The sequence below is a fragment of the Alishewanella sp. BS5-314 genome (genome assembly GCF_025377695.1).
Classification (GTDB): Bacteria; Pseudomonadota; Gammaproteobacteria; order Enterobacterales; family Alteromonadaceae; genus Alishewanella; species Alishewanella aestuarii.
The window spans coordinates 172,683-230,211 of the sequence record NZ_JACEHJ010000001.1 but is presented as its reverse complement, the minus strand read 5'-3'; the positions used below and the strand labels follow the sequence as shown (position 1 = coordinate 230,211).

The window sequence follows — 57,529 nt, the reverse complement described above, 5'->3', positions numbered from 1 at the left end:
ATGATGGTTGGGATTGATATCGGCTCACACTCAGTGAAAGCGATACTGCTCAGTCAGCATAGCGGCTATTATAAAGTGGAAGCCTTCGCGGTTGAGCCGATGCAAAAAGGCGCCATGTCAGACCGTGAGGTGCAGGACATTGAAGCTGTAGGCAATGTGCTGGCAAAAATCCGTAAAAAAATTCCCCGCTCGGTGAAATTCGCGGCGACCGCTATTTCTGGCTCTACCGTAATCAGTAAAGTCATTTTTATGGATGTGTCCTTAACCGATGCTGAACTGGAAAGTCAGATAGAAGTTGAGGCTGATACCTTAATTCCTTATCCGTTAAACGAAGTCAGCCTGGACTTTGAAAAACTCGATGTTAATGAGTCTGACCCCTCCAAAGTCAACGTGCTGTTAAGTGCGGCCCGAACCGAAAGCGTTGAAGCCCGGGTTGCTGCGCTGGCAAACGGTGGTTTTACTGCTAAGGTTGTTGACGTTGAAAGCTATGCCCTGAGCCGGGCACATGAGCTTTGCCTGAACCAATTGCCGGCAGACGCCGGTTCTAAGGTGGTGGCGATGGTCGATATCGGTGCCACCATGACCCTTCTAAGTGTAGTGGAAGGCGGTAAAACGCTGTATACCCGGGATCAGGTATTTGGCGGTGAACAGTACACCCGCAGCATTCTGTCTTATTATAACAAGAGCTACGAAGAAGCAGAGTTAGCGAAAGTTACCGGCGATTTGCCTCCCAACTATACCTTTGAGGTGCTGGCACCATTCCAAACGATGCTATTGCAACAAATTCGCCGTGGTATTCAGATGTATCTGACCAGTAGCGGTAAGGACGCGGTGGATTATCTGGTGGTGTCGGGTGGCTCGGCACTGATTGAAGGTATCGACAAATTACTGCTGGACGAGTTGGGTATCCATACCGTTATTGCTAACCCCTTTGCCAGTATGGAAGTGGCGACGGCAGTCGATCGTGACGCGCTCGACAATTGTGCACCGCAGTTGATGGTCGCCAGCGGCCTGGCATTGAGGAGTTTTACACCATGGCATATATAAACCTGCTGCCGTGGCGCGAAGCAGCCAGAAAAGAGCGGCAAAAAAACTATGTGATGCTATTGGCTCTGACAGCGTTAGTAAGCTTTCTGATTTTCTTTCTGATTAATATGATTTACAACGCCAGACTCGAAGGGCAGGCCAAGCGCAATCAATTTCTGGAAAGTGAGATCCGGGTGCTGGATCAACGCATCGCTGAAATTCGTAACCTGAATGAGACCAAACGCAGCCTACAACAGCGGATGACGCTGATTGAACAGTTGCAAAGCAGCCGTAATCTGGGCACTCAGGTGATGCTGGAAATTACCCGTATTGTGCCGGCAGGTGTCTATCTTACCCAACTGGAAAAGAAAGGATCATCACTGTTATTGCTGGGTAAAAGCGAGTCGAATAACCGATTGTCGAATATGTTGCGTGAAGCGGAGCAGTCTGAATTGTTATCCACCCCTTACCTTGAGTTTATTGAGGCCGGTCGTGAACGCTCCTCATTATTGAGTGATTTCCGGATGCACGTAAAAATCGAAGGTTATGATGCGTTGGAACAGCAAGCCCCTGTAGCAACCAGTGGGCAGGGGGGCAGATAATGGCTCTGAATATGAAGTTATCAGAGATTGATATCAATGACCTCGATCTCGAGAATATGGGGTCTTGGCCTTTAGCCGCGAAAGCCATTTTCGCGCTGTTGGTGGCGGCCTTGGTATCAGTGCTCAGTTATTATTTGCTGATTGACAGTAAAATTGATGAGTTAGCGGCAGCGCAGCAAAAAGAGCTGGAGTTGCGTCAGACTTATCAGAGCCGTTACGCGTCCGCGGTAAATCTCGAGGCATACCGTGAACAAATGAAAGAAATGGAAGAAACCTTCGCGGTGTTGCTTAAACAGTTACCCACAACGCATGAAACGCCAGGCTTGTTGGACGATATTACCTACGTTGGTACCACCAGCGGTTTGACGTTCTTACGGATTAACTGGGAACCTGAGGTAGAAAAAGAGTTTTACACGGAATTACCGATCAAGATTGATGTGGTCGGGGATTATCACCAATTCGGTAACTTTGTCAGTGAAGTCGCTAAGCTGCCACGAATCGTCAGTTTACATGACTTTACCATTCAGGCTGATAAAGATAATAAACTCAGATTTAACGTCGTCGCCAAGACCTACCGCTATAAGGAGAGCATTCAATGAGAGCACTCCTGACTGCAGTAACGCTCAGCCTGCTACTGACCGGTTGCTTTGATGATGTCAGTGATATTCAGGCGCATATGGATGCGGTAAAAAATAACGCCCGCCCTCGGGTAGAGCCATTACCACAGGCGAAAGAGTTTACCCATATTCCATATAATGTGGGTAATGTACGTAGCCCCTTCACTGAACCCAGCCCGGAAGCGATACAGGACCGAATTGCTCAACAGCAGGACTGCATCACACCGGATCCGAACCGGCGTAAAGAGCCGCTGGAACGTTTCGCGCTGGATAATCTGCGGATGCGCGGTACCTTGGGTGATGGCGGACAATTATGGGCCTTGATTGAATCAACAGATAAGGCATTACACAGAATAACGCTGAACAATTATATGGGACTGTTTCACGGTAAGGTGATCAGAGTTGAACCCACCCATATGGATTTGTTGGAGCTGATCCCGGATGGTTCTGGTTGCTGGGTAGAACGAACCACCAGAGTTCAGATGTTCGATGCTGCAACAGCAGGTAACTAGGTGTGCGAGTAAATCATGGATAAATTAATTAAAAATAAAGCGGCAGGATTTAAAGGCAGCAGACTTGGTTTGTTAGCGTTGCTTATCAGTGCTTTGCCTGCAACAGCAGCACCTTTACTTTATGAAGTTCGTTACAATCCGTTGTTAAACGGTGAGACGGAAATCGAGTTTGTATTTGATGAGCCATTGGTGCAGGAACCCCGGGTACAGCTATTACAGCAACCAGCCCGCTTAAGTGTGACCTTCCCAACGGCAGAGCTGGAGCAACGTCTTGCTAATGTTGCTGTTGGCCAGGCTGGCGTGTCGGCTGTCCGCTCAGCGCTGAATGACGAGGGCGTTAACTCCGTTATTGCGATGGACACGCTGAAAGTCTATCGCACCCGTCTGAATGATAATGTCTTCTCTGTGCACCTGGCGGATACACCTCAGGTTACCCGGCCAGGAAGCAGTTCAGAGATTAATCCAAGCTTTATCAATCAGCTACAAGCCATTGACTTCCGTCGCGGTGAACGTGGCGAAGGCAGGGTGCTAGTGTTTCTGAAAGAGAATGCTGCTGCTGTCGATGTTCAGGAACGCCTCGGTAAGCTGGAAATTGAATTCCACAATACCTCTATCCCGGATGAATTGTTGTATCAGTTGGATGTGATGGACTTCGCCACTGTCGTCAAAGGCGTGGAGACTTTCCGCGACGGTACCTCAACCAAGCTGGTGATTGATGCTACTGAGCAGTTCACTTTCAATTATCAGCAGATCGACAATATTTTCACGGTCAATCTGGTGCGTGACACGACCAGTCGCAGTATTTTGGGTGGTGGGCGTGAATACAAAGGCCGGCCAATTTCGCTAAACTTCCAGGATATTCCTATCCGTACTGTGTTACAGATTATCGCTGACTATAACGGCTTTAACCTGGTCACCAGTGATACGGTGACCGGCAATATCACCCTACGCCTGGATGGCACACCCTGGGATCAGGCCTTAGATATTGTACTGCGGGTTAAAGGCCTGGATAAGCGGATGGAAGGCAATATCCTGATGGTCGCACCGACCGAAGAGCTGGCAGCCCGCGAAGCGCGTGAACTGGAAGCGCGGCAACAGGTTGAGCAGCTGGAGCCACTGTATTCTGATCTGATCCAGATTAATTACGCTAAGGCCGCCGATTTAGCAGGCTTATTATCGAATCGGGAAGCGACCTTGTTATCAGATCGCGGCAGCGTAGTGGTGGATGAGCGTACCAATACGCTGTTGTTAAAAGACACCGCAAAAAATATTGAAAGTGTGCGCCGCTTACTGGAACGCTTGGATATTCCGGTACGGCAAGTATTGATCGAGTCTCGTATCGTCACCGTGAACGATAATGTGACTGATGAGCTGGGGATCCGCTGGGGCTTTAGTGATCAGCAGAGCACCAGTGGTGGTAACCGCGGCGTCTCGGGCAATGCGCCAGGTGCGAACACTATCTCCAACGGCGGTTTCCCGTCACTGGACGATCGTTGGAACGTCAATCTGCCGGTAGCGAATCCGGCCGGTAGTATCGCTTTCCATGTTGCGCGTTTGGCTGATGGTACCTTATTGGATCTTGAGCTGTCTGCGTTAGAGCAGGAAAACAAAGGTGAAGTGATTGCCAGCCCGCGAATTACTACCTCAAACCAAAAAGAAGCCCGGATTGAGCAAGGTGTCGAAATTCCTTATGTTCAGGCTGCATCTAGTGGCGCAACGACCGTTGAATTTAAGAAAGCTGTATTAAGCTTGACGGTGACGCCGCAGATTACGCCGGACAATAAGATTATTCTGGATTTGGTTATTACCCAAAATACCCGTGGTGAAACGGTACAAACGCCAACAGGCCCGGCAACTGCTATCGATACCCAGCAAATTATGACTCAGGTGTTGGCCGATAATGGCGAAACCATAGTACTGGGTGGGATTTATCAACAGCAAATCGTTTCTACAGTAAGTAAGGTACCGCTGTTGGGCGATATTCCATATATGGGTGTATTATTCCGCAATAAGCGTGAGCTGAACGAAAAGAGTGAGCTGTTAATTTTTGTCACGCCACGGATCCTGACGGAAGGCCAATAACTGAAGAGGCGCGGGTCTGGCCCGCGCCTCTGATATTTAGCTTGCCAATCAAAGGCCATTCCTGACATAATTCAGCGCTTCAATTTTTCGTGGGAGCCTAACGGTCCTTGAATTCAACTTTCCTTTGAAATAGCTGACTTAGCAATACGACATATGGCAGAAAAACGTAATATCTTCCTCGTAGGCCCTATGGGTGCCGGTAAAAGCACTATAGGCCGTCATCTGGCAGAGATGCTTCACCTAGAGTTTTATGATTCCGATCAGGAAATCGAACGCCGTACCGGTGCAGATATTGCCTGGGTATTCGATCTGGAAGGTGAAGAGGGCTTCCGGGTCCGTGAAGAGAATGTCATCCAGGATCTGACTGAGTTGCAAGGGATAGTGCTGGCCACTGGCGGTGGCTCGGTATTAAGCAAGGAAACCCGTAATCGGTTATCGGCACGGGGCATAGTGGTATACCTGGAAACACCAATCGAGAAACAGGTCGCCCGCACTCAGCGTGATAAGAAGCGTCCACTGCTGCAGACCAAAGAAGAGCCAAAAGAAGTGCTTGAGCGTTTAGCCGCTGAACGTAATCCACTCTACAGCGAGATTGCCGATCTGACAGTGCGTACTGATGAACAGAGCGCCCGGGCCGTCGCTAACCAGATTATTGAACAACTAGGTTTCTGATTTCCAGCACAGGGGGCTGCTTATGCAAACCGTTGCCGTACAACTTGGTGAACGCAGCTACCCTATCCAGATTGCCCAGGCCTTTCCTGCCTTACTTCCTGAGATCGCTGCGGCTGAGCAGGTGGTGATAGTGTCTAATCCCACAGTCGCTGAGCGCTATTTATCGCAAGTTGAAGCGTTGTTTCAATATCCTTGCCGGCATTTTCTGGTACCGGATGGTGAGGCCTATAAAACGCTGGCAACCTTCGAAGCGGTTTTATCCTATTTACTGGAGCAAAAGCTGTCACGGCAAGTAGTGCTGGTCGCACTGGGTGGTGGCGTGATTGGCGACCTGACCGGTTTTGTTGCCGCCTGCTATCAGCGCGGTGTGCGTTTTATCCAGATCCCAACCACCTTGCTATCACAGGTTGACTCCTCGGTCGGTGGTAAAACAGCGGTTAATCATCCGCTGGGTAAAAATATGATCGGCGCTTTTAAACAGCCGGAGCAGGTATTAATCAGCACCGCGACGCTGGCTTCTTTGCCGCCGCGCGAGTTTGCCGCCGGTATGGCGGAAGTGATCAAATATGCATTGATTAGTGATTTACCGTTTCTGGACTGGTTAGAACAGCATGCTGATGCCATCTCTGCTCAGCAGCCGGCAACGCTGGCAGAAATGATCCGGCACTGCTGCCAGATGAAAGCCGATATTGTCAGCCGCGATGAAACTGAGCAGGGCGAACGGGCTTTACTTAATCTCGGCCATACCTTTGGCCATGCGATAGAAGCCTTCCTCGGATACGGTGAATGGTTACACGGTGAGGCCGTCGCTGTTGGCATCCTGATGGCGCATCAGCTGGCCCATAGCCGTGGTTATCTGCAGCTGGCCGAGGTAGAACGGGTGCGTAACATCCTGCAACACTTTAAGTTACCGGTGTCTGCACCAGCTTCAATGCATATTACGGATTTCCTGCCCTTTATGAAAACCGACAAAAAGGTGGTTAATGGGCAACTGCGCTTTATTTTGCCGGTCGCACTCGGTCGTAGCCAGATGCTCACTGATATCAGTGAAGCCGAACTGATACAAGTATTCAACTGATGAAAATCAGAAGTCTGCAGCAACAGCTGGATCAAAATAGCTACCTGTTACCATCACAGCGGGACCTACTGTCGCGCCTGCTATTTCAACTGGCTTTTAATGACTTCGATCGGCTGGCTATTGTTGGTGCCGCGGGCAGCGGTAAATCAACCTTAGCACTGGTGTTAGCTGAGTTATTTTCCGAATGTCAGGAAATGTCAGTTAATGTGGCGCTGGTGCAAAGTCCGCTGTCATTACAGCAACTGAGCAAACAACTATCACAGCAGTGGTTTGCTACTGAGCAGCTGGATACTGAGTCATTGTTGGCGCGTTGTCGTACCGATAATACCTCTGAGTATGTATTACTGCTCGATGATGCGGATACGCTGGATTTAAGTTGCTGGGCCTTGCTGGAACAATTACCGGCACGGCTGTTCTGCTTTGTGCCGCAACCCGACCCCAGATTTCAGTTAAATCTGACGATCCCGGCACTCTCCTTAGTGGATAGTCAGCAATTATTGCAAGAGCAGCAGTTAGACCCCTTAGCACTGGCGGAGCGTTTTGCGCTTAGCCAGGGTAATCTGCATCTGTTGTTACAAATGCCGCTGATTGCAACCAAAACAAGTGCAACCAGAACGAAAAAGGTTGCGGCGCAAAGTGGATCCTTCCCCTGGTTGGCTGCCGTCGCCCTGGTAGCGGTCGTGGTGATAGCGGCAGTTAGCTGGTTAGGGCGTACACCTCCAACAACGCTACCGCCGCTACCAACAAGTACTGCGCCTGATGCAGCTATAACAGCAAACACCCCTAAGGCTGAACTGATGCCGGATACGCCGGAGCCGCCACTGCCTGGTGCAGAGATGATTGAGCCGGAAGTGCCTGCTTTAGCATCAGTGACGGCCGCTGAAATAACGGATCCCGGCACCTTATCAATTGAAACTCATAGCGATGCTATACCTGAACAGGTTGCTGAAGAAGTGACAACAGTCGCTGCCGAAACACCCGTTATAGCGCCTGAGCAAGCGCCGTTAGCCACTAAGCCAACAACTATAGTGCAACCGCAACCGGCCAGAGTAACCGCCACAACAACGGCTAAGCCAACTGGCTCAGCAGCATCAGCTTTGGCTGCACTGGCCGCGACTGAGCGACTGGTACAACTGGCAGTATTATCTGATGAGGCAGCGTTAAAGCGCTTTCAGCAGCAATACCCAGGCTTGCAGTATCAGCTGTATCAACGTCAGCAGCAGGGACGGCAGCAGTGGGTGTTAGTCGCCGGCCCGTTCAAAAACAATGCCGCCGCCTCGGCCTATATTGCACAGTTACCGGCAAAGTTGCGTGACGCCGGCCCCTTTATCCGGACTGCGCGTTCGGTGCAGCAGGATCTTGCTGCTGCAACTCAGGATAATCGTTAAGTGCCGCCAAGAGTGCAACCAAAAGAGCCAGTAAAAATGCCGGCCAAAGTGCAGCAGAAAAGTCGGGCATTTTTGAAATGGGCCGGTGGTAAGTTCAACCTGGTCAGTCAGATTGAGCAACAATTACCGGGCGCAGCTTGTCTGGTGGAGCCTTTCGTTGGCGCTGGTTCGGTGTTCTTAAATACCGACTATCCGCGCTACCGGCTAAATGACATTAATGCCGATTTAATTGCGCTCTATAAGACCTTACAGCATGATGCAGAGCGCTATATTGCCGATGCCAGAAGTCTGTTTGTCGCCAGTGCGAATACTAAAGGCAGCTATCTGGCGCTGCGTAAGCAATTTAATGAGCTGCATGATCCTTATCAGCGTGCGCTGTTATTTCTGTACCTGAACCGCCATGGTTACAATGGACTTTGTCGCTATAATCTCAGCGGTAAATTTAACGTGCCCTTTGGCAGTTACAAGAAGCCGTATTTTCCGGAAGCAGAATTGTATTTCTTTGCGGAAAAGGCGCAGCGTGCGGTATTCAGCTGCCTGAGTTATCAACAAGTCTTTACCGATTTGCAAAGCGGCGATGCCGTGTATTGCGATCCGCCTTATGTACCCCTGAGTAAAACAGCCAGCTTTACCAGCTATGCCCGCCAGGGTTTTAGTCTGGATGATCAGGCTCAGCTGGCGATTTTAGCTGAACAAGCCCAGTTACGTGGTTGTAATGTATTGATCAGTAATCATGACACCACCTGGACCCGCAAAATATATCAACAGGCACGGCTAACCAGCATCGCAGTGGGGCGCTCGATCAGCCAAAATGGTCAGGGTCGGGGTAAGGTGCAGGAGTTGTTCGCTTATTATCCGGCGTTAGCGCAGCACCAGAAACACGACTAATAACAGCAGGGCAACGAAACAGAGCGCGGCAAAGATACCGGTCAGGATATAAGGCACAGCGCTTTGGCTTTGAAAGTCTTGCTGACGCTGTTGCTCAGATTGTACCCCGATAAAGGCGCCGAAAACCGCTTTAAGCACCTGCTTGAAGCCGGGTTTCGCCGCAGTCATATCAGCTTTTCGGTGCGCTGGCAGGTAGCAGCCGACTTACCAGTTCCAGAAAATCGACAAAGTGAAATTGTGTCGAACGACTGTTACCAGAAAGCCAATTCAGCCAGTTATGTTGGATATCCTGACAGCTTGCTTGGGTTGAAGGTGTGCAGATCTTTTCGGCGTCCAGCTGCCAAACTACAAAAGCAAGCATCATGCCGCCTGCCAGGAGCAGAGACTTGCTTGTTTTGGTTAGTTTCATGTTAATTCCTGTTAACCTGATGCAGAGCCCCAATGATAGTAGATTCTTTCGCCAGACACAAGCTGATTAATTATTAGACGCTGGTGCTGGCGACAAGTGGCAGGCTTTAGCCGTTAGAATGCTTTTGACACCCCAAAGATCACCCGGCTGTCACACAGCTTACAATCTTTGATATCGGTGTCAACGTAAGCCAGTGATAACCCAAGCCCCAGTACTTCGGTACTCAGAGTTACGCCGTAATCCAGATAGCTGGATGAGCTGTCATCCGAGAATTCATTATGGCCGACGTGGAAATCCACACTCAGGTTGTCTGTCAGCGCTAAACTATAGCCGGCATAGACATAGTAATACTTGCCGCTGTTGCCATAGTAGTCATCGCTATAAGCCAGGCCCAGTGTAAAATCCTGATAGCTGACCGAACCGTAGAGTTCCCAGAAGTTCGACCCCTCGAACTCGGTGTTAGGGTAGCCATAACGCATAATACCGACATCGGCGCTCCATCCCTCGGCGATATCACCGCTCCAGCCCAACAGCACATCCAGCTCCAGTGTGCCCTGACCACCAAAATCGACACTGGAGCCCCAAACCGACAGATACCAGCCACTGTCAACGGCCAGGGTTAAACCACCTTGTAAGGCCGGCGCTTCTTCGGTTTGTGAGATACCACGGAAGGCGTAATCAGAAACAAAGGTCACATCACCACTGACTTCAACCGCTTGTGCCTGCGCACTGGCCAGGCTGGCTGTTAACAATAAGCCGGATAAACCGGCCACAGTGCATTTTTTGATCGATGTCATTGTTATTCCCCTTAGATTGGATTCAGCAAGGGAATTCCAAGATATATGCCAGATTATAAAGTTGATATATAACAGAAGCTTATTTTAATCGCTGACCAATATTGCCATTTAGACTGCTGCTTGCTGGTGCAGTACTGCCTGATTTTTGTGCAATCATCAGCGGCCTTGGCTGCTTTCTGTGCCAGAATTGAGTAAAGTCTGGGTTTTGGATCGGGAAACCTGTGCTATGCAACCTTACTTAATTGCTCCCTCTATACTTTCAGCCGATTTTGCCCGCCTGGGCGAAGATGTGAACAAGGTACTGGCCGCCGGTGCTGACGTGGTGCACTTTGATGTGATGGACAATCATTATGTGCCGAATCTGACAATCGGACCTATGGTGTGTCAGGCGCTGCGTAACTATGGTATTACCGCCCCTATCGATGTGCATCTGATGGTCGAGCCGGTAGATAGCCTGGTGCCGCAATTTGCCAAGGCGGGCGCCAGTATTATTACCTTCCATCCGGAAGCCTCTAAACATATCGACCGTACCCTGCAATTGATCAAAGACCACGGTTGTCAGGCCGGCCTGGTATTTAATCCGGCAACGCCACTGAGTTACCTCGACTATGTGCTGGATAAGGTCGATGTGGTGCTACTGATGTCCGTTAACCCCGGTTTTGGTGGTCAGAAGTTTATTCCGGCAACGCTCGATAAGCTGGCCGCAGTGCGTCAGCTGATTGATCGCAGTGGCTTGCCGATCCGGCTGGAAATTGATGGTGGGGTCACGGTAGCGAATATTGGCGAGATTGCTGCTGCCGGCGCGGATATGTTTGTTGCCGGTTCGGCGATTTTTAACAGCCCGGATTATGCTGCGACTATCGCACAGATGCGGCAGCAACTGGCAGCGGTAGCCGGTTAATGTATAATAGCGCTCTTTTTTTCGAACTTAACACAGGATTATGCACAGCATGAGCAGTAAACCCATAGTACTCAGTGGCGCCCAGCCATCCGGACAACTGACTATCGGTAACTATCTGGGCGCACTGCGGCAGTGGGATCAGATGCAGGATGACTACAACTGTCTGTATTGCATTGTCGATCTGCATGCGATTACTGTGCGGCAGGAGCCGGCAGCACTGCACAGTGCCTCGCTGGACAGTCTGGCGCTGTATCTGGCTTGTGGTATTGATCCAAAGCGCTCAGCTGTTTTTCTGCAATCGCATGTCCCTGAGCATAGCCAGCTGGCCTGGGTGCTGAACTGCTACACCCAGTTTGGTGAGCTGAGCCGGATGACCCAGTTTAAAGATAAGTCAGAGCGGCATAACAATAATGTGAATGCCGGTCTGTTTACCTACCCGGTGCTGATGGCGGCCGATATCCTGCTGTATCAGGCGAATCAGGTCCCTGTAGGTCATGATCAGAAGCAGCATCTGGAATTGGCGCGTGATGTCGCGACGCGGTTCAATGCGTTGCATGGTGACATCTTTACGGTGCCGGAACCCTTTATCCCTCAGGTGGCCGCCCGGGTGATGAGCCTGCAGGAACCGACCAAAAAGATGTCAAAATCGGATGACAACCCGTGGAACTTCGTCGGCTTGCTGGAAGATCCGAAGATGATCAGCAAGAAATTTAAAAAAGCCATCACGGACTCTGAAGATCCGCCACGGGTGTATTTTGACCTGGATAACAAGCCAGGCGTTGCTAACCTGCTGAATATTCTCAGCGGTGTTACCGGTAAAACGGTGGCGGCACTGGAAGCCGAGTATGAAGGCAAGATGTACGGCCATTTAAAAGGTGATGTTGCCGATGCGGTCATCGCTCTGCTTGAGCCGGTACAGCAAAAATTCCGTGACATCCGGGCCGACCAAACGCTAATGCAGCAAGTGATGCGCGAAGGTGCCGCCAAAGCCCGTGAGCATGCCAGCCGCACCCTGGCAGCAGTCAACGCAGCTGTAGGTTTTGTGGCGCCCTAAGCGCTACTGTTGTTGCCGGAGTTCCCCTGATGCAGCAGGTCGCCTTTCTGACCCAACATGGCAAGGTGCCGCTGCTGACCGAAGCCCTGGCGGCGCTGGGTTGGCAGATCCAGACGGTAAGCGGTTTTGATACCGACTTGCTAGGCAGTTTTGCTGGTGAGCGACCGCGTTTTATGACAGCGGCCGAATGCGCATTACGCAAAGCGGCTCTCGCGGCAGAGTTATCCGGTTCGGCGATCGGTATCGGCAGTGAGGGTAGTTTTAATGCCGGCCCCTATGGTTTGGGTACCCTGAATCAGGAGTTGCTCTGCTGTGTCAATATTGACGAGGGCTGGGCAGTGACTGCAGTGGCACAGCAACTTTGTAGTGCCCGTAGCTGGCAGCTTACCGAAGCTGCCATGTTACAGACTATACTGCCCACGATCCCCGACGGACAACTGCTATTGGTAAAGCAGGGCGCTTGCCTGGAAAAGGCATTAACGCCGGCGCAGGCGCTGTTGTGCTGCGAGCAATGGTTAGCCAAGGGCGCGGTAACGCTCGAATATGACTTACGTGCCCACTGCAGTCCGGAGCGACAGCAGGTGATCCGGTTGGCGGCCGACAATTTGCGGCAACGGCTGCAACAACTTTGCCCGCGTTGCCATAAACCGGGGTTTTGGCCTGAGCTGCCGTTAACCGGTTTACCTTGTGCCGACTGTGGTCAGCCAACGTCGCAGCGCCGCGGTCTACGTGCCTGCTGTCGCTACTGCGATTATCAGCAAGACTTTTTGCATAGCAGCGGTTTCGCCGATCCGGCCAACTGCCCGCAATGTAATCCATAACGCTTGAAACCGCCTAAAATAGTACGGGTAACCGATGAAAAGAGTATCTGATGAAAACTGAGCTATTAGCTGCGGATCAGCCAGCAGATGTCAGCCGGGCAGCAGCCCTGCTGCAGCAGGGTGAGTTGGTGGCAGTGCCAACAGAAACTGTGTATGGTTTAGCGGCCAATGCGACAGATGCCGATGCGGTGGCGAAAATTTTTCAGGCCAAAGGCCGGCCGGCGGATCACCCCTTGATAGTCCATATCCCAACACTTGAAATGCTGGAACAGTTTGCGGTAGAGATCCCACAAAGTGCCTATCAGCTGGCCGCTGCCTTTTGGCCCGGCCCCCTGACGCTATTGCTAAAAAAGGCGCCGCAAGTCAGCACTGTGGTGACCGGTGGTCTGGAAACCATCGGGATCCGGATGCCCGCTCATCCGGCACTGCTGTCGTTGTTACAACAAGCCAGACTGGCGGTTGCCGCACCGTCGGCCAATCCCTATAAAAAACTCAGTCCAACCCGTGCCGCTCAGGTGCTGCATGGCATGGCCGGGAAAATTGCCGCCGTGCTGGATGGCGGACCTTGTGAGCATGGTCTGGAGTCGACCATTGTCGATTTAACCACTTCACAGCCGCAGATCCTGCGCAGCGGGCCAATAACGGCCGCGCAGCTGGAACAGGTGCTGGGGTGTACCGTCAGCACGCCGCGCGAGCACCAGGTTAAAGTATCCGGTAATGTCGGTGCCCATTATCAGCCGAATACCCCTGTCTATCTGTTGCCATCTGATGCATTACTGGCGCAGCTTGCCAGCAATACCCTGCCTACCGCGGTATTGCATTTTAGTGTCTTGCCGTTACCTGCGGTTAGCTACCGGCAACAGTTACCCGCCAGTGCGGCAGCTTACGGCCAACAACTTTATCACCAGTTATTTCTGGCTGATCAACAAGGCGTGGCGCAGATCCTGGTCGAGCTGCCCCCGCACGGCCCAGGCTGGGAAGCCGTGCAGGACCGGTTACGCCGTGCTGCCTGTCATGAGTAACAGCGACGGACAGATGTTATGTTGTTAATGATTGATAACTACGATTCCTTTACCTGGAATCTGGTGCAGTATTTTCAGGCACTGGGGCAGCAGGTGTTGGTTAAACGCAATGACGAGCTGTCATTGGCACAAATCCGTAAGCTGGCGCCAGATTACCTGGTGATCTCACCCGGCCCGGGCAACCCGGATCAGGCCGGTATCAGTTTGAAAGCGATAGAGCATTTTGCCGGCAGCTTGCCGATCCTCGGCGTTTGTCTGGGCCATCAGGCGATTGCCCAGGTGTTAGGGGCGAAAGTACTGCGCGCGCGTCAGGTGATGCATGGCAAAAACTCCCTGATTGAACACCAACAGCAATCGCTGTTTGCCGGCCTGCCAAGCCCGCTTAGCGTGACCCGATACCACTCGCTGGTGGTGGCTGCCGAGACCTTACCTGCTGCGGCTGTTCACACCGCCTATACCGCTCCCGAGCCGGATGGCTGGCGGGATCTGATGGGGCTTTGGCTGCCGGAGCTGCAATTACACGGTGTGCAGTTTCATCCGGAAGCCATTTTGACCGAACATGGTCGGACCATGTTGGCGAATTTTTTAGCAGTGACTGCTTAAGCTGTGTCGTCAACCGTAGCCAATTCTGCGCCAGCGCTGATGGCTGCTGCGTTAGACTGACAATCGCAGCCAATACAGTTGCTCACGCCAGCGCTTAGTTATTCAAATCCTATGCAAATCTATCTGCAGGCCTTGTATTTTCTGGCTTGTACGGCTTTTTCCGGGCAAGACAACGCCTTTTAAATCTGTAATAATGCGTTTAAGGCCCTTTTATGGCCCACTTATAAATTTGTACCCGCCCGCATAAGAAGAGGACACGACAAAATGACTGCTGATATTCAGGTAACCAGAGCGCTGTTTGACGAAGTAATGGTGCCCAACTACGCCCCGGCAAAATTGATCCCGGTAAAAGGTCAGGGCGCCCGCGTCTGGGATCAGGAAGGTCGTGAGTATATTGATTTTGCCGGCGGTATTGCAGTAAGCAGCCTCGGCCATTGTCATCCGGCACTGGTTAATGCACTGAAAACCCAGGCCGATAAGTTATGGCATCTGAGCAACGTGCTGACGAACGAACCTGCGCTGCGGTTAGCGAAGAAACTGGTTGAGCAGACCTTTGCCGAAAAAGTCTATTTCTGTAACTCTGGTGCTGAAGCGAACGAAGCGGCCTTTAAACTGGCCCGGCGCTGGGCACTGGATACCCATGGTGAGCATAAGAACGAAATTATCTCTTTCGCTAAGAGCTTCCATGGCCGGACGTTTTTTACCGTAACTGTGGGTGGTCAGGCATCCTACTCCGATGGTTTTGGTCCTAAGCCAGGCGCGGTATTACATGCAGAATTTAATAATCTGGATAGTGTTAAAGCGCTGATTTCCGATAAAACCTGTGCCATCGTGGTGGAACCGATCCAGGGCGAAGGCGGTATTATCCCGGCGACGGCTGAGTTTCTGCAGGGATTACGCCAGCTGTGTGATCAGCATAACGCCCTGTTGGTGATGGACGAAGTACAAACCGGCGTTGGCCGTACCGGTAAGCTATACGCCTATATGAACTATGGTGTAACGCCGGATATCCTGACCAGTGCCAAATCTTTAGGCGGTGGCTTCCCGGTGGGGGCTATGCTAACTACCACTGCTATTGCTGCTCATCTGAAAGTCGGTACCCATGGCAGTACCTATGGTGGTAATCCGCTGGCCTGTGCTGTTGCTGAAGCGGCGATTGATACTATCAACACCGCGGAAGTATTAAGCGGCGTACTGAAGAACGAACAGGTCTTCCGTGAATGTCTGCAAGCCATCAATGAAAAGTACCAGGTGTTTACCGAGGTGCGTGGCAAAGGCATGTTGTTGGGTGCGGTGTTAAATGAAAAGTACAAAGGACGGTCACGTGATTTCTTCCTGGCCGCGGCCGAGCAGGGCTTATTTGCGCTGGTTGCCGGCACCGAGGTGGTGCGTTTTGCGCCATCACTGGTGATCACTGAAGAAGAGATCCGCGAAGGTATGCGCCGCTTTGAAGCCGCGGTGCAGCAAGTTACTGCCGCCTGATCTGACAGGCTCCAAAGGTGACACTAAGAGCACCGGAGCCGGCAACCTCGTTTGCCATAACCATATTACTTTAAAGCAAGCAAAATGACTCATGGTACAACAGCGGCTATCCAGCGGGATGCCGCTCTGACCATGGGATAAAGCAAAAATGGAGTAAGCGACCATGATGTTAATTCGCCCGATCCGAGCGAATGATTACCCGGCGCTGTATCAGATGGCAGTGGAGTCCGGTCACGGCTTTACGTCGCTGCCGGTGAATGAAGAGCTGTTGATGCGCAAAATCAGCCGCTCGGAGGCGTCTTTTGCCAAGACGGTCTCTGCCCCGGGGGATGAAGGCTATCTGTTTGTATTGGAAGACAGTACGACCGGTCAGATCTGTGGTACCAGTGCTCTGGAAGCCGCGGTCGGTCTGGATGACGCCTTCTACCATTATCATTTGGGTAAGGTAGTGCATAGCTCCCGCTCGTTGGGAGTCTACAAAACAGTAGATATTCTGACGTTGTGTAACGATTACACTGGCGTCAGTGAACTCTGCACGCTGTTTCTGCGCACCCCTTTTAGGCAGAAGCATAATGGTCGTTTGTTATCGAAAATGCGTTTTTTGTTCCTGGCCGAGTTTCGGCAGCGCTTTGCAGATAAGGTGATCGCGGAGTTACGCGGTGTGTCCGATCAGCAGGGTAATTCACCGTTCTGGCAATGGTTGCAGGAAAACTTTTTTGCGCTGGACTTCCCAACCGCAGACTATCTGACCGGTATTGGTCAGAAAGAGTTTATTGCCGAGCTGATGCCTAAGTATCCGATCTATGTCAGTTTACTTAGCAAGGCAGCGCAACAGGTGATTGGTAAGGTCCATGAGCAAACCCGGCCGGCGCTGGCGTTACTGGAGTCGGAAGGCTTTGCCTGCCGTGGCTATGTCGATATTTTTGATGCCGGTCCGACGGTAGAAGCCCGGGTAGAGCAGATCCGTACGGTCAGAGACAGTAAACGTTATCTGGTAAAGATTGGCGCTGTGGCCGCCGGCGAACCCTGTTTAATCAGCAACACGTCGTTGAGCGGTTTTCGGGCATCCTGGGCTGAGTTGAATTTAGCGCCGGAGCAGGAACATATCATGATCCCGCCAGCCCTGGCGACAGCACTGAATGTGGCTGCCGGTGACTGGGTGCGGGTGAGCAAAATTTAACACAGGAGTAGCAGATGAACCAGGCAGTGCAGTTTATTAATGGTCAATGGCTGGCCGGTACCGGTAAACCGATGCAATCTATCGATCCGGCTAAGAATCAGCTGATCTGGCAAGGGCAGGCCGCCAGCAGTGAACAGGTGGCAGCCGCGGTCGCCGCTGCGCGTGAAGCCCAATATAGCTGGGCGGATCTGAGTTTCGAACAACGGGTTAGTGTGGTAAAGCGCTTTGCCGAGCTGTTGAATCAACATAAAGAAGCCCTGGCCGCCTGTATCGCTGAAGATACCGGTAAGGCGCTGTGGGAAAGCCGCACTGAAGTGACGGCGATGATCGGTAAAATCGATATTTCGGTACGGGCCTATGAAGAGCGCACCGGCGTAAAAGAAAACCCGATGCCGCAGGGGCGTGCCTTTGTGCGCCATAAGCCGCACGGCGTAGTTGCCGTATTCGGCCCCTATAATTTCCCGGGACACTTACCAAACGGTCATATCGTACCTGCGCTGTTAGCGGGTAATACCGTGGTATTTAAACCCTCTGAGCTGACCCCGAAAGTGGCCGAGCTGACGGTAAAAATTTGGCAGGAAGCCGGTATCCCGGCCGGGGTGATCAACCTGGTGCAAGGTGAAGTGGATACCGGTAAGGCACTGGCCAGTGATGATGGCATCGACGGCCTGTTTTTTACCGGTAGCTCCCGCACCGGTCACTATCTGCACCAGCAGTTTGCCGGCCGGCCGGAGAAAATTCTGGCGCTGGAAATGGGTGGCAATAACCCGCTGTTGGTAAAGGATGTCGCTAATATCGATGCGGCAGTACATGACATTATTCAATCAGCCTTTATTACCTCTGGCCAGCGTTGTACCTGCGCCCGTAAGCTTTATCTGCCGGCAAATGCCGAAGGTGATGCGATTCTGGCGCGGTTACTGGATGTCAGTAGCAAGATCCAGGTTGGTGAGTACGATGCGCAGCCTCAACCCTTTATGGGATCGATGATTTCGGTGGCTGCGGCGCAAAGTATGCTGAAGGCTCAGCAGCAATTAGTCGCCCTAGGCGGTAAGATACTGCTGGAGTTAACACAGCTGGATCCGGCTAAAGCCTTGGTTACACCTGGTATTATCGAATGCTCAGACATCACTGAGTTCCCGGACGAAGAGCACTTTGGCCCGCTGTTAAAAGTATTCCGCTTCACTGACTTTGATCAGGCCATTGCCGCCGCGAATCACACCAGCTTCGGTCTGTCGGCAGGCTTACTCAGCGATAGCTATGAGCTGTATCAACACTTCTACAAGCGGATCCGCGCCGGCATCGTTAACTGGAACCGGCCTATTACCGGTGCCAGCTCGGCGGCGCCCTTTGGCGGTATTGGTAAGAGCGGTAATCACCGTGCCAGTGCTTACTATGCGGCGGATTATTGCGCTTATCCGGTCGCGTCAGTGGAGCTGGAGCAGGTGGTGTTACCTGAACAGTTGTCACCTGGCCTGGTGTTTTAATACAAAATAAATCGGAGCTGCGGCTCCGATTTGTTTTCCGGGCAAATATTTGCTTAAATGATTGAAATCCTTTCGCTGTTCGGGCAAGTTATCCGGCAGTCGCTTCTCAATCAGTGGTGCACAGGTAGGCTATGGTTATTGATAAACCCGGTTATGAACACCTGATCCAGTTCTTAACGGAACATCTGTCGTTGTTTACTGCGACAGGTCCTGCTGCGCCGGCCAATAAAACGATTGGTGTACTACTGGAAGAGAAGATTGCAGAACAAATCATTACCCTCTGTACCCAACACACTGAACTGGAAACCAACCACCGCTCACTGATTATCCGTGAGGTCGATGGCATTATGTATGATTTTCAGGAGATCCTGTCTTCCGTGCTGGATAAGCCGGCCACACAGGACCAGCAAGATCTGATTAACGAAATTGCCTTGCTAATTAAAAATCTGTTTGATAACGCTATTGCCGCCCTGTTTGATTAGGGCGCGTTAAGCGCGGCAACAGCCCCCTGCAAAGCTCAAACTGCTTTAAATCTGACCACGCAGCCTCAGTGCGGCTGATAATTTTACTGGCGACTTAACCGAGTTTTCCGTAGAATACCCAGCCTTATTTTTGAGCTGAGACAGTCTGATGGAAGCAACCGTAAGCTGGGTGAATAATCTGACCTTTCTGGGGCGTTCAGGTAGCGGCCACGCTGTGGTTTTTGATGCCGATCGTGACAGCAATACCGCGCCCACGCCAATGGAAATGCTGCTGATGTCGGCCGGAGCCTGCTCCTCGGTTGATGTGGTGGGTATTTTGCAAAAAGCACGGCAACAGGTCCGGCATTGCGAGGTGCAACTGTCTGCGGAGCGCGCAGAAACCGTGCCTAAGGTGTTCACCACGCTGCATTTGCATTTTGTGGTCACCGGCACCGACTTAAGCGAAAAGCAGGTAGAGCGGGCGGTTAATCTGTCGGCAGAAAAGTACTGCTCAGTTTCGATTATGCTGGCACAGAGTGTCAAGGTAACGCATTCGTTCAGTGTTAAACAGGCTGAATGATTAGGATGACTGTAAGGTCAGGCTGAAAGTTAACTGCGGCGTCTGGTGCGTCGTTAGCGGAGAGCAAAGAAATTGGTTAAGCCTTTTGAAAAACTGAAACTGCATGGTTTTAATAACCTGACCAAAAGTTTAAGTTTTAGTCTGTACGATATCTGTTATGCCAAAACCGAACAGCATCGGCAGGAATATATTGAATATATTGATGAGCAGTATAATGCGGATCGCCTGACAGATATTCTGACTGAAGTGGTCGATATCATCGGCGCCAATATATTGAATATCGCCCGGCAGGACTATGATCCACAAGGTGCCAGCGTGACTATCCTGGTTAGCGAAGAGCCGGTGCTGGTTGACCCTGATAATTCAGAGAACCCGGGGCCACGGCCTGATGCGGTGGTGGCACATCTGGATAAGAGCCATATCTGTGTTCACACCTATCCGGAAGTGCACCCACATGATGGTATCTGTACTTTCCGTGCTGACATTGAGGTGTCAACCTGCGGTATTATTTCGCCGTTAAAAGCGCTGAATTTCCTGATCCATAGTTTTGAGTCCGACGTGGTCACCATTGATTACCGGGTACGGGGTTTTACCCGTGATGTCAGTGGTACTAAACACTATATCGACCACCCGATTACCTCAATCCAGAATTTTATGGATGAGGATACGAAGAAAGCTTTCCAGATGATTGACGTTAACGTTTATCAGGAAAACCTGTTCCATACCAAGATGATGCTAAAAGAAGGTGATTTAAACAATTACCTGTTCGGTATGGGTACCGATTCGATGACGCCGGAAGAGCAGAAACTGATCTCGAAAAAAGTATTCCGCGAAATTAAAGAGATTTTCTACGGCCGTAACCTGCCGGAAATAAAATAAGCGTCACCACGGACAGTCACACAGCCAGCCTTATGCTGGCTGTGTTGTTTTTGCGACCCGAAGGCTCAGATATTAACTTCAGATATTAAATAATGAGGCCTGACCGCGGGCATCCCGTCGTTTTAGCATCAGCGCTTCAATCAGTGGCGTCAGGATCAGCTCCATCGCCAGCCCCATCTTACCACCAGGCACCACCAGCGTATTAACCCGTGACATAAAGGCACCGTCAATCATCTGCAAATAATAGGGAAAGTCGACATGCTTGATACCGCGAAAGCGGATCACCACAAAGCTTTCGTCCAGCGAAGGGATATCTTTAGCACTGAAAGGATTCGAAGTATCGACCGTCGGCACGCGCTGAAAGTTAATATGGGTGCGCGAGAACTGTGGCGTAATATGATTAAAATAGTCTTCCATGCTACGGACTATACTGGCCTGCACCGCCTCGCGGCTATGGCCGCGCTCTGAGGTGTCACGGATAATTTTCTGGATCCACTCCAGATTGACGATAGGCACCATCCCAATCAGCAAATCGACATGCTGGGCGACATTATGTTGTTCCGTCACTGCCGCACCATGCAAGCCTTCGTAAAACAGCAGATCGGTATTTGGCCGCAGGTCCTGCCAGGGCGTAAAGGTACCGGGCAATTGGTTATAGGGCACGGCTTCGTCAAAGGTATGTAAATAATGACGGATCCGGCCGGTGCCATTTTCGGCGTAACTGGCAAAAAAGTTTTCCAGGGCGCCAAAGTCATTGGCTTCCGGACCAAAATAGCTGATATAGCGGCCTTCTTCCTTCGCTTTACGGATCGCGACATCCATTTCCGGCCGGCTGTAACGATGAAAACAATCACCTTCAACAAAGGCGGCATCAATACCCAGAGTGCGGAAAATATGTTTAAAGGCATTGCTGGTGGTGGTGGTGCCAGCGCCAGAGGAGCCGGTCACGGCAATGATAGGATTTTTATGCGACATAACACTTACCAGAAGCTGAATTAAAAGTACCTTAGCGGATCCGCAGGGCTTTACGCAACCCACCTTTTTGTTGATCCGAAATGGCTGGCTTAAGTACAAGCTGGTATTACCCGGAATTTAATAGGAGAACTTCACATGTCTGGCATCTTAATGCCGTTGTTTTTGATTGCCATTTTACCTTATCTGGCCAAACTGCCCCTGGTCTGGGCTATGCATCGCGCCGGTGGCTACGACAATCATTATCCGCGTCAGCAACAAAGCCAACTCAGTGATTTTGGTCAGCGTTGTACTGCGGCGCATTACAATAGCTTTGAGGCGCTGGCGTTCTTTAGTGTGGCCGTGCTGATGGTGCTGGCGGTCGGGCAGGTTACGCCACTGATGCAACTGCTGGCCTGGAGTTTTGTCGGTTGTCGAGTCGGCTATCTGCTTTGTTACTGGCTGAACTGGGCAACATTGCGCAGTCTGATCTGGCTGGCGTCGATGGCCAGTGCCATCAGCTTGATGCTGCTGGCACTGGCAAGGCTTTAAAAGCGAAAGGTCGCTAAAATCGGATCGTGGTCGGATGAACGATATGGGTTTGGCGCAAACAGTTGCTCACGCTGACTGGCGGGTTTAAAACGGGTGCTGTAATCCAGCAGCACAGGCTCATCGGCGTTAATCGGCCAATGTGTAAAGCTAACCATCTTTTCTGCCAGCGCCGGTGTCGTTAACAAGTGGTCCAGTGAGCCGCTCTGTCCTCTGAATACAAAGGAATAGGACGCTGCCTTACCATCATCCAGATATTGCCAGCCTTGTTGTTCAAACCAGCGGATCGGATCTTCCTGCCGGTAGGCATTAAAATCACCCATAATCACCTGATATGCCGTGGTCACCCCGGTTGGGGTAGTCGCTAACCACTGATGTAGCGCCGTTGCTGCCTCAACCCGGGCGGCATTCCAGCAGGCCTGGCCATCGCCCTGATCGCGCTGTGTGGCGTAATCGGCGTTACCTGTTCTCGGACAGCTGCCTTTTGACTTAAAGTGGTTTATCGCCACCGTCACCACCTGCTCTGATGCGTGATGCCGGAAGCTTTGTGCAACCGGTGGCCGATGCAAGCGGGTAAAGGGCGCGGCAGTTTGGCTGGCCGCCTGACCCACTGCTGTTACCCGGCTGGCCCGATAAAACAGGCCAACTTTGATATCGTCGCTGCCCGGTGCATCGGCAAGTACCACCTGCTGGTAGGGCTCGTTGCTGCGTGCATTTAAGGCGGCTAACAGGGTGGCGCTGGCACTGCCCTCGGTATAGCCATTATTCTCCAGCTCCAGTAAGCCGATAATATCGGCATCCAGTGCCAGCAGGGCTTCCACCAACTTGGCTTGCTGGCGCGCTAACTCTGCTGCATTACGGGCACCACGCCGGGTTGGGAAGGCATTTTCCTGGCCATGGCCGGTAAAGAAATTCAGCACGTTATAGCTGGCGATACGTAACTCATCTGCTGCGGTTTTATTCGGTGCAGCCGGCCTTGGGTTCGTTGTGATAAAGCTGGGTTTTGCCGTTGGTAGCAAGCGGTAACCGCGTTCATCCTGGTGAAGGATCCCTTCAATATTCAGTACCTGATCACCGACCCGTAAACTGTTATAAGCACTGAGGCCAGTGTCCGGGTAAGGCAGCGGGTCCGGATTTTGCTGATAACGGCCGTCATCAAGCAAAATACTGCGTCTGTCATTTTCTGCTGCCAGTTGCTGGGCAGCGGCACCTGGTGTTGCCACCTGCGTCGGTACCATCAGTCGCTGGTCGGCCAGCATAATTTCACCATAGCGCCCCAGATTATAGCTGTCAGTCACTACCAGTGGCTGCTCGATCCGCAGCCACATCCCCTCGTAAGCTTCCCAACTTAGCTCGGCTGGCAAGGGGAGAGTCAGACTCAGCGGCGCCAGCTCGGCCTGACCGCAATCACTTAGTACCTCAACATCGATCAGGCTGGTCAGCTGCTCGACTTCGGCTACAGTGCCGCGCACACTTAACAGCTGGCCGGCCTGGTACTGTTCGGCGTTATTCAGCGCGACAAAGATACCTTCGGCCGTCAGCGGGTCCTGATCCGGTACCTGACTTTGCAGCATCAGACCGGGCATAGGGCCATCAGCATAGACGACGCCCAGCACGACGCCCTGAATACTGACCTGCTGGCCGAGGAGCGGGCTTTCTATTCCACTGCCCTGAACCTGCGCGATACTATGTGATGTCGCTTCGCAGCTAACAGGTGCCTGCTGACAGGCCGTTAACACAAGCAGGCTAGCCAGGCTAAGCCATAACGATTTTTTCATGTTGCAATCCCGATAAAAAAAGGTGCCGCAGCACCTTTTATAGGTTTTGTAAGGGTTATTTTTGCTGTTCGCGCGCGACTGCCCGGTAACCGATGTCGGTACGATAATACAGTTGCTCCCAGCTAATCGCGCCAGCCAGTGTATAGGCGGCTTGTTGCGCGGCGGTGACAGTCTCACCCAGCGCCGTAGCACAGAGTACCCGACCACCGTTAGTCAGCACCTGACCATCTTTCAGCTCAGTGCCAGCATGAAACACTTTGCCCGGTAACAGCGCAGCTTGCTCCAGGCCGCCGATCACCTTACCTTTGGCATAGGTATCCGGATAGCCACCTGCGGCCAGTACCACGCCTACTGCGGCCTGTGGACTGAACTCCAATTGCATCTGGTCCAGTTTACCGTCCACGGCAGCCTGACACAGTGCTACCAGATCGGATTGCAGCCGCAGCATGATCGGTTGGGTTTCCGGATCGCCAAAGCGGCAGTTAAATTCCAGTACCTTTGCCGAGCCATCCGGCGCAATCATCAGGCCGGCATACAGAAAGCCGGTAAAGACATTACCCTCGGCCGCCATGCCGCGGACCGTTGGATAAATCACCTGTTGCATTACCCAGTCATGCACTTCAGCTGTCACCACCGGAGCCGGTGAATAGGCACCCATACCGCCGGTATTCGGACCCTTATCTGCATTATCGCGTGCCTTATGATCCTGCGACGAGGCAAAGGCCAGCGCATGTTGACCATCGACCATCACGATAAAGGAGGCTTCTTCACCGGTCAGGAATTCTTCAATCACTACCCGGCTACCAGCATCACCAAACTTATTACCACTGAGCATATCTTCGATGGCAGCGAAAGCTTCAGCTTCGGTTTGGGCGATAATCACGCCCTTACCGGCAGCCAGACCGTCGGCCTTAATCACGATAGGCGTGCCTAAACGGCGAACATAGTCTTTGGCGGCTTCGATCTCTGTAAAGTTCTGGTAGGCGGCGGTTGGGATCCGGTGCCGTGCTAAAAAGTCTTTCGCGAAGACTTTAGAGCTTTCCAGCTGGGCGGCAGCGCGGGTTGGGCCAAAAATCGCCAGGCCGGCAGCACGGAATTGATCTACCACACCTTTTGCCAGCGGTGCTTCCGGCCCAACAATAGTGAGGCCGATCTGCTCTTGCTGTGCAAAGGCCAGCAGGGCATCGACATCGTCTGCGGCGATGGCCACGTTCTGCAAATTGCTTTCCAGGGCCGTACCGGCATTACCCGGTGCCACGAACACCTGAGTTACCAGAGGCGATTGTGCCGCTTTCCAGGCCAGAGCATGTTCGCGGCCGCCGCCACCTATTACCATTACTTTCATTAGTTTTTCCGTTTTAGTCAGGACGCCCAGCGATCAGGGCGTTGCAGGTTTCCGAAACTTTAAGGTCATACGGTCACTTTCACCGATGGCCAGATATTTATCCCGATCCTGTTCACCCAGCCGCAGGGTTGGGGGCAGAGTCCAGACACCACCCGGATGATCGGCAGTATCTTTCGGGTTAGCATTAATCTCACTACGGGCTTCCAGCGTAAAGCCAGCTTGTTCCGCCAGTTTAATGGTCAGGCTCTCTGGCATATAGCCACTGCGGGTCCAATCAGTATCCAGCTGGGTTTCCGGCAACCGATGTTCGACAATACCCAGCACGCCACCGGGCTTTAACGCTGTGTAAAAGTGAGCAAAGGCCGTTAGCATTGCCTCTTCACCACCGGCCATATACCAGTTATGTAAATTGCGGAACGTCAGTACGACATCGGCACTGCCTGCCGGGGCAATTTCAATCCCGGGGCGTGGTGCAAACTCGGTTAGCTTTACCTTGCTATAGGCTGGATTAGCAGAGAGCTTTTCCACAAAGGCCTGCCGGCTGCGTTGGCCATAGCCTTCGGCGCTGGCCGGAAAGTGGGCGGCGTAATACACCCCTTGCTCCGCGAGCAGCGGCGCCAGAATTTCGGTATACCAGCCACCACCGGGGGAGATTTCAACCACTGTGGCTTGCGGGGTAACGTCGAAAAACTGCAGGGTGGGTAGCGGGTTGCGGTATTGATCGCGCGCCATATTGGCGGCAGAACGCAGTGGATTATTACTGACTGCCTGCTCCAGGCTGGCTATTGGGGTGGTCGCGACCACCGCAGATGACAGTAACAGGCTGCTTAATAGCAGGCTAGGGCGACTCAGAACTCGGCTCAGTTGGGTTAACATCAACAGCTCCTTCAAAAAGTGGCGATAGTTTAGCAAAGCAACCGCCGAAATGCAGCGGCTTTTGGCAATGGCTTGCTTCTGATTGTTTGGGTGGCTAGACTGCTAAATTTCAATCTACAACCCCGGTTGGCTATGTTAGAATAGCCGACCTTTTTAGTGCAGGTCGCTCTATGTTAGATCAGATTAAAGTCGTATTAGTGGGTACGACGCATACCGGGAATATTGGTTCGGTCGCCCGGGCGATGAAAACCATGGGCTTATCACAGCTGTGTCTGGTCGCGCCGAAGACGGCACCGGATGGTCAGGCCTATGCGCTGGCGGCCGGTGCCAGTGAAATTCTGGCGGCGGCACAAACCTATGACACCCTGGAACAAGCCATTGCCGATTGTGCGCTGGTTGTTGGCAGTAGTGCCCGCTCCCGCACTCTGAGCTGGCCAATGCTATCCAGCCGCGAATGCGGTATCAAAGCCGTGCAGCAAGCGACGACCGCACCGGTGGCGCTGGTATTTGGCCGTGAAAGCAATGGTCTGAGCAACGAAGAATTACAACTTTGTCATTATCATGTTTGTATTGATGCCAATCCGGAATACAGCTCATTAAATCTGGCGATGGCGGTACAAATTTTCTGCTACGAAGTACGGATGGCTTATCTGGCAGCGCGCGAGGCGACGCCGGAAGCCGACAATACTGCCTATCCGACCTCGTTGCAGATGGAAAACTTTTTCCAGCACCTGGAAACGGCACTGACGCATACCGGCTTTATTATTAAGCAGCATCCGGGTGTGGTGATGACTAAGCTGCGTCGGTTATTCACCCGGGCGCGACCGGAAGAAGCTGAGTATAATATTTTGCGCGGTATTCTGACCTCGATGTTGCGCTTGGAAAAAGTGGATCAGACTACTCACAAGGAGTAATTGGCATGTTTTCCGGTATCAAAGAAGATATTCGCAGTGTATTTGATCGCGATCCGGCGGCGCGCAGTACTTTTGAGGTATTAACCACCTATCCTGGTTTGCATGCTATCTGGCTGCATCGCTTAAGCCATAAATTATGGCAAGCCAACTGGAAATGGCTGGCCCGCTGGTTAAGTACCATTGGTCGCTGGTTAACCGGGGTGGAGATCCATCCCGGCGCGCGGATTGGCCGCCGTTTTTTTATCGATCATGGCATGGGAGTGGTGATTGGGGAAACCGCTGAAATTGGCGATGACTGCACCCTGTATCACGGCGTGACGCTGGGTGGTACCAGCTGGAGCCCGGGCAAACGCCATCCTACCCTGGGGAAAGGCGTGGTGATTGGCGCCGGTGCCAAGGTGCTGGGGCCCTTATATGTTGGCGAAAATGCCCGTATCGGCTCGAATGCGGTGGTGGTAAAAGATGTGCCGGCCGGCGCTACCGTTATTGGCATCCCGGGGCGGGTCGTGGCGAAAGCCGATGCCGAAACCTCAGCGCAGCGGCAGCAGATGGCGAAAAAGTTTGGCTTTGATGCTTATGCCGTCTCGGCTGATAACCCGGATCCGGTTGCCAATGCTATCGGTAGTTTGCTGGATCATATTCATTTTCTGGATAACAAGGTCACCGAGCTGTGTCAGAGCGTCAATCAGCTGGGGGGCAATGTCTGTTCTGAGTTGCCGCAGGTGAAGATTGACGAAGCCGAATTTAAGCTGGCAGAGCAACGCGCTGCTGAGCAGCGGCGTAAAGAAGACGAGAGCGCCAGTGCCTAATACCTGACTGTTTTAGTCAGGTTTATACTTGACTAAAATAGTCAGGAATGTACAATAGCAGCATTCTGCAACAGGAGTTGACTATGCGTTTAACCTCCAAAGGCCGCTATGCTGTTACCGCCATGCTTGATGTGGCACTACATGCCGTAAAAGGCCCGGTACCCCTGGCTGATATCTCGGAGCGGCAAGGTATTTCCTTGTCTTACCTTGAGCAATTATTTGCCCGCCTTCGCAAGCAGGGTTTAGTCAGCAGTGTGCGTGGCCCGGGTGGTGGCTATCAACTGGGTCTGCCGGCGGCGGCGATTTCCGTGTCTGCGGTTATTGCTGCAGTAGATGAGTCGGTCGATGCCACCCGTTGTCAGGGCAAATCAGATTGTCATGGCGGTGCCCGCTGTCTGACCCACACCTTGTGGAGCAATCTGAGCCATCGAATTGAAGACTTCCTGACCAATATCAGCCTTGAAGAGCTGGTTAATCAGGAAGAAGTGCGGCAAACCGCTTTGCAACAAAGCCGTAAAGTTAAGAATCCGGCAACGGATATTGAAGTCAGCTGTCAGCTATAAGCGCAACACGGAGCCAACAATGAAGCTACCCATTTATTTAGACTATGCTGCGACCACCCCGGTTGATCCACGGGTTGCGGAGAAAATGATGCAGTTCCTGACCATGGACGGCCAGTTTGGTAACCCGGCCTCGCGTTCGCATCGTTTTGGCTGGCAGGCTGAAGAAGCGGTAGAAATTGCCCGCAGTCAAATTGCTGAGCTGGTCAATGCTGATCCGCGTGAAATTGTATTCACCTCAGGTGCGACCGAGTCGAATAACCTGGCGATTAAAGGCGCCGCCGAGTTTTACCATAAAAAAGGTAAACACCTGATCACCGTCAAAACAGAGCATAAAGCCGTATTAGATACTATGCGTCAGTTAGAGCGTGACGGCTTTGAAGTGACTTATCTGGATGTGGAAGCCAATGGTCTGGTTGATCTGACTAAGCTGGAACAGGCGATGCGCCCGGATACCACTGTGGTTAGCATTATGATGGTCAATAATGAAATTGGCGTGGTGCAGGATGTTGCGGCAATAGGGGAATTGTGTCGCAGTAAAGGTATTATTTTCCATGTTGATGCGGCTCAGGCCACCGGCAAGGTTGAGATTGATCTGCAGCAGCTGAAAGTCGATTTAATGTCGTTTTCTGGTCATAAAACCTATGGCCCGAAAGGTATTGGCGCTCTGTTCGTGCGTCGTAAGCCTCGTATTCGTTTAGAAGCACAAACCCATGGTGGTGGTCATGAACGTGGTATGCGTTCAGGCACCCTGGCGACACACCAAATCGTGGCGATGGGTGAAGCCTTCCGCCTGGCCAAAGAAGAAATGGCCACTGAACAGCAGCGGATCACGGCATTGCGTGACCGGCTGTGGAACGGTATTAAAGATATTGAACAGGTCTTTTTAAACGGTGATGCCAATTCACGGGTACCGAATATTACCAACGTCAGCTTTAACTACGTTGAAGGTGAGTCGCTGATTATGGCGCTAAAAGATATCGCCGTGTCTTCAGGCTCTGCCTGTACCTCTGCCAGCTTAGAGCCATCTTATGTGCTGCGGGCTTTGGGGCTGTCCGACGAGTTGGCGCACAGTTCAATTCGTTTTAGTATCGGCCGTTTCACTACCGAAGAGCAGATTGACCACACCATCAAGATTGTACATGAGGCTATCGCCAAGCTGCGTGAGATGTCGCCGCTGTGGGATATGTACAAAGACGGTATTGATTTAAACACTGTAGCCTGGGTCGCTCACTAAGCGCACGCCAGCAGAGAGGTAATTATCATGGCATACAGTAACAAAGTAATTGATCACTACGAAAACCCACGTAACGTTGGTTCTTTCGCTAAAGATGATCCCAGTGTTGCCACCGGTATGGTCGGCGCACCCGCTTGCGGTGACGTAATGAAGCTGCAAATTAAGGTTAACGAACAGGGCGTGATCGAAGATGCCAAGTTTAAGACCTATGGTTGTGGCAGTGCTATTGCCTCCAGTTCACTGGTAACTGAATGGGTGAAAGGCAAAACACTGGACGAAGCCCAGCAAATTAAAAATACCGACATCGCGCAAGAGCTGGCGTTGCCACCGGTAAAAATTCACTGCTCGATCCTGGCTGAAGACGCCATTAAAGCCGCTATTGCTGATTACAAACAAAAGCGCGGAGGCTAAGGCCAGATGGCAATTTCGATGACAGCTGCTGCCGCCGAGCGGGTTGGCAGCTTTTTGCAAAACCGGGGCAAGGGTGTCGGGCTGCGGGTCGGTGTGAAAACTACCGGTTGCTCTGGCCTGGCTTACGTACTGGAATTTGTGGATGAGCTGAATGAAGATGATCAGGTATTCGAAGATCATGGTCTGAAGCTGGTGGTCGATGGCAAAAGCCTGGTCTATATCGATGGTACTCAGCTCGACTTTGTCAAAGAAGGGCTGAACGAAGGCTTTAAATTCAATAATCCGAATGTTAACGGCGAGTGCGGTTGCGGCGAAAGCTTCACGGTATAAGTCAGGCACTGAGGTAAGATGAACTATTTTCAGTTGTTTGATCTGCCCGAGCAGTTCGAGCTGGATTTGGCTGAGCTCGGCTCACGCTATCTGGCGCTGCAGAAGCGTTTTCATCCGGACAACTACGCCGCCGGTTCGGAACGCGACCGGCTGCTCGCTGTACAGCAAACGGCGAATATCAATGATGCTTACCATAGCCTGAAACACCCGTTGTTACGCGCTGAACATATGCTGGCACTACGCGGCATTAAGCTAAGCAATGAACAGCGCAGCTTTACTGATCCGGCGTTTTTAATGCAGCAAATGGAACTGCGGGAACAGTTAGCCGAGTTATCAGGCGCAGCCGACCCTGAACAGGCGCTGTATGACATCGAGCAAGAACTGCAACAGCAACGTAAAGCGTTACTGAAGGCACTGCATCAGGCGTTGGCTTCAGGCACGGCGGCGCAAGATCAGCTGGCAGCCGAACTGGTACGCAAGCTAAAATTCTTTTACAAACTGCAGCAAGAGCTGGAGTTAATCGAACAGCAACTACAAGACTGAATTCATTATGGCGTTATTACAAATTGCCGAGCCGGGCCAGAGCGCGGCGCCGCATCAACATAAATTGGCTGCCGGTATTGATTTGGGCACCACCAATTCACTGGTGGCGACAGTACGCAGTGGTGAAGCCAAAGTACTGCTGAATCAGGCGGGCGAGGCGATGGTACCTTCCGTGGTCCGCTATGGCGCTGAGCAGGTGGTCGTCGGTTCGGCCGCTGTTGCGGCTGCTGTCAGTGATCCGGAAAATACCATAGTGTCAGTGAAACGGCTGATGGGTAAAGGCTATCAGGAAACACTGGCGCTGAATGAAAAATTACCCTATCAGCTGATTGAACAAAGCGGTTTGGTCGCCATTGCGACCGCTGCCGGGGTGAAAAATCCGGTGGAAGTCTCCGCAGAAATTCTGGCGACCCTGGCCAATACCGCCAGCCAAACCCTCGGTGGTGAGTTAAACGGTGTGGTGATCACCGTGCCAGCCTATTTTGATGATGCCCAGCGTCAAGCGACTAAAGATGCCGCCAAACTGGCCGGTCTGAATGTACTGCGTTTGTTAAATGAGCCGACCGCGGCTGCTTTGGCTTATGGTTTGGACTCGGGGCAGGAAGGTATTATTGCTGTCTATGATTTAGGCGGTGGTACCTTTGATATTTCGATTTTACGCTTGCGGCGTGGCGTATTTGAAGTGCTGTCGACCGGCGGTGATTCGGCCCTGGGTGGTGATGACTTTGATCAGGCGCTGGTGAGTTTTTTACAGCAACAACATGACCAGCAAAGCCTGTCGGCCAGCGCCCGCCGGCAGTATCAGCAACAGGCGAAAGCCATTAAAGAGCGCCTGACCAACAGCGATAGCACCGATTACAGCTTTAGTGCTGATGGCCAGCAGCTGAGCGGTAGCGTCAGTCGCCAGCAATTTGAAGACTTGATTAGTCCGCTGGTTAAGCAAACCATTCGCGCTTGCCGTCAGAGTTTACGCGATGCCGGTTTAACTGCCGATGAAGTATTGAAAGTGGTCTTAGTCGGTGGCTCGACCCGGGTTCCCCTGGTACGTCAACAAGTGGCCAGTTTCTTTGGCTCTGAGCCGTTAACCTCAATTGACCCGGATCAGGTGGTTGCCATTGGTGCGGCCATTCAGGCCAATGTGCTGGTCGGCAATAAGGCCGATAATGAAACCCTGCTGCTGGATGTGATCCCGTTGTCGCTGGGTATCGAAACCATGGGTGGCTTAACCGAAAAAATTATCCCGCGTAATACCGTGATCCCGGTGGCGCGGGCACAGGAATTTACCACCTTTAAAGATGGTCAGACGGCGATGGCGATCCATGTGGTGCAGGGTGAGCGTGAGCTGGTCGAAGATTGCCGTTCACTGGCCCGCTTTGAACTGCGCGGCATTCCGCCGATGCCGGCGGGTGGCGCCCATATTCGTGTTACCTTTCAGGTCGATGCTGATGGGTTGCTTAGCGTCAGCGCGATGGAAAAATCCACCGGCGTGCAGGCCAGTATTCAGGTAAAACCTTCCTATGGTCTGACCGATGATCAGGTAGCGCAGATGATTAGCGGCTCGATGCAATATGCGCGGCAGGATATGCAGCAGCGTTTATTGCGCGAACAGCAAGTCGAAGCGGAGCGGGTGCTGGAAGCGGTCAGTGCCGCGCTGGCGACCGATGCCGCCTTACTGAATGAGCATGAACTGGCGACCATCCGTGATGCGTTACGCCAGCTGGCCGAATTGAAACAACAGGGCGATACCGCGGCAATCAAAGCGGCGATCGAACACACCAATCAATTAACAGATGATTTTGCGGCGCGGCGGATGGATAAATCGATCCGGTTGGCGCTGCAGGGTCACAAGGTAGACGAGGTTTAACATGCCCCAGATCGTATTTTTACCTCATCCTGAGCTGTGCCCGGAAGGAGCCGCGCTGGATGCCAAAACGGGTGAAACCGTGCTCGATGTGGCGCTGAAAAACGGTATTGCCATTGAACACGCCTGCGAAAAATCCTGTGCCTGCACCACCTGCCACGTGATTATTCGTGAAGGCTTTTATTCGCTGACGCCCAGTGAAGAGCTGGAAGATGACATGCTGGATAAAGCCTGGGGTTTAGAGCCAGAGTCGCGCTTAGGCTGTCAGGCCATTGTTGCCGACGAAGATTTAGTGGTGGAAATTCCGAAATATACCGTCAATATGGTTAGTGAAGGGCATTAGGTTTTTTCCGGAATTTAGCGTATACTTTGCCGCCCAAAATTTTAACCCTTTAGACTAACAGGAGCCTGACATGGCCTTAGAACGTACTTTCTCTATCGTGAAGCCGGATGCCGTAGCGAAGAACCTGATCGGCGCAATTTACAGCCGCTTCGAAGCCGCTGGCCTGCGCATTGTTGCTGCCAAGATGTTACACTTAAGCCGGGAACAGGCTGAAGGTTTCTACGCTGAGCACAAAGAGCGTCCATTCTTCAATGCGCTGGTATCTTTTATGACCTCTGGCCCGGTAATGGTACAGGTGTTAGAAGGTGAAGACGCAGTGCGTAAGAACCGCGAAATCATGGGTGCTACTAACCCGAAAGATGCCTTAGCCGGTACTTTACGTGCTGACTTTGCTGCCAGCATCGATGAAAACGCGGTTCACGGTTCAGACGCTGCGGCTTCTGCGGCCCGTGAAATTGCCTACTTCTTCACCGAAGCTGAGCTGTGCAGCCGTACCCGTTAATCCGGTAGCTGTCTGCAAAGAGACTAAGGGGGCAGCAGCCCCCTTAGTGCATTCAGCACTGCAGGAAGAAAGTTTTTTGTTGATATTGGTTAGCTGGAGTTTACTGGCATGAGCAACACACCCGAAGTCGTCAATTTGCTGGACCTGACCCGGTCGCAAATGCAAGAGTTCTTTGTCAGTCTTGGCGAAAAGCCATTCCGTGCTGATCAGGTGATGAAATGGATTTATCACTACTGTGTCAATGATTTCGACAAAATGACCAATATCAACAAAAAACTGCGTGAACTGCTAAAGGCGCGCTGCGTGATTAAAGCGCCGGTTGTGGCCACCCGTCAGGACAGTGCCGATGGCACCATCAAGTTTGTGATGGCGCTGGAAGGCGGTCAGGAGGTGGAAACCGTCTGGATCCCGGAAAAAGATCGTCGTACCCTTTGTGTGTCTTCGCAGGTGGGTTGTGCGCTGGACTGTTCCTTCTGCTCCACGGCGCAGCAAGGCTTTAACCGTAACCTCAGTGTTTCAGAAATCATTGGTCAGGTGTGGCGGGTATCACAGATTATCGGCAGCTTTGGTGATACCGGTGAAAAACCGGTGACTAACGTGGTGATGATGGGCATGGGTGAACCTCTGCTCAATCTGAACAACGTGGTGCCGGCGATGGAACTGATGATGGAAGACTTCGGCTTTGGCTTATCCAAACGCCGGGTTACGCTCAGTACCTCAGGTGTAGTACCGGCTCTGGATTTGCTGCGTGAAAAGATTGATGTCGCTTTGGCAATTTCATTGCATGCGCCGAATAATGCGCTGCGCGATGAACTGGTACCGGTCAATAAAAAGTATCCGATGGAAGAGTTTCTGGCTGCTTCACGGCGCTATATTGAGCATTCTAAGGCGAATGATAAAGTCACGGTGGAATATGTGATGCTGGAAGGCATCAATGACAGCACCGATCAGGCGCATGAATTAGCTAAGGCATTGAAAGATACCCCATCTAAGATTAATCTTATTCCATTCAATCCGTATCCGGGCTCACCGTACAAGCGCTCCAGTAATTCACGGATTGATCGCTTTAACAAGGTCTTACAAGATCACGGTTTTACTGTTATGGTACGTAAAACCCGCGGCGATGATATTGATGCCGCCTGCGGACAGTTGGTCGGTGATGTAATCGACCGTACAAAACGTTTACTGAAAAAGCAGCAGAAAGGCGAGAACATAGCGGTAAAAGTGCTGCAATAACAACAAATGGATGGCCAGTGGTAATGCAGAAACTTCCTGTGGTAACCGCGCTGACGGCATTGTTTATCCTCTCTGGCTGTGTGTCAGAGAATACGATAGTGGCGAATGATCGCCAGGTCACGCAGCGCAATGTGGATAACACTGAAGCGGCTAAAACCCGTATTTCGCTGGGCTTAAATTACTTGCGTCGTGGCGATAGTACTCAGGCATTGTTTAACCTGGAACGTGCCCGCGCGATGGCGCCAAATTTGCCAGAGGTGTATAACGCTCTGGCATTTTATTATCAGACGGTCGGTGAGCACGCCCAGGCGGAAAATGCCTATAAGCAGGCTATTGCCCGCGATGCCAATAATGCTGACGCCTATAACAACTACGGTGCCTTCCTGTGCCAGATTGGCAAGTATGATGAAGCCGAACGGCTGTTGCTGGCCGCCATTGCCAAGCCGGGTTATATCCGGGTTGCTGAAAGCTATGAAAACCTGGCGCTCTGTCAGTTAGAGCAGGATCGTTTTGAACGGGCGAAGGGTTATCTGGCTTCGTCGCTGAGTCATAACGGTACCCGGATCAGCGCCCTGATTAACAGTGCCTCTGTGCATTATGCGATGGGTAGTCTGGCAGAAGCAAAAACTGACTTACAACGTATTCAACGTCTTGGCCGGGTGTCCGCGCGCAGTACCCTGCTTAATTATTTGGTCTCGGAAAAGCAAGGCGATATGTCGACCATGAAGCACGCGGAGCAATTACTGCTTACGCTGTACATCGACACCAACGAAGCCCGGCTGTTGTTACAGCAGCGTTTATTGGAAAGCGAGTTTGAGCAACTGCGCGAACGCTATAAGCAGCATTTGCTGGCGGATTTTATGCCGCAAAATTCGGCCACAGCAGCCCGGAATACCAGCCAGCCTGTGGCTAATCCGCAGCTGCGGATCCGGCGCAAAACTGCTGAGCCGGAAGCGGTAGTTACGACGGCTGCTACCACCCCGCCACCGGCAACACCGGAACCGGCAAGCACACCGCGACCAACGCATTCGACCTCAGCCATAGCTGGCAGCTTACAAAATCAGCAGCATCAGCCAAGTCAGCAAGTACAGGCGCTGGCACCCAGCACCAACCTGCCGGCAGAGCGGCAGTTAACGCCGGCGGCGACAACGGAACCGCATCGCAGCGCGGCTGAACCTGCCGTAGCAGCAACCACAACGGAACCGCAGCGCAGCATGGCTGAACCTGCCGTAGCCGTTACCACAACGGAACCGCAGACTAACGCTGCCGAGCCGGTGGTGACAGCAGTTAACGCGGCAGAGACCACAACCGCCAATCAGACAGCGTCTGATAGTCGCGAGCTGCCAGCCAGAATGCCAGCCAGCAGGCAGTTAAGTTATGCCGACACTTCAGCCGAAGCGGCGCAGCAAGTTCCGGTGCATTTGGTTACAGCCGGCGAATCGCTGCACAGTATTTCACTGCAGTATAATATCCTGTTGCCACGACTGTTGGAGTGGAACCACCTGACCGAGCAATCCCGGTTGCGGGTAGGCCAAAAGATTTACCTTGGCCCGAATGATGCCCCTCCTGAACCGACGGCGCCGCCGGTACGTTTGGCTGCAGCCCAGCCAGTTGATAATTATTTTCATCAGGTTGCTGAGGGCGATACTATGTTTGCTATTTCATACCGCTATAATATCCGCCTTGAACGCTTTATGGCCTGGAACAATCTGACGGAAGAAAGCCGTCTGTCCATTGGTCAGCGGCTGTATATTGTCGATCCGGCTACGATAAATAATGACCCAGAATGATCTTAACCCACCAACACAGGAATTAAGTGTTGGTCAAACCCTTCGCCAGGAACGCGAAAAACGTCAACTCAGCCTGGAACAAGCTGCGCAGCAACTGAAATTGCGGGTCGAAATCTTACGCAACCTGGAATTGGACCAGCCTGATAAGGCAATTTTACCCACCTTTATGCGTGGCTATCTCAAATCATACGCCCGGTTTTTAAAATTGCCGGAACAGGCCTTGTTGACCCGGTTTGAGCAGCAGCATCAGGTGAAAAGCGCGCCGGTGAAAACGATGCGCACTTTTTCAAACCGCTCGGCAAAGCAGCGTACTGAAGCCCGTTATATGTGGCTTACCTGGTTAATTGCGCTGGTGCTGCTGGTGTCATTAGCAGTCTGGTTCTGGCAAAGTGCCCGCGAGAATAAGCTGTTACAGAGTGATGCTTTGCCGGGCCCGGCACAGACGGTGCTCGCGCCAACAGCAGAGCTGGTCAGCGAACAACCGCTGAGTGCGGTTGAACTGACTACTGTGGAGCCGGAACTAACAACTTCTGAGCCTGAGACGCTAACCGAATTGGACGTGACAGCCTTACCACCCGCAGCGCAGCAGCAACTGGAGCAGCTGAATCAGGCATTACAGCAAGAGGAAGCGGTTAGTGCCGTCAGCGAGCAGCCGCCACAGTCGTTACACGACAGGTTAAAGATGACCTTTAGTGATAACTGCTGGATTGATGTATTGGATGCCAACGGCGATCGCATTGCCTTTGGTACCAAACAAGCCGGCTATGTGATGGAGCTCAACGCCAAAGGGCCTTTTGTGATTACCCTCGGTAATCCCGGCGTGGTAAGCATTGAATTAAATGACCAGCCTTACGATATGTCGCGTTTCCCCGGTAACCGCGTTGCCAAGTTTACCTTGTCAGGACAAAACGAATAATGTTTGCAGAGAATCCGATTAAGCGCCGGCCCAGTACTCAGATTAAGGTCGGTAATGTACTGATTGGTGGTGATGCCCCTATCGCCGTGCAATCGATGACCAATACCCGCACTACCGATGTTGACGCTACTGTGGCGCAAATCCGTGCTATTGCAGCTGCCGGTGCCGATCTGGTGCGGGTATCAGTACCAACAATGGACGCAGCTGAAGCCTTTAAGCTGATTAAACAGCAATCGCCAATTCCATTGGTAGCAGATATCCATTTTGATTATCGCATCGCACTGAAAGTCGCTGAATATGGCGTTGATTGTTTACGGATAAACCCGGGTAATATCGGCCGTGAAGATCGGATCCGCGCTGTGGTGGATGCGGCGCGCGATCACAATATCCCGATCCGCATTGGCGTCAACGGCGGTTCGCTGGAAGCCGATATTCAGGAAAAATACCGCGAGCCGACACCGGAAGCGCTGGTTGAGTCGGCAATGCGGCATGTTGAGATTCTGGACCGACTGAATTTCGATCAGTTTAAAGTCAGTGTTAAAGCATCAGATGTGTTCTTGGCAGTAGGGGCGTATCGCTTACTGGCGACACAAATTAAACAGCCCTTGCATCTTGGCATCACCGAAGCCGGCGGCGCCCGCGCCGGTGCCGTTAAGTCGGCTATTGGTTTAGGTATGCTGCTGGCCGAAGGCATTGGCGATACGCTAAGAATTTCACTTGCTGCTGATCCGGTGGAAGAAGTCAAAGTGGCCTTTGATATTCTGAAGTCGCTGCGCATCCGCTCACGTGGCATTAACTTTATTGCCTGCCCCAGTTGTTCGCGGCAGGAGTTTGATGTGATTAAAACCATGAACGAGCTGGAGCAGCGGCTGGAAGATGTGGTGGAGCCACTGACTGTCTCGGTAATTGGTTGTGTGGTCAATGGCCCGGGTGAAGCCTTAGTGTCGGATTTGGGTGTCGCCGGTGCCAGTAAAAAAAGTGGCTTTTATCTGAATGGCGAACGCCAAAAGCTGCGGCTGGACAATGACAACATTGCCGAGCAACTGGAACAACAGGTGCGGCAGTATTTACAGCAGCGGATTGTGGTAAAGCAAGTCTAGGGCGACATTTCAGCCACTACCGATTATAATCACGCTTTTTTATTAACCTATTGCATCGGGGCGCTGCGGCGCCCTCTAAATGGAAGCAAAATTTTGTCGAAGCAAATCCAGGCAATTCGCGGCATGAATGACTGCCTGCCGCAGGACAGTGCCCTCTGGCAATATGTAGAAACCACCTTGCGCGACACCGCTGCCAGTTACGGTTACAGCGAAATCCGTTTTCCGATTGTCGAGATGACCGAGTTGTTTAAACGCTCGATTGGTGAAGTCACCGATATCGTTGAAAAAGAGATGTATACCTTTACCGATCGCAATGGTGACAGCTTAACCTTGCGCCCGGAGGGCACTGCCTGCTGCGTCCGCGCTGGTAATGAACACGGTTTACTGTACAACCAGGAACAACGGCTGTGGTATACCGGACCGATGTTCCGCCACGAACGGCCGCAAAAAGGTCGGTACCGCCAGTTTCATCAATTTGGTCTGGAAGCTTTCGGTATTGCCACGCCGGATATTGATGCTGAAGTGATTATTCTGACGGCGCGGATTTGGCAAAAGCTGGGCTTAACGCCTTATGTGAAACTGGAACTAAACTCACTCGGCTCCAATGAGGCGCGTGCCGCCTATCGCGATAAGTTAGTGGCCTATCTGGAACAACATAAAGACTTGCTGGACGAAGACAGTCTGCGCCGGCTGTATAGCAACCCGCTGCGGGTGCTGGATAGCAAAAATCCAGCGCTGGCTGAGGTGCTGGCTAAAGCGCCGCAACTGGCTGAGCATCTGGACGCTGAGTCTGCCGCACATTTTGCCTCGCTGCAGCAGCGCTTAACCGCAGCGGGTATTGAGTTTGTGATTAACCCACGGCTGGTACGTGGCCTGGATTATTACAACAAAACTGTATTTGAATGGGTCACCACTGAGCTTGGCGCTCAGGGTACCGTCTGTGCCGGTGGTCGGTATGATGGTCTGGTCGAGCAGCTCGGTGGCAAAGCGACGCCTGCGGTTGGCTTTGCGATGGGGCTGGAGCGGTTAATCCTGTTACTGCAAAGCTTGAACCTGGCACCGGATTTACCGGCGCAAGCGGATATTTATCTGCTTGCGATGGGGGAAACTGCGGAACTTGCCGCTATAAGTGTTGCCGAAAGGCTGCGTAGCGAGTTACCGGCAAAACGTGTTATCTTGCACTGCGGTGGCGGTAACCTGAAAAAACAATTTAAAAAAGCAGACAAGTCAGGCGCAGCCATAGCGCTGATTTTAGGCGAAGAAGAACTGGCGCGGCAGGAAATTACCGTTAAATGGTTGCGCGAAGAGAAGCCACAACAAACGCTAAAGCTGAGCGAGCTTGCTCAGCAGCTGGCCTGAGAGTATACGGAGTAGTTAGGTGGAAATTTATAATAGCGAAGAACAACAGGTTGAGGCCATTAAACGCTTTTGGAACGAGTACGGCAAAGCCATTGTCGGTGGTGTCGTTATCGGCTTAGCCACCCTCTATGGCTGGCGCTATTATCAGGCTGAGCAACGCGCCAGTGCTGAGGCCTTATCCGGCAGTTACAGCCAGCTAGTGCAACAGCAGGGCGGCGGTGACGAATGGATCGCTCAGGCGCAAAGCTTTATTACCGCTCAGGGCTCCAATAACTATGCGATTTTTGCCGCCTTATTAACTGCCAGAGAAGCGGTCAATAAAGGGGATTTAGCCCTGGCTGTGCAACAGCTGAGCTGGGTACAACAGCAAACCAAAGACGCCGGAGTCAAAGCCATTGCTCAATTGCGGTTAGCCCGGGTTCAGCGTGAAATTGGTGATCTGGCGGCCGCTCTGGCCACCGTCAATCAGCCGGTACCGGACAGCTTTGCCGCGCAACAAGCCGAGTTAAAAGGCGATATTCTGCAGCAAAGTGGTGATTTGGTTGCCGCTAAAGCCGCTTATCAGCTGGCGCTTAGCAAAGCACCACAGAATACGCAGTTGGTACAAATTAAGCTGGATGAGCTGGCGCACGTTGCTGTGACGAATTAAGGGGCCGGCATGAGATTTTCTGTTAAACAGGCCGCGGTCGTATTAATGACCCTAACGCTGGCTGCCTGCTCCAGCAAAGAGAAGCTGGTATTGCCAGAAGTACAAAACCAGATCAGTCCGAAAAAAGTCTGGAGTGCTCAGGTTGGCAAAGGCGTAGCGCATTATGAATCAGGCCTTAGGCCATTGATTCATGCCGAGCGGGTCTATATGGCCAGCCGCGAGGGCATGGTGATGGCGTTTGAGCTGAGCTCTGGCAAACGGCTCTGGACCTATGACCTGCGTAAAGACGACACCCTATCGACAATCCAGAAGCTACGTCAGCGTTTCTCGTCCGACAATGCCCGCATTGCCGGTGGCATAAGCCAGGGCTTTGGTAATATCTATTTCGGTACCGAAAATGGCGAAGTTGTAGCGCTAAATGCGGAGACCGGCCAGTTAAGCTGGCGGGTACAGGTTCCGGGAGAGGTGCTGGTTAGCCCGGCAGTGGGTGATGGTTTTGTGGTCGCAAAATTAGGCACCGGCGCTTTGGTTGGTCTAAGCTCAGACAATGGTGAACAGCGCTGGATTTTTGAAAACGAGCAACCGCCGTTAACCATGCGCGGTACTGGTGAGCCAGTGATTGAAAGTGGTGGCGTGGTGTATGGTACAGCCAGCGGCAGGGTTGGTGTGCTAATTGTGGACCGTGGCTTCCAGGCCTGGGAAGAAAACATTGCTACGCCTAAAGGCAGTACCGATCTGTCACGGCTGGTTGATGTCGATGCCAAGCCGATAGTCATAGCAGGTACCATCTATAGCATTGCTTTTAATGGGGAGTTGCATGCCCTTGATCTGCGCACTGGCCAGCAATTGTGGAAGCGTGATTATGCCAGCTTCCGCAATATGACAGTGCAGGGTACCGTCTTGTATCTGGTGGACTCGGTCGGGCGGATCCATGCCGTCGATCGGCGTAACGGCACTGAGCTGTGGAGCCAAACCGGTTTGCACCGCCATTTCCTGACCGGACCGGCTGTGTACAAAGACTATCTGGTGGTGGGTGACAATAAAGGCAACCTACACTGGCTGGATCGCAACAGCGGTGATTTTGTTGCCCGGCAGAGTTTTGACAGCTCCGGCTTTTTCCGTGAGCCGGTCAGCAATAACGAGGTGCTGGTGATCAGTACCCGCGATGGCGAGCTGACCGTACTGCAAACGCCTTAACACAGGCGGGTTGCGCTTTTAAACTGAAAACAGGCCTGAGTCAGGCCTGTTTTGTTATTTTTTGAGGTTGACACCATGTTACCTGTAGTTGCCCTGATAGGGCGCGCCAACGTTGGCAAATCGACATTATTTAACCGCTTAACTCGCACCCGTGATGCCTTAGTTGCTGACTTTCCGGGCTTAACCCGCGATCGTAAATACGGTTCGGTAAAGTTTGAAGGCATGGAGTTTATTGTGGTCGATACCGGTGGTATCGATGGCAATGAACAAGGCATTGAAGTAGAAATGGCTGAGCAGTCATTAAAAGCCATTGCCGAAGCGGATGTGGTGCTGTTTATGGTTGACGCCCGTGCCGGCGCAACAGTGGGTGATACGGCGATCGCGGCGCATATTCGTAAAGTCGAAAAGCCGGTATTTCTGGTTGCCAATAAAACCGATGGCCTGGATGCCGATACCGCAGTCGCGGATTTTTATAGCCTGGGCCTGGGCGAAGTCTATCCGATAGCCGCAGCGCATGGGCGCGGTGTCACCTCGTTACTGCAACTGGCGTTACTGCCGTTTTTAGAGCAGCAGTTGCCCGCGGCAGCAGAGGGTGAAGCGCAGGATGAGGCTGAGTTTGCTGAGCCGGCCGATTTTAAAGAAATGACTGAGGAAGAAGCCGAGGCTGAAGCGGCACGCTTACGTTCCGAGCATATTAAACTGGCGATTGTGGGCCGGCCAAATGTCGGCAAATCGACGCTGACCAACCGCATTCTCGGCGAAGAGCGGGTCGTAGTTTATGATATGCCCGGTACTACCCGTGATTCGATTTATATTCCGATGCAGCGCAATGACCGTAACTACACCTTGATTGATACCGCCGGCGTACGTCGTCGCGGCAAGATTGACGAAATGGTAGAAAAGTTCTCAGTGGTAAAAACCCTGCAGGCGATTGAAGATGCCAATGTGGTGGTATTAGTGCTGGATGCCCGGCAGGGCATTTCCGATCAGGACTTAAGCATCCTCGGCTTTGTGCTCAATGCTGGTCGTTCCTTAGTGTTGGCCGTCAATAAATGGGATGGTCTGAACGACAGCGTAAAAGACGAAATTAAACGTGAACTGGATCGGCGCTTAGGTTTTATTGACTTTGCCCGCTTACACTTTATCTCGGCCTTGCATGGCTCGGGCGTCGGTAATTTATTTGAATCCGTCGAAGAAGCCTTTGATTCTGCCACCAAGCGGGTTAGTACCTCGCTGCTGACGCGGATTATGAAAATGGCGCAGGAAGATCACCAGCCACCAATGGTTGCCGGACGGCGGGTGAAGTTAAAGTATGCCCATGCCGGTGGCTATAACCCACCTATTATCGTGATTCACGGTAACCAGGTGAAAGATTTACCGGATTCCTATAAGCGCTATTTGATGAACTATTATCGCAAGGCGTTGCAGATGATGGGTACACCAATTCGTATTGAATTCCGCGAGGGGGAAAACCCCTTTACCCCAACTAAGAAGAATACCGAAACGGCTCTGCAGAAATATAAGCGTGAGCGGCTGTTAAAGGCGCGGCAAAAACTGGCGCAGAAGAACTAAGGATTAACTGATGAAATTTCGTTTTCCGGTCATTGTAATAGATGAAGACTTCCGCTCTGAGAACATCTCTGGCTCAGGGATCCGTGATCTGGCCGAAGCCATTGGCAGCCACGGCTTTGAAGTCATTGGCTACACCAGCTATGTTGATCTGACCGCTTTCGCCCAGCAAGCCAGCCGGGCCTCCTGTTTTATTTTGTCGATTGATGATGAAGAGTTTGGCAGCGGCAGTGAGCAGGAAGTGAATGTGGCACTGGCTGAGCTGCGCGCCTTTGTGAAGGAAGTGCGCAAACGCAATGCTGATATTCCAATCTTCCTGTATGGCGAAACCCGCACCAGCCGGCATATCCCGAACGATATTTTGCGTGAACTGCATGGCTTTATCCATATGTTTGAAGATACGCCGGAGTTTGTGGCGCGGCATATTATCCGCGAAGCGCGTAAATACCTGGATGCGTTAGCGCCACCGTTTTTTACTGCGCTGATGGATTATGCCCAGGATAGCTCTTACTCCTGGCATTGCCCAGGGCACTCCGGTGGTGTGGCCTTTTTAAAGAGCCCGGTGGGCCAGATGTTCCATCAATTCTTTGGTGAGAATATGCTGCGCGCCGATGTCTGTAACTCGGTGGATGAGCTGGGACAGCTGTTGGACCATACGGGGCCGGTAGCGGAAAGCGAAGCTAATGCAGCGCGGATCTTTAATGCCGACCACCTGTTCTTTGTGACGAACGGCACCTCCACTTCGAATAAGATGGTGTGGCACTCCGTCGTGGCGCCGGGTGATATCGTAGTAGTGGACCGTAACTGCCATAAGTCGATTTTGCACTCGATTATTATGACCGGTGCGATTCCGGTATTTTTAATGCCAACCCGTAACCATTACGGCATTATCGGCCCGATCCCGAAAAGTGAGTTTTCCCCTGAAGCCATTGCGAAAAAGATTGAAGCCAATCCGTTTGCCCGCAATGCCAAAAATAAAAAGCCACGTATTCTGACCATTACCCAGAGTACCTATGACGGTATTTTATATAACGTGGAAGAGATTAAGCAGGAGCTGGGCTCGACGATCGACACCCTGCATTTTGATGAAGCCTGGCTGCCGCATGCCAGCTTCCACGAGTTTTACCACAATATGCATGCCATCGGAAAAGATCGGCCGCGGTCAGAAGATACGCTGGTGTTTGCCACCCAGTCGACGCATAAACTGCTGGCCGGTTTATCCCAGGCATCACAAATTCTGGTGCAAAATGCCGAAAAGCGCAGTCTGGATACCCACCGTTTTAACGAGTCTTACCTGATGCACAGCTCCACCAGCCCGCAATATGCGATTATTGCCAGCTGTGACGTGGCAGCCGCAATGATGGAACCACCGGGTGGTACGGCGCTGGTAGAAGAAAGCTTACTGGAAGCGATCGATTTTCGCCGCGCGATGCGCAAAGTCGATGCCGAGTTTGGTGAGGATGACTGGTGGTTTAAAGTCTGGGGCCCGGATCGTTTGCCGGAAGAGGGCATCGGCAACCGCGAGAAGTGGGTGCTGCATGCGCAGGACAGCTGGCACGGTTTTGGCGAGATTGAATCGGGCTTTAATATGCTGGATCCGATCAAGGCCACTATCATTACGCCGGGCATGAACCTGCATGGTCAGTTTGATGAAACCGGTATTCCGGCGGCCATCGTCAGCAAGTATCTGGCCGAACACGGTATTATTATCGAGAAAACCGGCCTTTATTCGTTCTTTATTATGTTTACTATCGGTATTACCAAGGGGCGCTGGAACTCGATGGTGACCGAGCTGCAGCAGTTTAAAGACGACTATGACCAGAACCTGCCAATGTGGCGGGTAATGCCGGAATTCGCCGCCAAGAACCCGCGCTATGAGAAAGTCGGCCTGCGCGATCTGTGTCAGCGCATCCACAATATGTACCGTAAGTACGATGTGGCTAAGGTAACGACCGAGATGTATCTGTCGAATATCGAAACCGCGATGACGCCAGCCGATGCCTGGGCCAAGATGGCGCACCGCGAAATTGAGCGGGTGTCGATTGATGATATCGAGGGCCGGGTTACTGCTATGCTGGTGACGCCTTATCCACCGGGCATTCCACTGATGGTTCCGGGCGAGCGCTTTAATAAAACCATTATCAACTATCTGAAATTCACCCGCGCCTTTAACAGCGAGTTCCCGGGCTTTGAAACCGACGTGCACGGTTTAGTACGGGAAACGGTTGACGGTGAAGTGAAGTATTTTATTGATGTGGTGCTAGAGTAGCGCTACAGAGCTCCAAATCTTTTTTGGGTTTGGAGCAACCTCTTGTCAGGAAATCAAACCTAAATGCTGTGTCCGCAAGCTATCGACTAACATAATATCAATACATTGGTATCCTTTATTACGGATTGTCATTAGCGGTAAGGCTTCTCCGGTTGCCATTTTTACCTTTTGCCGTAAGCGACAAACTAAGGTATCTAGTCTGGTGTAATCATGACTTAGCTTTAGAAAAGGGGTGAGTGTACACTGCAACTGTTCTTTGTTAAGCACCCCTTTATGTTCCACCAAAGCCGACAATAAGCTGGTTTCGCTGTGACTGAGTGCAATTATTTCACCACCAGGAGACCTCAGTGTTCGACGAATAATGTCCAGATACCAGGTGAGATGGATCTTAGGTTCTAGTCGTTGCGCCAGTTGCATCAGAACAGCGAGCAACTCTGGTAAAAATACCGGCTTTACCAGATAGGCATCGGCACCTGAATTCAAAGCCTGAGTTCGCTCGATAGGTTGCCCTCTGGCACTAACAATAACTATACCAAGCTGCAAACCAAATTGCTGCCGTAGCGAGGTTAAGCATTCCAGCGCATCACCGTCTGGTAAACCAAGATCAAGTAACACGACTTGGTACTGGCCTCCGGTGAGTTTTTCGTTCATGCTAAACAAAGAATCAGCACCATCAGCTATTAGCCCGTGCATTCGCAGGTAATCAATTAACTCAAGTTGTAAATCCGGGTGATCCTCAGTGACCAGAATACGCATGACATTACTACTTATTATTGGTTTAGGTCTGCCGTTATTTTCGGTGGCATCGGAATTGTTAAAAATGCCCTCGCAACTACCTGAATATTCTGGCACAACTTTAGGAGCTTTGCCAAACAGCCGCTATGAGCTTGCAGCGGTAAACAAATGGCTGCCAATACAGCTGCTTGAAGACCCAAACCAGCTCAGCGGTACTATGGCGGCTGCTTCCTTATCTTTTGGGTATACTAAAGACGTGTTATGGCTCTATTTTGAACTAACACAGTTTCCTGAACAGCCACTATTTTTGCAACTTGGAGCCACATTTTTGGATCGCGTTGAGCTTTTCTATCGTGATGCTTCAGGGCAACTGCAACAACAAATTACCGGTGATCATATCCCTTTTTTTGAACGCCCTGTGCTAGGGCGCAGTCTGGTTTTAAGGTTACCTTCTGTTTTGGAGCCCTCGGTACAGCAATATATCCTAAAAGTCGAAACAGGAAGTACTTTGACTTTAAGACCTGTTTTGCTCGCCCCTCCAGATTTATTACTTCAGGAAAAAAACACTACCTTAGCATACGGTATTTTGTTTGGGCTAAGCTTGATGGCAACTTTGCTGGCTGGGTTTAGCTGGGTCACGACCAAGCAATATGCGTACTTTATCGCTGCTTGTTATAGCCTAACTTTTGCATGGTTTCATTTCACGATAAACGGTTTTGACCAACAATATCTCTATCCACAGCAAACCGCTATTGCAGACCAATTAATTGGGGTAAGCGGTTTTCTTTTGGGGGCACTTTTAATGTTACTCGTGCAGTACTTTGTGCCGCTGAGGCAGTTATTGCCACGATTGAGTCGCTTGTTAGATTTATGGGTGATACTTTATTTTATCGGTGCTCTTGCATCTGCGCTAGGAGCCTACCCTAAGCTGGCTCCGGTGTTGATGCTAGCCGGATTATGTCAGACATTAATATTACTCGGTATTATGCTGTGGGCAGCCAGGCATGTTAAACCTGTCCCCTCGCTTTTAGTGGGGATGGTTGCTCCGGGATGCCTCGCCATCATACTGCAGTCATTACGCAATCTCGGGTATCTGCCTTATAACTTCTGGACTTCGCATTTATGGGCGTTTACAGCGATCTTGCAGGTTAGTTTTTTGATGTTAGTGTTATTAATTAGCTTAAATCGACAGCAGCGTGAATTACAGCAACAACTTGAGCACAATGTCGCTTTACAACGTTTCTATCAGTTAATAGCGCATGAATTACGTACGCCTCTGGCGGTAGTTAGCTCCGCATTGACTAATCTATCACTACAAGTTCAAAGCGTCCCCGCCGCATTGCCTCGTATTGAGAGAGCGCGCTTGGCAACTGCGCGCCTAAGCAATCTTATTGATAATGCCCTGGCAGAGGATCGCCTGCATCTGTTGGATGAAGGTTTGGAGTTGACTGAACAAAGCCTGTTTCGTTGGTTAGATGAGTTGAGTCAATTGTGCTTGCTTACTGAAAGACATGATCTTGAGATTCTGAAGCCAGAGAAAGATTATCTGGTGAAAATTGATCAAAATTGGTTGACTCTTGCAGTACTCAATCTGCTTGATAATGCCGTAAAGTATTCCGCTAATGGAGGCACAATTACGCTCTCTGCTAGATTTAGTGAAGCCTCTTGGGTCATTAGGGTTGAGGATCAAGGTGATGGCATCGATGAAGCTGATATCCCAATGTTATTTAATCGTGGTTTCCGCTCCCGTAAGCACAAACATCTAGGTGGTCTAGGGTTAGGGTTGTATCTGGTAAATTTGGTCGTGGAGTCTCATCAGGGGGAAACTAAAGTGACAACATCTAAGTCAGGTACCCAAATAGAAATTATTCTACCCCGGCGACTGGTTTGACTTGCCTGCATTCTTGATATCTAACAGTAGTTTTGCTCCCAAATAAGGTAAAATGTAAGAAATTGTAAGATTTGTCGACCTGTTTTACGTTCATAATTTAAAGCGTTATGGGCATTACTAAACAGGGTGTAACAATGTACTTTCAGGTTGATTCGTCCACTATCCGGCGCTGGCTAGTTGTACTTACTATGATTTTGCTGATACTCGGCTTCCAGGTTAAGGCAAATACGGTTCGTGATGCCGGCTCCTACAATGAGTTATTGAGTGCAGTTAGCAGCTCTGCTAGCGGCGATATCATCAATATAACCAGCGATGTTGTTGTTTCAGCTGCAATAACGGTTGATAAAAATATCACTATCAATGGTAATAACCGTCTAATCACTGTGCCTGTTAATGGCTTAGATGAATCGGGAATCATCGTAACAACTGGCTCAGCATTCAGAGTTTTCAATATCAGCGGCGGTGTTAGCGTTACTATCAATAACCTCGAAATTCGAGGCGGCTATCTTAATACTTCTGGTGGAGCGATTCAGGTTGATAGTGGCAACACACTTGTACTTAACAATTCAGTTGTCAGTCGCTCGCGTGGTTCCGCTGGTGGTGGTATCCAGAATGCTGGTACCACAGTGCTGAACAATAGCAAATTACTTCGAAACGCTGCTAATTTTGGGGGCGGATTCAATAACACTGGCACTTTGCATATCGACAGCTCTCTGATTGCTGAGAATCGGAGTCAGGCAGCCAATGGCGGTGGAGGAGGTGGGCAAAATACTGGCTCTCTTTTCGTAAATAATTCGACCTTCTCAAACAACCAAAGTACTGAAATAGGTGGAGGTATTAATAACTACTTGTCAGGAAATGCTTACATCTTGAACAGTACTTTTACTGGTAATGTTGGCTACGGTAGCCTCACTGCAGGTGGCGCTATTGGCGTTAATACTGGTACTGTCAGATTGGTTAATAATATCTTCGCTTATAACTATGTGCGAAATGGAGGCACTAGTACCAATCCCACCAGTTTCGCCTTGGATGATGTCTCAAAGTATTTCAACCAAGGTACAATCATCTCTCATTTTAATATTTTTCATGTCGCGCCAGTCGGTCATAATACGATCAGCAATAACCTCATTTATAACGGTGCTGCTGATGGTAGCGATAACACCCTATTCTCAGGTGGTATCCTTGCCAGAATTACTGATGGACAGGGTCTAGAGATAGGTAGCGCACAAATATTCCGTCCTTTCCTAGTTGATGCTGGAAATGGCCGCTCAGGTACTCTGCAAGTAGGCAGTTATGCTCTTGACCCTGCGAACGCTGGAACTCGCACTGGCTATAGTCGTTTACCTTCTGCCGTGGCAGGATATTTTGACGGAGCGAACTGGCAAAGTTTTATTGGCGCAAACCCAGAGAATTTTGAAGTCACTACAGATCAACTTGGGAATTCACGCAATGCGTCGATAGTCCGGGGAGCGACGGATACGGTGGTTAGCGATGTCTACATGCTTAGGCTAAATCGCAGTACCAGCGGCACTGTTACGGGAGGATCGTTGTTTGGTGATGTTTATAGCGCGGGTGCTTCTGTAACCTTGTCAGCTATTCCAAACTCCGGGTTGGTATTTACTGGTTGGCAATGTGTTACCGGTTGTACTGGTACATTCTCAACCGCCAATCCTCATGCTTTTGTCATGCCGGCTAATAACCTGACGTTGTTACCGGTTTTTGTTTTACCCAGTTATACCGTCAGCTTTGTTGATTGGGATGGAACGGTATTAAAAACAGAAACCGTGACACAAAACGGTGCAGCAACTGCGCCGGCAAACCCTAGCCGTATCGGTTATACTTTCACTGGCTGGGATCCTGCTAGTTTTAGCAATATTACGGCTAATACTACTGTCACCGCGCAATATGGGATAAATAGTTACACTTTAAATTTTGACACTGTTGGTGGCAGCAATGTTGCGTCGGCTAATTATAACTTTGGTGCCACAGTAGTTGCACCGGCAGCCCCGGTGCGCGAGGGGTTCATCTTTGTTGGCTGGACACCTACATTACCCGCTACCATGCCCGCGAATAATCTTAGCGTCACCGCACAGTGGGCGGTTAACCAATACACACTCAGCTTTGACAGTGCTGGCGGCACTAATATTGCACCTGCCAGTTATAATTTTGGTGCCACAGTAGTTACGCCGGCTGACCCAGTCCGTGAGGGCTATACTTTTATGGGTTGGACGCCTGCTGTGCCTTCCATCATGCCCGCTTCTAATTTAGTATTAACCGCCCTTTGGGAGCAGAAAGTCTTCACGGTGCGAGTAAGTCTGGTCGGGGAGGGTATGGTTCAGCCAGCTACCCAGCAGATACCTTATGGACAAGCTGCATCCTTTACGGTAACTCTGGCAGATAACACCTACTTGCGCCTTGATAGCAATTGTCAGGCTTCGCTGTCGGGAAATCAGATAGTTACAGCTGTAATCATAGATGATTGCGACATTGCAGCTACCGTTTATCCAGCAGCCGATTTGGAACTTGAGCAAAGTGGTCCTGTTGGTAGTCGAGATGTAGTTCGTTTCAGAGTTGCTGGTGGTGCTGGAGAGGTGCTTCCAACTGGCTTAGATCGCTTGCGTAATGGAAGCTTGGAAACATTTGAGTCAGGCGATATTCAGCAGTTTTTAACTCAGTCTGAAGATGGTAGCTATTTGTTTAGCGCTGAGCAGACAGGCCGCTACACGTTTGAATTTACTGATTCGGTGAGTGGGCAACGGATCTCGGTTACATTTGAGGTCTTACCATTTATTGCTTTCACTGCAAGCAGTCAACCGGTACAGCGGGATAATACGGTGCCTGTAACTATTTGGCTGAGTGATGAGCCTATTGAATATCCTGCTCGAGTAAGATTATCAACGAATAATGCTAGCGCTCAGCAGCAGCTGATTGAAATACTATCAAATGACGATAGACGTAAAACAATAAATGTAGCAGCGACTTCCGCTGAGCCTGGTCAGTTGTCACTATTGGAAGATGGCCTGGAACAGGCGATATTGGGTTCACCCGCTAAGCACCGTTTAAATGTCCAGCTCGATATTCCGCCACTATCATTAAAAGCCACAGTAACCCAGAATAATCAGGCCGGTCTGGTCGTACAGCGTAACGGCGGGATAGTCAATTTGAGCGCAGCAGAGATCAATGCTGTTGCAGCAACCTTTAATTGGCAAGGTGCAGGTTTTAGTTTGGTTCAGGTTGATAATAATGCCAGCTTCGATCCTGTTTCATTAGCAACGGGTCGATACCTGGTGCAATTGACGGCTCAGGCTGGAGATCGGCGTGGTGAACTAGAGCTTGCAATAAATGTGGTAGATGGCTGTCCGGTTGCAGATTGCAGCAATACTGGTTTAAGTGGTATCCCTGAACTTTTTAACGCTTACGCGGGGAGACCGAATCGTTTGCCAATCTGTCCACAGACTGATGCCCAAAATAGAGTGACTGAGTGTCAGGGGCAAACAGGGGCTTTTGTTGAAGTGCCGAATCAATACGCATTGTCAATGGGGTTGTTTAGTGAGCAAGAATCCTGGCAAAGTGGTCAATTTGGTGTCGGCTTGGCGCAAGAGCGCTTACCTGATGTTGGGCGTAGACAGCTTGGCTATCTCGTGAATATGGACGTTTTAGGTTTACAAAGACCTGGCGAGGCCGTACCTATAGCCATTCCGTTACCTCGAGGCCAATTTATTCCGGAGTTTGCTGTATGGCGTAAGCTAATTAATGGCAGCTGGCAAGACTTTGTGGTCAACGAACAAAACCAACTTGCAAGCTCGCCCCGAAATATTCTGGGTAATTGCCCTGGTGTTTCTGCAGATAGCTGGCGTCCGGGATTAAATGTAGGCGACGCCTGTATCCGATTGACTATTCAGGATGGTGGTCCTAATGATGATGACGGGCGCGCCAATAGTGTGATTCGTGACCCCGGTGTTCTAACTTTGTTGAATAGCTTCACTTTGACTTTCAATAGTAATGGTGGAAGCCTTGTGGCGTCAGTTACACAAACCTTTGGTAGTGCATTAAATATTTTACCTCCAGTGCGCGAAGGTCACTCCTTTATCGGTTGGTCTCCTGCTCTACCTGCAACCATGCCGGCAGAGAATCAAACCTACACCGCGCAATGGCAAGTTAATCAATATCAGGTGCAGTTTGATGTCGCTGGCGGACAGGCGTTAAGTCCGTTGCGGGTCAATTTTGGTAGTGCAATAGTTGCACCTGTGCCGGTACGGCAGGGTTATACCTTCAAAGGTTGGTCACCTGCATTACCCACAATCATGCCAGCGCAAGATCTACAGGTAACAGCGCTATGGTACCAGAGTAGTGCTGAGGTAACCTCGAAAGGCGGAAGTATACAGTTGTTATGGTTGTTTGGCTTAGCGCTAATCATCTTTATACGGCAGCGTAAGATATTAGCCCTTATGCTCTGCCTGGTCCTACCGATTTCTGCACAGGCCAATAGTTGGTATCTTGATGCTGCAATTGGTTCAGCTAAGTCAGATACCAATAGCCTGAAATTAACAGAAGCGTTGATGCAAAATGGAACCGGTTTAGCCACAACTCGCAATAATAGCGATACAGCTTACCGACTGTTGTTGGGATATCAGTTAGATGAAAGGTTTGCAATTGAAGCCGGCTGGGTAGATCTGGGGAAGCTTGTTGTTGATTATCAAAATTTACCTGAGGGAACAAACAGCAATGCACTGGTCTTGGCCCAACCACAGCGGGGCAGTGGTGTTGAGTTTGCAACCCGTTTTAATTTGCTACAGAGTTATAAACTAACCCCCTATTTGCGGGCGGGGGTATTAGTTAATCGAGAGCAATACCAGGCAACTTGGCCGGAACGCTTAGATAGATCAAGGGATCTGGATTTTAACTTGGTTTTAGGTTTAGGCGTCGATTATCCTTTGAGTGAGAACTTCACTCTGGGGATATCCTGGCAGCAATATAACACTGAACAAGCAAAGACCAGATTAATGCTGTTAAGTGCAACATATCGTTTTTAGCCAAGAATGATAAAGTCATGGCGAACTGTTGCATCCGGCAACAGTTCGCCTATGCTGCAAGGACGCAACAGTGGCAATTTTGCCCGGCCATGGCTAACAGGGACAGATGCATTGAGTAGCTCACCCCCGCTGAATAAAACCCAGGCACAACAGCGTGTCGACCAAATCCTGGCGTTTCGCGCCGAACAACAGCTGCTGGCCGAACAAGGCTTATTACCGCCCGAGCTGCAGGCCGGCAAGGTGCGCGACTATCACGATGCGTTGTTGCAACAGTTTCAGCATAGTCTGAATATCGATCTCAATGACAAGGCCCGGCATCTCTCGCTGGGCATGCAAATCGTTTCTTTCTTAGGTGCACTGGCGCTGGCTGCCAGTTTGTTTTTTTTGTTCTATCAGTATTGGGGGCTCTTTGGCACCGCAGCCCAGGTCGGACTCTTGCTCAGTGCGCCGCTGTTAAGCCTGGGTCTGGTGGTTTGGCTGCAGCGGATCGATGCCAGCGGTTACTATGCCAAGCTGGCGGCGCTGGTATCCTTCGCTGCCTGGGTGCTGAATATCGTGATGCTGGGCAGTATTTTTAATTTACCGGCCTCGCCGAATGCCTTTGCCGTCTTCGCGCTCTATGCCTTTACGCTGGCGTATTGGCTAAACCTGCGGTTACTGCTAGCTGCCGGTATGCTCTGTAGTTATATTTTTCTTGGCGCCCGCTTTGGCAGCTGGATGGGCAGTTACTGGGTGTCGACCGGCGAATATCCGGAACATTTTCTGTTAACCAGCCTGTTGTTCTTTTTATTACCGCTGAAATTTAAGCAGCAGCGCTACGATGGTTTTGCTGCCATCTATCAGATCCTCTCAGCGGTAGCGTTCTTTATCGCGATACTGATCCTGGCGAACTGGGGCAGTGTCAGTTATTTACCCTGGTCGCATGGCGTCATTGAAGGGCTGTATCAGGTGCTGGGTTTTGCCTGCAGCGCCTTGCTGGTGCTTTACGGGATCCGGCAACAGGCCGCAAAGTTAATGCTTACCGGTAATGTATTTTTTGCGTTGTTTTTGTATACCAAGTTTTTTGACTGGTGGTGGGACTGGTTACCGAAGTACCTGTTCTTTTTCCTGTTAGGGCTGACGGCCATTCTGGCACTGTTAATCTTTAACCGGTTACGCCTGGCGGTGCAAACAGCCGCCAAGCCAGATGAGGTGGCTAATGTCTAAGCCAGGGGCAAAAAAGCTGCTACTGTTAGCTCTGATAACCGTACTGGGCGTCAACGCCTTTATCCTTGGCAAGGTCTGGCTAAACCGCAGTGTGGTTGTGGCTGAGCTGACGCTGAGTGAGCGGGAGCTTGGCTTGCCATACCAATGGGGCTATGCCAAAGAGGATTCATCGTTACGCCTTAATATCACCTGGACCACACCCTGGTTAACGCCAAGCGAAGACGAATGGCACTATTTGTATCGGCAGCAACAACGCATCCTGGCGCTGCAGGAGCCGCAATTTGCCAGTTTTCATTTCGGTAGCTGCGCGGATGGCTATCAGCGACAACAGCGCTCAGGTTGGGTGCTGCTGGAGTTTAATGGTAAGAGTTATCAGCACTACCTGACACAAGCAGAACAATATTATGCTGCGTTACAGCAACGGCTGGCAGCAGAAGCGGCTGCAGAGTTAACTGCCAGCATGCCACAGGACAGGCTGCAGGAAACGGCTAAGCGCCGGCATGAACAGCAGCAACGTGCCGAGGAGCAATGGCGGGTTGCCCGCGAGGAAGCCACCCGGCTGTTTGTGATTGATGCCGCCGCTGATCTCAATTTGTTACAACAAACACTGGCAAAACATAGCGGGCAGAATGCAGGTCAATTATTAATAGTGCCGGCAGATATCCAGCTTAGCTATAACTGGTGTCAGGACGATAAACTGAAAAAACAGCCCGAGGTAATGATAAACCGCTTGGCGGTAGAGTCGTTATATGTGGCAAAGCCTTATGCGCAACACTTGCCACGGGATATCAATCGTCAACAGAAAATCCGCTTTCAGGCTCAGGTGCGCTATGGCCGTTTTGCTGAGCCCTGGCTTAGTGCGTTGACGCTCAGCGGGACTGAGCCTTAAACCCCTGGTTGCTGCCGCAATTCTAACAGCAGTTGCTCCAGCTTAAACACATGTTCATCCTGTTCGTTAAGCTGGCGCAGTGCCTGCGCCAGTTGTAGCAAATACTCGCTATTCGGGCCGCTCGGACCACGGCTTTTGGCAATCTGTCTGGCGATATCGGCTTCCGCTGCCGGCCCCAGATAGGCCGCATTATCAGGATTGGCAATATAGACTACGCCTTGCTCCGGGCCTGAGCTATCCGCTGTGGAGTGGGGGCCTGCGTTATCCAGCCAGTGCAGTTCGGTAAAAAAGCGCAGATAGCCGTTTTTCTCCCGTTGATCTAAATGGGCAAAGGTAGCCGGTGTTACCTGATACGCCATACCAACACAGCGCTTAGCGGCCGCTTCCACCAGAGTAACAACCCGACCCGGTGCCTCTGGCGTACCGCGATGATCGTGCGAACCTTGCCAGAAGCGGCGCTGCCAGCCATAAATACAGGCTGGCCGGCAAGCCAGATAGGGAAAATCCGCTTTATAGATTAAGGAGCCATAACCGAACAACCATACCGTATTCAGATGATCTAAAGGTTGGCGTTGTTGGTTTAAAGCGATGGTGTTGTACGACATTGTACTCCCGGAGTAAGAGCAAACCGTTATCACGGCACTTTAACGCTTCTCAAAGCCTGACCAAGCAATAACCGCAACCTCACCTTTACTTTAAGTGATTCTGCGGCAGTTGGGGTTGACCCAGGATCGCAACAATCAAAATAAAGTCAGCTTCTTTTGTGAAATAAGCGACATGTTTACCAACGGGGAAATAGTAGCCATTTGGGTAAATATCGGCACAACTTCTTCCCACATCAGGATTCTCGGCCAACAGTTGCAAAGCGGTTAAAAGCGTTGTTTTGTATTTTTGCCACTGAGCATCAGAATAGTGTTCGACGGTGTAGGTTTTGATGCTCTGCAGATGGGCCTGAGCTAAGTTGCTAAGCTTATAACGCATACGCTGCTTAACCGTTTTTACAGCGCGCGCAGAAAGGTTTCGCCATCAACAACTTTGCCTTGTGCCAGCTCTTCTTGTGCCGTCTTAAAGCAATGTTTAAGGTACTCGGCTTTCATCAGCTCAAGAGCTTCAAAGTCCCGGATAGACATAACGACAACCGTATCTTTGCTGTTTTTGCTGATCTTGATTGGCTCGCGCTGCGCGTTTAGCAGCAACTCACCGAAGTTTCGTTTGGCGTCGTTGGCGGTTAAGGTTTGCATGGCAAAGACCCGGATGAGAAAACACACGCCAAGTATAGCAAATAACACGGAACAGGCTAAATAATCAAATCGTGCGATCTTAATTTGCTATACCTTATCCAGCTAGTGCAGCGGTCTAAATATCTGTAGCAGGCGTCATTTCTGCTGCAATCTGCCGCAGGGCTGCTGCCAGCTGTTGCGGCTCCTGGGCGCCGGAAATCAGGTATTTATTATTGATAATAAAGGCCGGTACGGACGAAATACCGGCGTGCTGGTAACGGGCGATATCTTCTGTTACCTGCTGGCTGTAGTCATCTGAGGCCAGAATGTGTTCCGCTGTTGCTAGATCTAACCCCAGTTTGGCCACACAGTCGAGCAGCACCTGATGATTCGAAACATCGGCCGCCTCACCAAAATAGGCGGTAAATAAGGCCATTTTCATTGCCGTTGCCTGGCCTTGCGTCTCAGCCCATTTCACCAGCCGGTGGGCATCAAAGGTATTACAGGTAAAGCGCTGCTGCATCTTACTAAAATTTAAGCCAAGCTCCGCCGCCACTTCCATAATATAGGCCTGACTTTGCTGCATCTCAGCTTCGGATTTACCGTATTTACGGCTTAGCGCCGGCAGGATCGGCTCTTGCGGCGCATTTTTATCCGGGTTGAGCTCAAAGGCATGCCATTCCAGTTCAATCTTAAGCTCAGGCAGGCTGGCCAAAGCGCGCTCTAAGCGGGCGTAACCCACCGCGCACCAGGGGCAGGCGATATCGGAGACAAGATCAATTTTTAGATTAACCATCTTGGGGTTCTCTTATAGTCACTTAACAGGTTAGGGTGATACCCAGTGCCAACATTACCCTGAGTTTGGGCTCGCGCCCAGCTTTTTGGTAAGTGCAGTATAACGTTAAAGCAGCTGAACGGGCAGG

At 51.2% G+C, this 57,529-nt stretch carries 56 protein-coding genes (1 of these 56 running past the window's edge); 44 read left to right on the top strand and 12 right to left on the bottom strand.

The annotated features are described in order from the left end of the window. From H1D31_RS01080 to H1D31_RS01040, 9 genes are all read left to right on the top strand, one after another. Positions 1-1,047, top strand: the 3' portion of a protein-coding gene (locus H1D31_RS01080; RefSeq protein WP_261255243.1) for a pilus assembly protein PilM. 33 nt of this gene lie to the left of the window's left edge; 1,047 of the gene's 1,080 nt are visible here — the last part of the coding sequence; the start codon falls outside the window, past its left edge; the stop codon is at positions 1,045-1,047. Next, positions 1,035-1,628, top strand: coding sequence for a PilN domain-containing protein (locus tag H1D31_RS01075; RefSeq protein ID WP_008609015.1), 594 nt, complete (start codon positions 1,035-1,037; stop codon positions 1,626-1,628). Before H1D31_RS01080 ends, H1D31_RS01075 begins: the two co-directional genes overlap by 13 nt. Continuing rightward, complete coding sequence (locus H1D31_RS01070; protein WP_261255241.1) at positions 1,628-2,227, top strand: type 4a pilus biogenesis protein PilO; 600 nt, start codon at positions 1,628-1,630, stop codon at positions 2,225-2,227. The genes H1D31_RS01075 and H1D31_RS01070 overlap by 1 nt, the downstream gene beginning before the upstream one ends. Continuing rightward, positions 2,224-2,757, top strand: coding sequence for a pilus assembly protein PilP (locus tag H1D31_RS01065; protein WP_008609013.1), 534 nt, complete (start codon positions 2,224-2,226; stop codon positions 2,755-2,757). Before H1D31_RS01070 ends, H1D31_RS01065 begins: the two co-directional genes overlap by 4 nt. 15 nt (positions 2,758-2,772) lie before the next feature. Continuing rightward, positions 2,773-4,839, top strand: coding sequence for a type IV pilus secretin PilQ family protein (pilQ, locus tag H1D31_RS01060; protein ID WP_261255240.1), 2,067 nt, complete (start codon positions 2,773-2,775; stop codon positions 4,837-4,839). 153 nt (positions 4,840-4,992) lie between these two features. Further along, a complete protein-coding gene (gene aroK / locus H1D31_RS01055) occupies positions 4,993-5,511 on the top strand; it encodes a shikimate kinase AroK (protein ID WP_008609011.1) in 519 nt (172 codons plus the stop codon). A gap of 22 nt (positions 5,512-5,533) precedes the next feature. After that, on the top strand, positions 5,534-6,589 hold the full coding sequence (gene aroB / locus H1D31_RS01050; protein ID WP_261255239.1) for a 3-dehydroquinate synthase: 1,056 nt from the start codon (positions 5,534-5,536) through the stop codon (positions 6,587-6,589). Continuing rightward, positions 6,589-7,977, top strand: a complete 1,389-nt coding sequence (locus H1D31_RS01045) for an SPOR domain-containing protein (protein ID WP_261255238.1) — start codon at positions 6,589-6,591, stop codon at positions 7,975-7,977. Before aroB ends, H1D31_RS01045 begins: the two co-directional genes overlap by 1 nt. A gap of 36 nt (positions 7,978-8,013) precedes the next feature. Further along, positions 8,014-8,865 carry a Dam family site-specific DNA-(adenine-N6)-methyltransferase gene (locus H1D31_RS01040; protein WP_261255237.1) on the top strand — a complete coding sequence of 284 codons (852 nt, stop codon included), beginning with the start codon at positions 8,014-8,016 and terminating at the stop codon, positions 8,863-8,865. Here the strand turns inward: H1D31_RS01040 and H1D31_RS01035 are convergent. From H1D31_RS01035 to H1D31_RS01025, 3 genes are all read right to left on the bottom strand, one after another. Beyond that, positions 8,839-9,033, bottom strand: coding sequence for a DUF2970 domain-containing protein (locus tag H1D31_RS01035; protein ID WP_008609006.1), 195 nt, complete (start codon positions 9,031-9,033; stop codon positions 8,839-8,841). The genes H1D31_RS01040 and H1D31_RS01035 overlap by 27 nt on opposite strands. Position 9,034: 1 nt before the next feature. Then, entirely contained in the window at positions 9,035-9,274 is a 240-nt protein-coding gene (locus H1D31_RS01030) for a hypothetical protein (protein WP_039925392.1), read from the bottom strand. A gap of 113 nt (positions 9,275-9,387) precedes the next feature. Further along, complete coding sequence (locus tag H1D31_RS01025; protein ID WP_261255233.1) at positions 9,388-10,071, bottom strand: TorF family putative porin; 684 nt, start codon at positions 10,069-10,071, stop codon at positions 9,388-9,390. 226 nt (positions 10,072-10,297) lie between these two features. Here H1D31_RS01025 and rpe point away from each other — a divergent pair, with 226 nt between their 5' ends. The 11 genes from rpe (at position 10,298) to speD (ending at position 20,538) form a co-directional block, all read left to right on the top strand. After that, entirely contained in the window at positions 10,298-10,972 is a 675-nt protein-coding gene (gene rpe, locus H1D31_RS01020) for a ribulose-phosphate 3-epimerase (RefSeq protein WP_065955733.1), read from the top strand. Positions 10,973-11,021: 49 nt separating this feature from the next. Next, complete coding sequence (gene trpS / locus H1D31_RS01015; protein ID WP_261255232.1) at positions 11,022-12,026, top strand: tryptophan--tRNA ligase; 1,005 nt, start codon at positions 11,022-11,024, stop codon at positions 12,024-12,026. Positions 12,027-12,055: 29 nt separating this feature from the next. Then, positions 12,056-12,847, top strand: a complete 792-nt coding sequence (locus tag H1D31_RS01010; RefSeq protein WP_261255230.1) for a DUF6671 family protein — start codon at positions 12,056-12,058, stop codon at positions 12,845-12,847. Positions 12,848-12,897: 50 nt separating this feature from the next. After that, a complete protein-coding gene (locus H1D31_RS01005) occupies positions 12,898-13,869 on the top strand; it encodes an L-threonylcarbamoyladenylate synthase (protein WP_261255229.1) in 972 nt (323 codons plus the stop codon). An 18-nt stretch (positions 13,870-13,887) separates the two neighbouring features. Next, complete coding sequence (locus H1D31_RS01000) at positions 13,888-14,472, top strand: anthranilate synthase component II (RefSeq protein ID WP_065955717.1); 585 nt, start codon at positions 13,888-13,890, stop codon at positions 14,470-14,472. 264 nt (positions 14,473-14,736) lie between these two features. Further along, on the top strand, positions 14,737-15,954 hold the full coding sequence (locus tag H1D31_RS00995) for an aspartate aminotransferase family protein (RefSeq protein WP_008608997.1): 1,218 nt from the start codon (positions 14,737-14,739) through the stop codon (positions 15,952-15,954). Between the two features lie 163 nt (positions 15,955-16,117). Next, the gene (astA, locus tag H1D31_RS00990) at positions 16,118-17,134 is read left to right on the top strand and encodes an arginine N-succinyltransferase (protein WP_008608996.1); all 1,017 of its coding nucleotides are present in this window, start codon (positions 16,118-16,120) and stop codon (positions 17,132-17,134) included. 14 nt (positions 17,135-17,148) lie between these two features. Continuing rightward, a complete protein-coding gene (gene astD / locus H1D31_RS00985; protein WP_008608995.1) occupies positions 17,149-18,618 on the top strand; it encodes a succinylglutamate-semialdehyde dehydrogenase in 1,470 nt (489 codons plus the stop codon). Positions 18,619-18,749: 131 nt separating this feature from the next. Beyond that, positions 18,750-19,100 carry a DUF3802 family protein gene (locus H1D31_RS00980; RefSeq protein WP_008608994.1) on the top strand — a complete coding sequence of 117 codons (351 nt, stop codon included), beginning with the start codon at positions 18,750-18,752 and terminating at the stop codon, positions 19,098-19,100. 148 nt (positions 19,101-19,248) lie between these two features. Further along, on the top strand, positions 19,249-19,659 hold the full coding sequence (locus tag H1D31_RS00975) for an OsmC family protein (protein ID WP_008608993.1): 411 nt from the start codon (positions 19,249-19,251) through the stop codon (positions 19,657-19,659). 72 nt (positions 19,660-19,731) lie between these two features. Beyond that, positions 19,732-20,538, top strand: a complete 807-nt coding sequence (speD, locus tag H1D31_RS00970; protein ID WP_008608992.1) for an adenosylmethionine decarboxylase — start codon at positions 19,732-19,734, stop codon at positions 20,536-20,538. A 78-nt stretch (positions 20,539-20,616) separates the two neighbouring features. Here speD and H1D31_RS00965 read toward each other — a convergent pair whose 3' ends face one another. Continuing rightward, complete coding sequence (locus H1D31_RS00965) at positions 20,617-21,513, bottom strand: phosphoribulokinase (protein WP_261255224.1); 897 nt, start codon at positions 21,511-21,513, stop codon at positions 20,617-20,619. 135 nt (positions 21,514-21,648) lie between these two features. Here H1D31_RS00965 and H1D31_RS00960 point away from each other — a divergent pair, with 135 nt between their 5' ends. Continuing rightward, the gene (locus H1D31_RS00960) at positions 21,649-22,041 is read left to right on the top strand and encodes an MAPEG family protein (protein ID WP_261255223.1); all 393 of its coding nucleotides are present in this window, start codon (positions 21,649-21,651) and stop codon (positions 22,039-22,041) included. Here H1D31_RS00960 and H1D31_RS00955 read toward each other — a convergent pair. The 3 genes from H1D31_RS00955 to H1D31_RS00945 are packed head-to-tail and all read right to left on the bottom strand — an operon-like array spanning position 22,038 to position 26,037. Next, positions 22,038-23,816, bottom strand: coding sequence for an ExeM/NucH family extracellular endonuclease (locus H1D31_RS00955; RefSeq protein ID WP_261255222.1), 1,779 nt, complete (start codon positions 23,814-23,816; stop codon positions 22,038-22,040). The two genes, H1D31_RS00960 and H1D31_RS00955, sit on opposite strands and share 4 nt — an antisense overlap. Positions 23,817-23,871: 55 nt before the next feature. Continuing rightward, a complete protein-coding gene (gene purD / locus H1D31_RS00950; RefSeq protein WP_261255221.1) occupies positions 23,872-25,161 on the bottom strand; it encodes a phosphoribosylamine--glycine ligase in 1,290 nt (429 codons plus the stop codon). A 33-nt stretch (positions 25,162-25,194) separates the two neighbouring features. Further along, on the bottom strand, positions 25,195-26,037 hold the full coding sequence (locus H1D31_RS00945) for a class I SAM-dependent methyltransferase (RefSeq protein WP_261255220.1): 843 nt from the start codon (positions 26,035-26,037) through the stop codon (positions 25,195-25,197). Between the two features lie 170 nt (positions 26,038-26,207). Between H1D31_RS00945 and trmJ the strand changes: the two genes are divergently transcribed. The 19 genes from trmJ to H1D31_RS00850 all read left to right on the top strand — a co-directional run bounded on the left by trmJ (position 26,208) and on the right by H1D31_RS00850 (position 45,632). Continuing rightward, complete coding sequence (trmJ, locus tag H1D31_RS00940; protein WP_261255219.1) at positions 26,208-26,951, top strand: tRNA (cytosine(32)/uridine(32)-2'-O)-methyltransferase TrmJ; 744 nt, start codon at positions 26,208-26,210, stop codon at positions 26,949-26,951. A gap of 5 nt (positions 26,952-26,956) precedes the next feature. Beyond that, entirely contained in the window at positions 26,957-27,760 is an 804-nt protein-coding gene (gene cysE / locus H1D31_RS00935; RefSeq protein WP_261255218.1) for a serine O-acetyltransferase, read from the top strand. Between the two features lie 83 nt (positions 27,761-27,843). Then, positions 27,844-28,323 carry a Fe-S cluster assembly transcriptional regulator IscR gene (gene iscR, locus H1D31_RS00930; RefSeq protein WP_008608983.1) on the top strand — a complete coding sequence of 160 codons (480 nt, stop codon included), beginning with the start codon at positions 27,844-27,846 and terminating at the stop codon, positions 28,321-28,323. Positions 28,324-28,342: 19 nt separating this feature from the next. Next, positions 28,343-29,557 (top strand): IscS subfamily cysteine desulfurase, encoded by a 1,215-nt coding sequence (locus H1D31_RS00925; RefSeq protein ID WP_261255217.1) that lies wholly within the window; start codon positions 28,343-28,345, stop codon positions 29,555-29,557. Positions 29,558-29,584: 27 nt separating this feature from the next. Beyond that, the gene (gene iscU, locus H1D31_RS00920; protein WP_008608981.1) at positions 29,585-29,968 is read left to right on the top strand and encodes a Fe-S cluster assembly scaffold IscU; all 384 of its coding nucleotides are present in this window, start codon (positions 29,585-29,587) and stop codon (positions 29,966-29,968) included. A gap of 6 nt (positions 29,969-29,974) precedes the next feature. Next, the gene (iscA, locus tag H1D31_RS00915) at positions 29,975-30,298 is read left to right on the top strand and encodes an iron-sulfur cluster assembly protein IscA (protein ID WP_008608980.1); all 324 of its coding nucleotides are present in this window, start codon (positions 29,975-29,977) and stop codon (positions 30,296-30,298) included. 18 nt (positions 30,299-30,316) lie between these two features. Continuing rightward, positions 30,317-30,841, top strand: a complete 525-nt coding sequence (gene hscB / locus H1D31_RS00910) for a co-chaperone HscB (RefSeq protein WP_261255214.1) — start codon at positions 30,317-30,319, stop codon at positions 30,839-30,841. A 7-nt stretch (positions 30,842-30,848) separates the two neighbouring features. Next, complete coding sequence (gene hscA, locus H1D31_RS00905; RefSeq protein ID WP_261255212.1) at positions 30,849-32,705, top strand: Fe-S protein assembly chaperone HscA; 1,857 nt, start codon at positions 30,849-30,851, stop codon at positions 32,703-32,705. Position 32,706: 1 nt separating this feature from the next. Beyond that, positions 32,707-33,045, top strand: coding sequence for an ISC system 2Fe-2S type ferredoxin (gene fdx / locus H1D31_RS00900; RefSeq protein ID WP_008608977.1), 339 nt, complete (start codon positions 32,707-32,709; stop codon positions 33,043-33,045). A 70-nt stretch (positions 33,046-33,115) separates the two neighbouring features. Then, positions 33,116-33,547: a nucleoside-diphosphate kinase gene (gene ndk, locus H1D31_RS00895; protein ID WP_008608976.1), complete on the top strand. Its 432-nt coding sequence runs from the start codon at positions 33,116-33,118 to the stop codon at positions 33,545-33,547. Between the two features lie 108 nt (positions 33,548-33,655). Continuing rightward, positions 33,656-34,783 carry a bifunctional tRNA (adenosine(37)-C2)-methyltransferase TrmG/ribosomal RNA large subunit methyltransferase RlmN gene (locus tag H1D31_RS00890; RefSeq protein ID WP_261255209.1) on the top strand — a complete coding sequence of 376 codons (1,128 nt, stop codon included), beginning with the start codon at positions 33,656-33,658 and terminating at the stop codon, positions 34,781-34,783. Between the two features lie 23 nt (positions 34,784-34,806). Further along, a complete protein-coding gene (gene pilW / locus H1D31_RS00885) occupies positions 34,807-36,573 on the top strand; it encodes a type IV pilus biogenesis/stability protein PilW (RefSeq protein WP_261255208.1) in 1,767 nt (588 codons plus the stop codon). Then, positions 36,560-37,489, top strand: a complete 930-nt coding sequence (locus H1D31_RS00880; RefSeq protein WP_261255207.1) for a RodZ domain-containing protein — start codon at positions 36,560-36,562, stop codon at positions 37,487-37,489. The genes pilW and H1D31_RS00880 overlap by 14 nt, the downstream gene beginning before the upstream one ends. Further along, positions 37,489-38,589, top strand: a complete 1,101-nt coding sequence (gene ispG / locus H1D31_RS00875; RefSeq protein WP_261255206.1) for a flavodoxin-dependent (E)-4-hydroxy-3-methylbut-2-enyl-diphosphate synthase — start codon at positions 37,489-37,491, stop codon at positions 38,587-38,589. Before H1D31_RS00880 ends, ispG begins: the two co-directional genes overlap by 1 nt. A gap of 93 nt (positions 38,590-38,682) precedes the next feature. After that, entirely contained in the window at positions 38,683-39,948 is a 1,266-nt protein-coding gene (hisS, locus tag H1D31_RS00870) for a histidine--tRNA ligase (RefSeq protein ID WP_261255205.1), read from the top strand. 19 nt (positions 39,949-39,967) lie between these two features. Then, positions 39,968-40,597, top strand: a complete 630-nt coding sequence (locus H1D31_RS00865) for a YfgM family protein (protein ID WP_261255204.1) — start codon at positions 39,968-39,970, stop codon at positions 40,595-40,597. A gap of 9 nt (positions 40,598-40,606) precedes the next feature. Next, entirely contained in the window at positions 40,607-41,794 is a 1,188-nt protein-coding gene (gene bamB, locus H1D31_RS00860; protein WP_261255203.1) for an outer membrane protein assembly factor BamB, read from the top strand. Positions 41,795-41,869: 75 nt separating this feature from the next. Further along, a complete protein-coding gene (gene der / locus H1D31_RS00855) occupies positions 41,870-43,366 on the top strand; it encodes a ribosome biogenesis GTPase Der (protein WP_261255202.1) in 1,497 nt (498 codons plus the stop codon). 10 nt (positions 43,367-43,376) lie between these two features. Continuing rightward, a complete protein-coding gene (locus H1D31_RS00850) occupies positions 43,377-45,632 on the top strand; it encodes an arginine/lysine/ornithine decarboxylase (protein ID WP_008950034.1) in 2,256 nt (751 codons plus the stop codon). A 45-nt stretch (positions 45,633-45,677) separates the two neighbouring features. Here the strand turns inward: H1D31_RS00850 and H1D31_RS00845 are convergent, their stop codons facing one another. Beyond that, complete coding sequence (locus H1D31_RS00845; RefSeq protein WP_261255201.1) at positions 45,678-46,388, bottom strand: response regulator transcription factor; 711 nt, start codon at positions 46,386-46,388, stop codon at positions 45,678-45,680. Here H1D31_RS00845 and H1D31_RS00840 point away from each other — a divergent pair. The 4 genes from H1D31_RS00840 to H1D31_RS00825 all read left to right on the top strand — a co-directional run bounded on the left by H1D31_RS00840 (position 46,387) and on the right by H1D31_RS00825 (position 55,386). Next, the gene (locus H1D31_RS00840; RefSeq protein WP_261255200.1) at positions 46,387-48,258 is read left to right on the top strand and encodes a sensor histidine kinase; all 1,872 of its coding nucleotides are present in this window, start codon (positions 46,387-46,389) and stop codon (positions 48,256-48,258) included. The two genes, H1D31_RS00845 and H1D31_RS00840, sit on opposite strands and share 2 nt — an antisense overlap. 134 nt (positions 48,259-48,392) lie before the next feature. After that, positions 48,393-53,291: an InlB B-repeat-containing protein gene (locus H1D31_RS00835; protein ID WP_261255199.1), complete on the top strand. Its 4,899-nt coding sequence runs from the start codon at positions 48,393-48,395 to the stop codon at positions 53,289-53,291. Positions 53,292-53,402: 111 nt separating this feature from the next. Further along, positions 53,403-54,497: a DUF2157 domain-containing protein gene (locus H1D31_RS00830; protein ID WP_261255198.1), complete on the top strand. Its 1,095-nt coding sequence runs from the start codon at positions 53,403-53,405 to the stop codon at positions 54,495-54,497. After that, the gene (locus H1D31_RS00825) at positions 54,490-55,386 is read left to right on the top strand and encodes a DUF4824 family protein (protein ID WP_261255197.1); all 897 of its coding nucleotides are present in this window, start codon (positions 54,490-54,492) and stop codon (positions 55,384-55,386) included. Before H1D31_RS00830 ends, H1D31_RS00825 begins: the two co-directional genes overlap by 8 nt. On the opposite strand, the gene H1D31_RS00820 is transcribed toward H1D31_RS00825, so the two are convergent. The 4 genes from H1D31_RS00820 to H1D31_RS00805 form a co-directional block, all read right to left on the bottom strand. Next, complete coding sequence (locus H1D31_RS00820) at positions 55,383-55,991, bottom strand: gamma-glutamylcyclotransferase (RefSeq protein WP_261255196.1); 609 nt, start codon at positions 55,989-55,991, stop codon at positions 55,383-55,385. The two genes, H1D31_RS00825 and H1D31_RS00820, sit on opposite strands and share 4 nt — an antisense overlap. A gap of 85 nt (positions 55,992-56,076) precedes the next feature. Beyond that, positions 56,077-56,367 (bottom strand): type II toxin-antitoxin system RelE/ParE family toxin, encoded by a 291-nt coding sequence (locus H1D31_RS00815; RefSeq protein WP_261255195.1) that lies wholly within the window; start codon positions 56,365-56,367, stop codon positions 56,077-56,079. Positions 56,368-56,384: 17 nt separating this feature from the next. After that, positions 56,385-56,627 carry a type II toxin-antitoxin system Phd/YefM family antitoxin gene (locus H1D31_RS00810; RefSeq protein ID WP_261255194.1) on the bottom strand — a complete coding sequence of 81 codons (243 nt, stop codon included), beginning with the start codon at positions 56,625-56,627 and terminating at the stop codon, positions 56,385-56,387. A gap of 115 nt (positions 56,628-56,742) precedes the next feature. After that, positions 56,743-57,402, bottom strand: coding sequence for a DsbA family protein (locus tag H1D31_RS00805; protein ID WP_261255192.1), 660 nt, complete (start codon positions 57,400-57,402; stop codon positions 56,743-56,745). Positions 57,403-57,529 lie beyond the last annotated feature (127 nt).

Coding starts and splice junctions, on each gene's coding strand:
- H1D31_RS01075 (WP_008609015.1), top strand. CDS start 1,035: ATGGCATATATAAACCTGCTGCCGTGGCGCGAAGCAGCCAGAAAAGAG.
- H1D31_RS01070 (WP_261255241.1), top strand. CDS start 1,628: ATGGCTCTGAATATGAAGTTATCAGAGATTGATATCAATGACCTCGAT.
- H1D31_RS01065 (WP_008609013.1), top strand. CDS start 2,224: ATGAGAGCACTCCTGACTGCAGTAACGCTCAGCCTGCTACTGACCGGT.
- pilQ (WP_261255240.1), top strand. CDS start 2,773: ATGGATAAATTAATTAAAAATAAAGCGGCAGGATTTAAAGGCAGCAGA.
- aroK (WP_008609011.1), top strand. CDS start 4,993: ATGGCAGAAAAACGTAATATCTTCCTCGTAGGCCCTATGGGTGCCGGT.
- aroB (WP_261255239.1), top strand. CDS start 5,534: ATGCAAACCGTTGCCGTACAACTTGGTGAACGCAGCTACCCTATCCAG.
- H1D31_RS01045 (WP_261255238.1), top strand. CDS start 6,589: ATGAAAATCAGAAGTCTGCAGCAACAGCTGGATCAAAATAGCTACCTG.
- H1D31_RS01040 (WP_261255237.1), top strand. CDS start 8,014: ATGCCGGCCAAAGTGCAGCAGAAAAGTCGGGCATTTTTGAAATGGGCC.
- H1D31_RS01035 (WP_008609006.1), bottom strand. CDS start 9,033: ATGACTGCGGCGAAACCCGGCTTCAAGCAGGTGCTTAAAGCGGTTTTC.
- H1D31_RS01030 (WP_039925392.1), bottom strand. CDS start 9,274: ATGAAACTAACCAAAACAAGCAAGTCTCTGCTCCTGGCAGGCGGCATG.
- H1D31_RS01025 (WP_261255233.1), bottom strand. CDS start 10,071: ATGACATCGATCAAAAAATGCACTGTGGCCGGTTTATCCGGCTTATTG.
- rpe (WP_065955733.1), top strand. CDS start 10,298: ATGCAACCTTACTTAATTGCTCCCTCTATACTTTCAGCCGATTTTGCC.
- trpS (WP_261255232.1), top strand. CDS start 11,022: ATGAGCAGTAAACCCATAGTACTCAGTGGCGCCCAGCCATCCGGACAA.
- H1D31_RS01010 (WP_261255230.1), top strand. CDS start 12,056: ATGCAGCAGGTCGCCTTTCTGACCCAACATGGCAAGGTGCCGCTGCTG.
- H1D31_RS01005 (WP_261255229.1), top strand. CDS start 12,898: ATGAAAACTGAGCTATTAGCTGCGGATCAGCCAGCAGATGTCAGCCGG.
- H1D31_RS01000 (WP_065955717.1), top strand. CDS start 13,888: ATGTTGTTAATGATTGATAACTACGATTCCTTTACCTGGAATCTGGTG.
- H1D31_RS00995 (WP_008608997.1), top strand. CDS start 14,737: ATGACTGCTGATATTCAGGTAACCAGAGCGCTGTTTGACGAAGTAATG.
- astA (WP_008608996.1), top strand. CDS start 16,118: ATGATGTTAATTCGCCCGATCCGAGCGAATGATTACCCGGCGCTGTAT.
- astD (WP_008608995.1), top strand. CDS start 17,149: ATGAACCAGGCAGTGCAGTTTATTAATGGTCAATGGCTGGCCGGTACC.
- H1D31_RS00980 (WP_008608994.1), top strand. CDS start 18,750: ATGGTTATTGATAAACCCGGTTATGAACACCTGATCCAGTTCTTAACG.
- H1D31_RS00975 (WP_008608993.1), top strand. CDS start 19,249: ATGGAAGCAACCGTAAGCTGGGTGAATAATCTGACCTTTCTGGGGCGT.
- H1D31_RS00965 (WP_261255224.1), bottom strand. CDS start 21,513: ATGTCGCATAAAAATCCTATCATTGCCGTGACCGGCTCCTCTGGCGCT.
- H1D31_RS00960 (WP_261255223.1), top strand. CDS start 21,649: ATGTCTGGCATCTTAATGCCGTTGTTTTTGATTGCCATTTTACCTTAT.
- H1D31_RS00955 (WP_261255222.1), bottom strand. CDS start 23,816: ATGAAAAAATCGTTATGGCTTAGCCTGGCTAGCCTGCTTGTGTTAACG.
- purD (WP_261255221.1), bottom strand. CDS start 25,161: ATGAAAGTAATGGTAATAGGTGGCGGCGGCCGCGAACATGCTCTGGCC.
- H1D31_RS00945 (WP_261255220.1), bottom strand. CDS start 26,037: ATGTTAACCCAACTGAGCCGAGTTCTGAGTCGCCCTAGCCTGCTATTA.
- trmJ (WP_261255219.1), top strand. CDS start 26,208: ATGTTAGATCAGATTAAAGTCGTATTAGTGGGTACGACGCATACCGGG.
- cysE (WP_261255218.1), top strand. CDS start 26,957: ATGTTTTCCGGTATCAAAGAAGATATTCGCAGTGTATTTGATCGCGAT.
- iscR (WP_008608983.1), top strand. CDS start 27,844: ATGCGTTTAACCTCCAAAGGCCGCTATGCTGTTACCGCCATGCTTGAT.
- H1D31_RS00925 (WP_261255217.1), top strand. CDS start 28,343: ATGAAGCTACCCATTTATTTAGACTATGCTGCGACCACCCCGGTTGAT.
- iscU (WP_008608981.1), top strand. CDS start 29,585: ATGGCATACAGTAACAAAGTAATTGATCACTACGAAAACCCACGTAAC.
- iscA (WP_008608980.1), top strand. CDS start 29,975: ATGGCAATTTCGATGACAGCTGCTGCCGCCGAGCGGGTTGGCAGCTTT.
- hscB (WP_261255214.1), top strand. CDS start 30,317: ATGAACTATTTTCAGTTGTTTGATCTGCCCGAGCAGTTCGAGCTGGAT.
- hscA (WP_261255212.1), top strand. CDS start 30,849: ATGGCGTTATTACAAATTGCCGAGCCGGGCCAGAGCGCGGCGCCGCAT.
- fdx (WP_008608977.1), top strand. CDS start 32,707: ATGCCCCAGATCGTATTTTTACCTCATCCTGAGCTGTGCCCGGAAGGA.
- ndk (WP_008608976.1), top strand. CDS start 33,116: ATGGCCTTAGAACGTACTTTCTCTATCGTGAAGCCGGATGCCGTAGCG.
- H1D31_RS00890 (WP_261255209.1), top strand. CDS start 33,656: ATGAGCAACACACCCGAAGTCGTCAATTTGCTGGACCTGACCCGGTCG.
- pilW (WP_261255208.1), top strand. CDS start 34,807: ATGCAGAAACTTCCTGTGGTAACCGCGCTGACGGCATTGTTTATCCTC.
- H1D31_RS00880 (WP_261255207.1), top strand. CDS start 36,560: ATGACCCAGAATGATCTTAACCCACCAACACAGGAATTAAGTGTTGGT.
- ispG (WP_261255206.1), top strand. CDS start 37,489: ATGTTTGCAGAGAATCCGATTAAGCGCCGGCCCAGTACTCAGATTAAG.
- bamB (WP_261255203.1), top strand. CDS start 40,607: ATGAGATTTTCTGTTAAACAGGCCGCGGTCGTATTAATGACCCTAACG.
- der (WP_261255202.1), top strand. CDS start 41,870: ATGTTACCTGTAGTTGCCCTGATAGGGCGCGCCAACGTTGGCAAATCG.
- H1D31_RS00850 (WP_008950034.1), top strand. CDS start 43,377: ATGAAATTTCGTTTTCCGGTCATTGTAATAGATGAAGACTTCCGCTCT.
- H1D31_RS00840 (WP_261255200.1), top strand. CDS start 46,387: ATGACATTACTACTTATTATTGGTTTAGGTCTGCCGTTATTTTCGGTG.
- H1D31_RS00845 (WP_261255201.1), bottom strand. CDS start 46,388: ATGCGTATTCTGGTCACTGAGGATCACCCGGATTTACAACTTGAGTTA.
- H1D31_RS00835 (WP_261255199.1), top strand. CDS start 48,393: ATGTACTTTCAGGTTGATTCGTCCACTATCCGGCGCTGGCTAGTTGTA.
- H1D31_RS00825 (WP_261255197.1), top strand. CDS start 54,490: ATGTCTAAGCCAGGGGCAAAAAAGCTGCTACTGTTAGCTCTGATAACC.
- H1D31_RS00820 (WP_261255196.1), bottom strand. CDS start 55,991: ATGTCGTACAACACCATCGCTTTAAACCAACAACGCCAACCTTTAGAT.
- H1D31_RS00815 (WP_261255195.1), bottom strand. CDS start 56,367: ATGCGTTATAAGCTTAGCAACTTAGCTCAGGCCCATCTGCAGAGCATC.
- H1D31_RS00810 (WP_261255194.1), bottom strand. CDS start 56,627: ATGCAAACCTTAACCGCCAACGACGCCAAACGAAACTTCGGTGAGTTG.
- H1D31_RS00805 (WP_261255192.1), bottom strand. CDS start 57,402: ATGGTTAATCTAAAAATTGATCTTGTCTCCGATATCGCCTGCCCCTGG.